This window comes from Pseudomonas sp. m6p, assembly GCF_055760375.1.
Window position 1 is genome coordinate 3,541,630 of record NZ_CM147084.1, and the last position, 57,671, is coordinate 3,599,300.

The 57,671-nt window shown below is 59.6% G+C and carries 52 protein-coding genes (2 of these 52 only partly in view); 19 read left to right on the forward strand and 33 right to left on the reverse strand.

Going from position 1 to position 57,671, the window contains the following annotated elements; translation table 11 throughout:
• The 3 genes from ACYZUM_RS16030 to galE all read right to left on the reverse strand — a co-directional run.
• Positions 1-646, reverse strand: the 5' portion of a protein-coding gene (locus ACYZUM_RS16030) for a polysaccharide biosynthesis/export family protein (RefSeq protein WP_473060849.1). The gene continues 470 nt to the left of window position 1, outside the view; the window shows 646 of its 1,116 coding nt (coding positions 1-646); its start codon is at positions 644-646; the stop codon falls past the left edge of the window.
• A 90-nt stretch (positions 647-736) separates the two neighbouring features.
• Positions 737-973: a hypothetical protein gene (locus tag ACYZUM_RS16035; RefSeq protein WP_003226528.1), complete on the reverse strand. Its 237-nt coding sequence runs from the start codon at positions 971-973 to the stop codon at positions 737-739.
• 231 nt (positions 974-1,204) lie between these two features.
• The gene (gene galE, locus ACYZUM_RS16040) at positions 1,205-2,221 is read right to left on the reverse strand and encodes a UDP-glucose 4-epimerase GalE (protein WP_108183317.1); all 1,017 of its coding nucleotides are present in this window, start codon (positions 2,219-2,221) and stop codon (positions 1,205-1,207) included.
• Positions 2,222-2,610: 389 nt separating this feature from the next.
• Between galE and galU the strand changes: the two genes are divergently transcribed.
• Together galU and ACYZUM_RS16050 are read left to right on the forward strand one after the other, a co-directional pair.
• Positions 2,611-3,444 carry a UTP--glucose-1-phosphate uridylyltransferase GalU gene (gene galU / locus ACYZUM_RS16045; RefSeq protein WP_047295217.1) on the forward strand — a complete coding sequence of 278 codons (834 nt, stop codon included), beginning with the start codon at positions 2,611-2,613 and terminating at the stop codon, positions 3,442-3,444.
• Between the two features lie 36 nt (positions 3,445-3,480).
• Complete coding sequence (locus tag ACYZUM_RS16050; RefSeq protein WP_108183318.1) at positions 3,481-3,885, forward strand: phosphohexomutase domain-containing protein; 405 nt, start codon at positions 3,481-3,483, stop codon at positions 3,883-3,885.
• A 90-nt stretch (positions 3,886-3,975) separates the two neighbouring features.
• On the opposite strand, the gene ACYZUM_RS16055 is transcribed toward ACYZUM_RS16050, so the two are convergent.
• The 8 genes from ACYZUM_RS16055 to ACYZUM_RS16090 form a co-directional block, all read right to left on the reverse strand.
• Positions 3,976-5,115 (reverse strand): SGNH/GDSL hydrolase family protein, encoded by a 1,140-nt coding sequence (locus tag ACYZUM_RS16055; RefSeq protein ID WP_108183319.1) that lies wholly within the window; start codon positions 5,113-5,115, stop codon positions 3,976-3,978.
• A 223-nt stretch (positions 5,116-5,338) separates the two neighbouring features.
• Positions 5,339-6,382: an acyltransferase family protein gene (locus ACYZUM_RS16060; RefSeq protein WP_108183320.1), complete on the reverse strand. Its 1,044-nt coding sequence runs from the start codon at positions 6,380-6,382 to the stop codon at positions 5,339-5,341.
• Between the two features lie 12 nt (positions 6,383-6,394).
• Positions 6,395-7,498: a hypothetical protein gene (locus ACYZUM_RS16065; protein WP_047600104.1), complete on the reverse strand. Its 1,104-nt coding sequence runs from the start codon at positions 7,496-7,498 to the stop codon at positions 6,395-6,397.
• Positions 7,489-8,718 (reverse strand): MATE family efflux transporter, encoded by a 1,230-nt coding sequence (locus tag ACYZUM_RS16070; RefSeq protein ID WP_142579776.1) that lies wholly within the window; start codon positions 8,716-8,718, stop codon positions 7,489-7,491. The genes ACYZUM_RS16065 and ACYZUM_RS16070 overlap by 10 nt, the downstream gene beginning before the upstream one ends.
• Positions 8,715-9,827, reverse strand: coding sequence for a polysaccharide pyruvyl transferase family protein (locus tag ACYZUM_RS16075; protein ID WP_108183322.1), 1,113 nt, complete (start codon positions 9,825-9,827; stop codon positions 8,715-8,717). The genes ACYZUM_RS16070 and ACYZUM_RS16075 overlap by 4 nt, the downstream gene beginning before the upstream one ends.
• Positions 9,828-9,841: 14 nt before the next feature.
• Entirely contained in the window at positions 9,842-10,924 is a 1,083-nt protein-coding gene (locus ACYZUM_RS16080) for a glycosyltransferase (protein WP_108183323.1), read from the reverse strand.
• 40 nt (positions 10,925-10,964) lie between these two features.
• Positions 10,965-13,193, reverse strand: a complete 2,229-nt coding sequence (locus ACYZUM_RS16085) for a polysaccharide biosynthesis tyrosine autokinase (protein ID WP_108183324.1) — start codon at positions 13,191-13,193, stop codon at positions 10,965-10,967.
• Positions 13,194-13,231: 38 nt separating this feature from the next.
• A complete protein-coding gene (locus ACYZUM_RS16090) occupies positions 13,232-13,672 on the reverse strand; it encodes a low molecular weight protein-tyrosine-phosphatase (protein WP_108183325.1) in 441 nt (146 codons plus the stop codon).
• Positions 13,673-13,963: 291 nt separating this feature from the next.
• Here ACYZUM_RS16090 and ACYZUM_RS16095 point away from each other — a divergent pair, with 291 nt between their 5' ends.
• The gene (locus tag ACYZUM_RS16095) at positions 13,964-14,914 is read left to right on the forward strand and encodes a glycosyl hydrolase family 5 (protein WP_108183326.1); all 951 of its coding nucleotides are present in this window, start codon (positions 13,964-13,966) and stop codon (positions 14,912-14,914) included.
• Positions 14,915-15,121: 207 nt separating this feature from the next.
• Positions 15,122-16,048, forward strand: a complete 927-nt coding sequence (tal, locus tag ACYZUM_RS16100) for a transaldolase (protein ID WP_108183327.1) — start codon at positions 15,122-15,124, stop codon at positions 16,046-16,048.
• A 215-nt stretch (positions 16,049-16,263) separates the two neighbouring features.
• Here tal and rssC read toward each other — a convergent pair whose 3' ends face one another.
• Positions 16,264-16,746 (reverse strand): anti-sigma factor antagonist RssC, encoded by a 483-nt coding sequence (gene rssC / locus ACYZUM_RS16105; protein WP_003226553.1) that lies wholly within the window; start codon positions 16,744-16,746, stop codon positions 16,264-16,266.
• A complete protein-coding gene (gene rssB, locus ACYZUM_RS16110; RefSeq protein WP_108183328.1) occupies positions 16,743-17,927 on the reverse strand; it encodes a two-component system response regulator RssB in 1,185 nt (394 codons plus the stop codon). Before rssB ends, rssC begins: the two co-directional genes overlap by 4 nt.
• A 274-nt stretch (positions 17,928-18,201) precedes the next feature.
• Here rssB and ACYZUM_RS16115 point away from each other — a divergent pair, with 274 nt between their 5' ends.
• On the forward strand, positions 18,202-18,501 hold the full coding sequence (locus ACYZUM_RS16115) for a PilZ domain-containing protein (RefSeq protein WP_095668728.1): 300 nt from the start codon (positions 18,202-18,204) through the stop codon (positions 18,499-18,501).
• A 51-nt stretch (positions 18,502-18,552) separates the two neighbouring features.
• On the opposite strand, the gene ACYZUM_RS16120 is transcribed toward ACYZUM_RS16115, so the two are convergent.
• The gene (locus ACYZUM_RS16120; RefSeq protein ID WP_041074007.1) at positions 18,553-19,242 is read right to left on the reverse strand and encodes an MlaA family lipoprotein; all 690 of its coding nucleotides are present in this window, start codon (positions 19,240-19,242) and stop codon (positions 18,553-18,555) included.
• Between the two features lie 198 nt (positions 19,243-19,440).
• Here ACYZUM_RS16120 and ACYZUM_RS16125 point away from each other — a divergent pair, with 198 nt between their 5' ends.
• On the forward strand, positions 19,441-20,061 hold the full coding sequence (locus ACYZUM_RS16125; protein ID WP_108183329.1) for a phosphatase: 621 nt from the start codon (positions 19,441-19,443) through the stop codon (positions 20,059-20,061).
• Positions 20,062-20,169: 108 nt separating this feature from the next.
• Positions 20,170-20,433, forward strand: coding sequence for a DUF4404 family protein (locus ACYZUM_RS16130; RefSeq protein WP_041074003.1), 264 nt, complete (start codon positions 20,170-20,172; stop codon positions 20,431-20,433).
• A 97-nt stretch (positions 20,434-20,530) separates the two neighbouring features.
• Here the strand turns inward: ACYZUM_RS16130 and queF are convergent, their stop codons facing one another.
• Both queF and copI read right to left on the reverse strand, forming a co-directional pair.
• Positions 20,531-21,361, reverse strand: a complete 831-nt coding sequence (queF, locus tag ACYZUM_RS16135; RefSeq protein ID WP_108183330.1) for an NADPH-dependent 7-cyano-7-deazaguanine reductase QueF — start codon at positions 21,359-21,361, stop codon at positions 20,531-20,533.
• A 61-nt stretch (positions 21,362-21,422) separates the two neighbouring features.
• Positions 21,423-21,956 (reverse strand): copper-resistant cuproprotein CopI, encoded by a 534-nt coding sequence (gene copI / locus ACYZUM_RS16140; protein ID WP_108183331.1) that lies wholly within the window; start codon positions 21,954-21,956, stop codon positions 21,423-21,425.
• 155 nt (positions 21,957-22,111) lie between these two features.
• Here copI and ACYZUM_RS16145 point away from each other — a divergent pair, with 155 nt between their 5' ends.
• Together ACYZUM_RS16145 and ACYZUM_RS16150 are read left to right on the forward strand one after the other, a co-directional pair.
• Positions 22,112-22,792, forward strand: a complete 681-nt coding sequence (locus tag ACYZUM_RS16145) for a heavy metal response regulator transcription factor (RefSeq protein WP_108183332.1) — start codon at positions 22,112-22,114, stop codon at positions 22,790-22,792.
• Positions 22,792-24,141: a heavy metal sensor histidine kinase gene (locus ACYZUM_RS16150; protein ID WP_108183333.1), complete on the forward strand. Its 1,350-nt coding sequence runs from the start codon at positions 22,792-22,794 to the stop codon at positions 24,139-24,141. Before ACYZUM_RS16145 ends, ACYZUM_RS16150 begins: the two co-directional genes overlap by 1 nt.
• Positions 24,142-24,264: 123 nt before the next feature.
• Here ACYZUM_RS16150 and ACYZUM_RS16155 read toward each other — a convergent pair whose 3' ends face one another.
• From ACYZUM_RS16155 to ACYZUM_RS16165, 3 genes are all read right to left on the reverse strand, one after another.
• Entirely contained in the window at positions 24,265-25,509 is a 1,245-nt protein-coding gene (locus ACYZUM_RS16155; RefSeq protein ID WP_041068958.1) for a lipoprotein-releasing ABC transporter permease subunit, read from the reverse strand.
• A 169-nt stretch (positions 25,510-25,678) separates the two neighbouring features.
• Entirely contained in the window at positions 25,679-26,365 is a 687-nt protein-coding gene (gene lolD, locus ACYZUM_RS16160) for a lipoprotein-releasing ABC transporter ATP-binding protein LolD (protein WP_262949084.1), read from the reverse strand.
• 7 nt (positions 26,366-26,372) lie between these two features.
• Positions 26,373-27,623 carry a lipoprotein-releasing ABC transporter permease subunit gene (locus ACYZUM_RS16165; protein ID WP_041068963.1) on the reverse strand — a complete coding sequence of 417 codons (1,251 nt, stop codon included), beginning with the start codon at positions 27,621-27,623 and terminating at the stop codon, positions 26,373-26,375.
• 94 nt (positions 27,624-27,717) lie between these two features.
• Here ACYZUM_RS16165 and ACYZUM_RS16170 point away from each other — a divergent pair, with 94 nt between their 5' ends.
• A complete protein-coding gene (locus ACYZUM_RS16170; protein ID WP_047295261.1) occupies positions 27,718-28,299 on the forward strand; it encodes a PilZ domain-containing protein in 582 nt (193 codons plus the stop codon).
• Between the two features lie 13 nt (positions 28,300-28,312).
• A complete protein-coding gene (locus tag ACYZUM_RS16175) occupies positions 28,313-29,035 on the forward strand; it encodes a glycerophosphodiester phosphodiesterase (RefSeq protein WP_041068969.1) in 723 nt (240 codons plus the stop codon).
• A gap of 42 nt (positions 29,036-29,077) precedes the next feature.
• Here the strand turns inward: ACYZUM_RS16175 and sthA are convergent, their stop codons facing one another.
• Together sthA and ACYZUM_RS16185 are read right to left on the reverse strand one after the other, a co-directional pair.
• Positions 29,078-30,472: a Si-specific NAD(P)(+) transhydrogenase gene (gene sthA / locus ACYZUM_RS16180; RefSeq protein WP_007968192.1), complete on the reverse strand. Its 1,395-nt coding sequence runs from the start codon at positions 30,470-30,472 to the stop codon at positions 29,078-29,080.
• A 197-nt stretch (positions 30,473-30,669) separates the two neighbouring features.
• Positions 30,670-31,719, reverse strand: coding sequence for an FAD:protein FMN transferase (locus ACYZUM_RS16185; protein WP_198758585.1), 1,050 nt, complete (start codon positions 31,717-31,719; stop codon positions 30,670-30,672).
• A gap of 72 nt (positions 31,720-31,791) precedes the next feature.
• Between ACYZUM_RS16185 and tcuC the strand changes: the two genes are divergently transcribed.
• Complete coding sequence (tcuC, locus tag ACYZUM_RS16190; protein WP_108183335.1) at positions 31,792-33,093, forward strand: MFS transporter; 1,302 nt, start codon at positions 31,792-31,794, stop codon at positions 33,091-33,093.
• Positions 33,094-33,274: 181 nt separating this feature from the next.
• On the opposite strand, the gene ACYZUM_RS16195 is transcribed toward tcuC, so the two are convergent.
• Positions 33,275-34,738: a glyceraldehyde-3-phosphate dehydrogenase gene (locus ACYZUM_RS16195; RefSeq protein ID WP_003226583.1), complete on the reverse strand. Its 1,464-nt coding sequence runs from the start codon at positions 34,736-34,738 to the stop codon at positions 33,275-33,277.
• 354 nt (positions 34,739-35,092) lie between these two features.
• Here ACYZUM_RS16195 and mfd point away from each other — a divergent pair, with 354 nt between their 5' ends.
• The 3 genes from mfd to ACYZUM_RS16210 are packed head-to-tail and all read left to right on the forward strand — an operon-like array spanning position 35,093 to position 41,821.
• A complete protein-coding gene (mfd, locus tag ACYZUM_RS16200) occupies positions 35,093-38,542 on the forward strand; it encodes a transcription-repair coupling factor (RefSeq protein WP_108183336.1) in 3,450 nt (1,149 codons plus the stop codon).
• A gap of 10 nt (positions 38,543-38,552) precedes the next feature.
• Positions 38,553-39,119 (forward strand): CsiV family protein, encoded by a 567-nt coding sequence (locus tag ACYZUM_RS16205; RefSeq protein ID WP_041068980.1) that lies wholly within the window; start codon positions 38,553-38,555, stop codon positions 39,117-39,119.
• A gap of 11 nt (positions 39,120-39,130) precedes the next feature.
• A complete protein-coding gene (locus ACYZUM_RS16210) occupies positions 39,131-41,821 on the forward strand; it encodes a DEAD/DEAH box helicase (RefSeq protein ID WP_108183337.1) in 2,691 nt (896 codons plus the stop codon).
• A gap of 140 nt (positions 41,822-41,961) precedes the next feature.
• On the opposite strand, the gene ACYZUM_RS16215 is transcribed toward ACYZUM_RS16210, so the two are convergent.
• The 3 genes from ACYZUM_RS16215 to ACYZUM_RS16225 form a co-directional block, all read right to left on the reverse strand.
• A complete protein-coding gene (locus ACYZUM_RS16215) occupies positions 41,962-42,699 on the reverse strand; it encodes an S-methyl-5'-thioinosine phosphorylase (protein WP_108183338.1) in 738 nt (245 codons plus the stop codon).
• A 12-nt stretch (positions 42,700-42,711) separates the two neighbouring features.
• A complete protein-coding gene (nagZ, locus tag ACYZUM_RS16220) occupies positions 42,712-43,722 on the reverse strand; it encodes a beta-N-acetylhexosaminidase (RefSeq protein ID WP_108183339.1) in 1,011 nt (336 codons plus the stop codon).
• Positions 43,723-43,880: 158 nt separating this feature from the next.
• Entirely contained in the window at positions 43,881-44,588 is a 708-nt protein-coding gene (locus ACYZUM_RS16225) for a TetR/AcrR family transcriptional regulator (RefSeq protein WP_108183340.1), read from the reverse strand.
• Between the two features lie 229 nt (positions 44,589-44,817).
• On the opposite strand from ACYZUM_RS16225, the gene lexA reads away from it, so the two are divergent.
• Together lexA and sulA are read left to right on the forward strand one after the other, a co-directional pair.
• Positions 44,818-45,426: a transcriptional repressor LexA gene (lexA, locus tag ACYZUM_RS16230; RefSeq protein ID WP_003226590.1), complete on the forward strand. Its 609-nt coding sequence runs from the start codon at positions 44,818-44,820 to the stop codon at positions 45,424-45,426.
• Between the two features lie 10 nt (positions 45,427-45,436).
• A complete protein-coding gene (gene sulA, locus ACYZUM_RS16235; protein ID WP_041068994.1) occupies positions 45,437-45,910 on the forward strand; it encodes an SOS-induced cell division inhibitor SulA in 474 nt (157 codons plus the stop codon).
• Between the two features lie 94 nt (positions 45,911-46,004).
• On the opposite strand, the gene ACYZUM_RS16240 is transcribed toward sulA, so the two are convergent.
• The 7 genes from ACYZUM_RS16240 to ACYZUM_RS16270 form a co-directional block, all read right to left on the reverse strand.
• Positions 46,005-46,238, reverse strand: a complete 234-nt coding sequence (locus ACYZUM_RS16240; RefSeq protein ID WP_003226592.1) for a hypothetical protein — start codon at positions 46,236-46,238, stop codon at positions 46,005-46,007.
• Positions 46,239-46,344: 106 nt separating this feature from the next.
• The gene (locus tag ACYZUM_RS16245; RefSeq protein WP_108183341.1) at positions 46,345-46,869 is read right to left on the reverse strand and encodes a DUF6586 family protein; all 525 of its coding nucleotides are present in this window, start codon (positions 46,867-46,869) and stop codon (positions 46,345-46,347) included.
• A gap of 144 nt (positions 46,870-47,013) precedes the next feature.
• Positions 47,014-49,644, reverse strand: a complete 2,631-nt coding sequence (gene topA, locus ACYZUM_RS16250; protein ID WP_041069001.1) for a type I DNA topoisomerase — start codon at positions 49,642-49,644, stop codon at positions 47,014-47,016.
• A 114-nt stretch (positions 49,645-49,758) separates the two neighbouring features.
• Complete coding sequence (locus tag ACYZUM_RS16255; RefSeq protein WP_041069004.1) at positions 49,759-49,995, reverse strand: DUF1653 domain-containing protein; 237 nt, start codon at positions 49,993-49,995, stop codon at positions 49,759-49,761.
• 99 nt (positions 49,996-50,094) lie between these two features.
• Positions 50,095-51,270, reverse strand: coding sequence for an acetyl-CoA C-acyltransferase FadA (fadA, locus tag ACYZUM_RS16260; RefSeq protein ID WP_473060850.1), 1,176 nt, complete (start codon positions 51,268-51,270; stop codon positions 50,095-50,097).
• Positions 51,271-51,299: 29 nt separating this feature from the next.
• The gene (gene fadB / locus ACYZUM_RS16265; protein ID WP_041069011.1) at positions 51,300-53,447 is read right to left on the reverse strand and encodes a fatty acid oxidation complex subunit alpha FadB; all 2,148 of its coding nucleotides are present in this window, start codon (positions 53,445-53,447) and stop codon (positions 51,300-51,302) included.
• A 538-nt stretch (positions 53,448-53,985) separates the two neighbouring features.
• On the reverse strand, positions 53,986-54,423 hold the full coding sequence (locus ACYZUM_RS16270; protein WP_108183342.1) for a hypothetical protein: 438 nt from the start codon (positions 54,421-54,423) through the stop codon (positions 53,986-53,988).
• A gap of 103 nt (positions 54,424-54,526) precedes the next feature.
• Here ACYZUM_RS16270 and ACYZUM_RS16275 point away from each other — a divergent pair, with 103 nt between their 5' ends.
• Entirely contained in the window at positions 54,527-54,964 is a 438-nt protein-coding gene (locus ACYZUM_RS16275; RefSeq protein ID WP_041069017.1) for a universal stress protein, read from the forward strand.
• 174 nt (positions 54,965-55,138) lie between these two features.
• Here ACYZUM_RS16275 and ACYZUM_RS16280 read toward each other — a convergent pair whose 3' ends face one another.
• Positions 55,139-57,058, reverse strand: a complete 1,920-nt coding sequence (locus ACYZUM_RS16280) for an ATP-binding cassette domain-containing protein (protein WP_108183343.1) — start codon at positions 57,056-57,058, stop codon at positions 55,139-55,141.
• A gap of 214 nt (positions 57,059-57,272) precedes the next feature.
• Here ACYZUM_RS16280 and ACYZUM_RS16285 point away from each other — a divergent pair, with 214 nt between their 5' ends.
• Positions 57,273-57,671, forward strand: the 5' portion of a protein-coding gene (locus ACYZUM_RS16285) for a transglycosylase SLT domain-containing protein (RefSeq protein ID WP_108183344.1). Its footprint extends 1,530 nt past the window's final position; 399 of the gene's 1,929 nt are visible here — the first part of the coding sequence; it begins with the start codon at positions 57,273-57,275; its stop codon lies beyond the right edge, outside the window.

A 57,671-nucleotide genomic window follows, 5' to 3' on the forward strand; every position in this document is an offset into this window, starting at 1 on the left:
GATTGAGCGGATACACCCGGCCATTGCGCGTCAGCAACAGGCCCGACAGATCGGCGTTGTTGGTGTCGATGCCGGCCGTACCAAGAGCCTCGACCACGCTCAGCGGGTTGGTGGAAATCGGCTGCGGACCGGCCTTGGCCACGGCGCCCGAAACCACCACTTTCTGACTGGCGAAACGCAGCACCGCGACATCCACTTGCGGCTCGGCGATGAACGCCGACAGGCGGGATTCAATGTCCGAGCGCAGTTGTTGAATAGTCTTGCCGGCCGCCTGCACTTCCTTGATGAACGGGTAGTACAGCGTGCCATCGGAGCGCACCAGTCGACCGTTGGCGTCGATCTGCTGTTGTGCCCCCGAAGGCGCGGTCAGCTCCGGGTGATCCCAGACCGTGATGTACAGCACATCGTTGCTGCCGATGCGGTATTCCGCCGGCGTTGCCAACAGTTCCGTCGGTACCGACTCACGCTTTTGCGTGGCGCGGGTCATCGAGATCAGCTTGGGCGTGATCGGAATCAGCTCGACCCGACTGCTTTCGCTGGCGCCCTGGCGCGTGATGTTGCCGGTGCTCAGGTATTGGCCGGGGGAAAACATGCAACCTTGCAAAGCGATACTTGCCAACAGCAAAAGAGAAAAACTACGAGTCATAATGGCACTACGCTATTCAAGGGCGAATCTAAAAATAAAGTCACCCGACTTGCGTCGGGCGACCCTGTACTGCACTAACAAATGTTCCTGTTAGTTGTGCGTGCCAGTGGTGCCGGTAGTACCGGTGGTGCCCGTGGTACCGCCGTTGGCACTTCCGCCGCTGTTGGACGCCGCGACTGCACTGGCAACCATTGCAGTACTGGCAGCAGGCGCTGTAGAAGCCGCGACACTGCCAGATACATTGGTCACCGCAGTAAGCGGCGCTTCAGCAGCGGACGCCCAGTTGCTCAACATCGTCAACAGGGCAATCGCCATCACTTTTTTCATATCAACTCCTTTCTAACATTCGGCCTGTTAAAAACCGGCCTGAGTTAGCGGTGGTAGCGTTCAAGTTCGCGAAAATCGCGAACAAGATCCGTCGTCCTTTCACAGTCTTACCCAACTGATAAAAGTCGAACGGCAGGTTTATATCTACGGACTTGCAAAAGGCATTTCCAGCGTATTTTCCCGACGATATCTAACAGCTGACCGAAACTAACATTCAGTATTAGAACGACATCATTCGAGATAACCGCGCGGATGATTCGATTGCCAGCGCCAAGTATCGGTGACCATGTCCTGCAAACTGCGCGTGGCTTTCCAGCCGAGTTCTCTTGCGGCCTTGGAGGCGTCGGCCCAACTCTCGGCAATATCGCCGCTGCGCCGCGGCATCACTCGGTATGGCACCGGACGCCCGCTGGCTTGTTCGAAGGCATGCAGCACTTGCATCACGCTGTAGCCGTCGCCGGTACCGAGGTTCCAGGTGTGAATGCCCGGACGATCGGCAATCGATTGCAGGGCTTTGAGATGGCCATCGGCGAGGTCGACGACATGGATGTAATCGCGAACCCCGGTGCCGTCGATGGTCGGGTAATCGTCGCCGAAAATCGACAGCTCCTGCAGGCTGCCGACCGCGACCTGGCTGATATAAGGCAGCAGGTTATTGGGAATGCCATTGGGGTCTTCGCCCATGTGCCCGCTGTGGTGGGCGCCAATCGGGTTGAAGTAGCGCAGCAAGGCGATGCTCCAGCGCGGCTCGGCCAGGCTCAGGTCGCGCAGCACGTTCTCGACGATCAGCTTGGACTGGCCGTAAGGATTGGTCGGAATACCGGTGGGGAAATCCTCGCGGATCGGCATCTGCTCGGGCTCGCCGTACACCGTGGCCGACGAGCTGAACACCAGCCGGAACACCCCGGCCGCGGCCATCGCCTGACACAAGGTGATGCTGCCGCCGACATTGTTCTCGTAGTAATCCAGCGGCTTGCGCACGCTCTCGCCGACGGCTTTGAGCCCGGCAAAATGCAGCACCGCGTCGATCGCATGCTCTTGGAAAATCCGGTCGAGCAACGCCCGGTCGCAGACATCGCCGCGAATCATCAACGCGCTTTTGCCGCAGATACCTTCTATCGCGTGCAATGCCGCATCGCTGCTGTTGCAAAGATTATCCAGTACAACAACTTCATAACCTGCTTCAAGCAGCGCAAGTGTGGTGTGCGAGCCGATATAGCCGGCGCCACCCGTTACCAGAATCTTCATAGCGCGGTCCGTCATTGGATAAGTGACAAGTAGCCTGTCAAGTCCCTTTCATTGAATCTGTGGCGCACCACACAAATAAGGACGACAACAGCCTTAAACAAAATTAGTTCAACCACTGGCAATAAATATTTTTGCAGGTCAAACTGTATTGCCCGGTACTTATTAGCACCCCAAGTACACTCATCACTATCAACAGATACCGACTAAAAATAACTAATAACGCCTTAACCGACATCTCATAACATTGTCATGTTTTACCCCCTGCGCTAATTGCCATTAACAACCTGACTCAGGTATTAAAGTACTCGTTCAATAATCATTGAAACTCGTGCGCTTTGATAAGTGCGCGCACCCGTTGCCTGTGTTCCATGACTGTCCAGGATACTTTTATGATTCGTAAATGTTTGTTCCCCGCTGCCGGTTACGGCACGCGTTTCTTGCCGGCGACCAAAGCCATGCCGAAAGAAATGCTGCCGATCGTCAACAAGCCGTTGATCGAATACGCCGTTGAAGAAGCACGGGACGCCGGCCTGCAACACATGGCCATCGTCACCGGTCGGGGCAAGCGTGCGCTGGAAGACCACTTCGACATCAGCTACGAACTCGAACACCAGATCCGCGGCACCGAGAAAGAGAAATTCCTCGCCGGTACCCGCGAGCTGATCGACACCTGCACCTTCTCCTACACCCGTCAGGTGGAAATGAAGGGCCTCGGTCACGCGATTCTCAGCGGCCGCCCGTTGATCGGCGATGAACCCTTCGCCGTGGTGCTGGCCGATGACCTGTGCCTGAACCTGGACGGTGATGGCGTGCTCTCGCAGATGATCCAGCTGTACAAAAAATTCCGCTGCTCGATCGTCGCCATCCAGGAAGTCCCGGCCGACCAGACCCACAAGTACGGGGTGATCGCCGGCGAACTGATGTCCGAGGGCATCTACCGGGTCAATAACATGGTGGAAAAACCGGCGCCGCAGGACGCGCCGTCGAACCTGGCGATCATCGGCCGCTACATCCTCACCCCGGACATCTTCGACCTGATCGCCGACACCCAACCGGGCAAGGGCGGCGAGATCCAGATCACCGACGCGCTGATGAAACAGGCGCAAAACGGTTGCGTGCTGGCTTACAAGTTCAAGGGCCTGCGCTTTGACTGCGGCGACGCCGAGGGTTACCTGCAGGCGACCAACTTCTGCTACGACAACGTCTACCTCAAGGGCCGCTGAACGGTCCCCGCCCACTTCTCTTTTCAGGAGGCAACCATGAACATGGCACAGCATGCAGCAGAGATTGAACGGGAGGTGGGCAACCTCGGGGTGGTGAGCTGGCTGTCACGCCATCAGCCGTTGCCCAGCGCCAACGAGTCGTGGCTGGGGAGTATTCTGCTGGTGGAACGCATCGGCATGTTTCCTTCGTCCGGCGACATTCGCCGGCCGTTAGCCGATCCCTATCCTCTGCTCGCCCATCTGAAACACCTGTATGCCGAGCAGGCGCTGGAAATGGACGATCGTGATGGCCTGAAGGTGATCTTCAGCGACTGGCGCTTCCGCGTACGCCTGTGCTGCAACGAGCCGGCGATCATCATCAATGTCGAGACTCGGTGTGCGACGCAACTGATGCCGCAGAAGACTGCGGAGCTCCTGAGCCAGATAGATAACTTCAAATAAAACACCACCCCTGTAGGAGCTGCCGAAGGCTGCGATCTTTTGATTTTGTATTGAAGAGCAAGATCAAAAGATCGCAGCCTTCGGCAGCGCCTACAGGGGTTTCGTTGGGTCGCAACTGTCCGCATTGATGCCACTGACGATCCAGCGATAGAAGTAATCGGCAATCACTTTCCCGCCCGTGGCCGGCTGCGGATGAATCTTGTCCGGGCCGATCATCGCCGCTGCATAGCGTTTGACGTCAGGGCCGAACGCGCATTGCAGATTGGCAAAGCCCAACTGCTGCTCATGCGCCCATGGCTGCAGAACCTGCGCATACGCCGACATCGGATAGGCACTGGACCGCGTGGTGTCCTGACGCATGATCAGGTTGATGCTCGCCGCCGGCTGGATCTCGCGGATCATCGCCACCAACCCTTGAACGTTGTGCAGGTACTGTTCGGGTTTGACCCCGAAACCCTGGTCGTTGCCGCCGAGCATGATCAGGTAAATGTCGGCGGGGATCCTCGACACGGCGGCTTTCCACTGCACCTGCCATTGCGGGTTCTGGTGATAGAAATCCGCCGAGGCCGCGCCCGAGGCCGCCAGTTTTGAAACCCGCACGCCGTGCTGATCGTTGCTCAGCCACAGGCCAAACAAGGTCGGTGCGCCCTTCACCACTTCCAGTTTGAATGACCAGTCTGGCGCTGAAGAGAGACCTGCAAGCGGTACTTCCTGAACGCCCGACCCCTTGAGCGTCAATGGCTGCCAGTCTTCCGAGGGTGTCCAACGGTAGCGCAGCTCACTGGCTTCGCCGTTGCCCAGGTAGAGCAATTTCGCCTGGGTGACTTGGGTGTCGATGGCGGGTGTCGGGCTGGCATCGATTTGCAGCCAGGCGCCGGGCTTGCCGGTCACCGTGCGGCTGTCGGGGCTGGCCTGGCCGAGGCCGGACACTTGCCAGCCACCACCGAAGTATTTTTCGCTGCTGCGGGTGTATTTGAAATGCGTGCCGCCCAGCGCGGCGCCGTGGTTGAAACCGACGTAACCGGGGCCGGCAAAACCGACTTCGCCGGCCACGCGCTGTACCAGTTTGTTCAGGTAGAAATCCTGCCCGGCGCTGTAGCTGTCGCCGATCACCGAGACCGACAAAATCTTCCCGGCCTTGCCTTCACGCCACTGCGCAAAGCGCTCGCGGGCATCGCCCACTTCCACCACCGACGCCGCGACGGGCTGAGCGTCATTTACTGCCAACATGCGTTATTTCCTTCAGTCTGGAATGGCCCCTTCGCGAGCAGGCTCGCTCCCACATTGGATCGACGTCATACGCCAATCCCCTGTAGGAGTTGTCGAGTGAAACGAGGCTGCGATCTTTTGATCTTTGACATCAACATCAAAAGATCGCAGCGTGCCGCAGCTCCTACAGAGGTCTTGTGTCCTCCGTTGAACCCTGTGGGAGCGAGCCTGCTCGCGAAGCTTTTCAGCTATTGGCCGGCACCACCGGAGCAATGCTCGCCAGCGATTTTTTCTTCGCCGCACGCTCGCCCAAAAACAGCACCGAAGTGACATTGAAGCGACTGAAAATCATCGACAGCACCACCGGCCCCAGCAAGCCGAAGAGCAATCCGCTGAGCACCAGAATGCTTTCGTCTTTCACACCCAGCCGCCCCATGACAAACCGCGAAGTCGCCGCAAACAACACATGAAACAGAAAGATCGCGTAAGAGTAGCCGCCCAGCCAGGTCAGCCATTTCGAGCGCATGTCACTCGACAGCAAGGCGATGCAGGATACGCAGCCCACGGTCAAGCCGATCAGGCTGCGGCGGTCGACAATCAACTCGCGATCAATCGCTGCCACGTACAGCAGCGTCAGCGAGATCAACACAAACACCAGCGGCCCGATCACCTTGAACCGTTGCTTCAACGCTTCGACATTTTCCTGGCCAATCATCCCCGCCACAAAAAACGGCAGCAGGTAAATCGCACCATTGATGCCGAACGCATCGAGCTTGAACGGCGGCAGCAGAAACAGCGCCGCAGCGAAGGCGAACAGCAGATACAAGCGCGACATCGAACGCAGCATCCCGCGCCATTCCAGCAGGCCGACGAACATGAAAATGATGAACACCGCCTGCAGGAACCAGAAGTGATTGACCGGTACCCAGAACGACAGCAACGCATCGATCACGCCGACGTCCTTGTTCACCCCCGGCCCCACCGCCTGCAACACCGAGAACGGCACACCGACGCAAAACAACGGCACGATCAACCGTCGCACCTTGCCGCTGAAGAATGCGGAAAAGTCATTGCCGCGAATTTTGTAGATCGAATAGATGTAGCCGGAAATAAAGGTGAACAGCGGCATGCGCACGTACACCATCGAGTCGGCGATCACCCGAAACGGCGAGCCGAGATCGATTTTCAGCCCTCCGCCCAACGGGCCGATGACGTGATAGAGCACCAGCAGCAGGCACGCCAGACCACGCAGGGTTTCGATCTCCAGCGATTTTTTCTTGCTCGACATACAGCACCTGCCTCAATTCAGAACGCGTGATTCAACCCGCACCGGTTTGTTCGCACGCAACATCAGGCCCAGGCCGACAAACAGCACCGGCACCACCATGGAAAAGTGCCGGGCGAAGGAGCCGAAGTCCGGCTCGAACAAGCCTTGCACTAACAGAAACGCCAGCGGGATCGCGATCAGTTCCTTGGGTTTGGTCTCGATCGGCGCACCTTTGTAATCGGTGGACGTGATGACTTTGAACAGCAGCAGCGCGGTCATGATCATCAGCGCGACGAAGATCACCTGGCCCGGCCCGGACAACAGAATCAGCTCCACCGGGAACGACAACCGGAAGAAAATGATCATCGAGTCCAGCGCCTGCGAGACGAAGTCGCTGCCACTGAGCCACGAGACGATCAGCGATTTCGACCCCTCCTCCCCCGCCGTACGCAACTCGTTGTTGCTGGCTCGAATCGACGACACCGGAAAGCCCAGCGCCAGTTGGATCGCCATGGCCACCGCCAGGTAAAACAGGAACAGCATCAGGAAGAAGGTGAAACGCGACACGTACTTTTTCATCACGCAAACGCCGACCCACGACAGCGAAAACAGAATCCAGTAAGGCCGGATCAGCACGCCATAGATCACCGCCGACAGAAAAAATCCGCCGCGGTATTTGCGCGTCAATGCGCTGAACAAAATGCTCAGCACCGCCACCGAGACGATGATTTCCTTGGTCAGGTTTTCCAGAAAAAACGAACGCACCACACCCCACAGGCACAGGGTGCCGAAGATCGCCAGCGGCATGCGCCGAAACACCACCACCGGGATCGCCGTGAGGAAGAAGTTGCAGAACATCCCGTAGGCCCAGGCGTTGGTCAGGTTGATCCCGGTGGGCCGCAGCAGGAACGCCGAACACTCGTAGGAGGAGCGATCCGGCGAGAACGGGTTCCAGAAATTGCAGTTGTCGGCGCGGGCGTAGGACGACCACAAGGTCATCGCATCCGGCCCCGGATCGCGCGGGATCAGCAGCGGCATCGCCACCGACAGAAACAACCCGGTGAACAGAATCAGGAACGACAGCGAAGAATCGAGTTTGCGGCCGCGAAACTCGATACACGGCAACTTCAACCCCATGCCAGCGCCCCTTTGGCACGGGTCGCCCGAGTCAACACGGCGATCACCCCGAGCTGCACGATGATCGCAAAGACATTGCCCCACGCCGCGCCATAAATCGAATAGTGCTTGATCAACAGGAAGCTGACCGGCACCGACACCAGCAAGCAAATCGCCGCACTGGCGAATGACACCCGACTGTTTTTCGAGGCGATCAGACCGCCCCAGACGATGTCGCCAATGGCCCGCAGAGCAAAGGAAAAGATCAACACGCCGAGGAGTGCGTTATCCGGACGCGGCACGCTGTTGGCGACGTAATCGAGCACCACGTTGAAGAACAGATAGATCAGCACGGCCACCGCCGCCGACACCGCTAACGAGCGCATCACCCACTTGTTGACGAACAACTGCCGGACGCTGAACGCCTGTTGATCCGCCTGAAACCGCTTGGCCAGCACCGGAATGCCGACTACCGCCACCACCGCGTAAGACAGCGCCTGCAGAGTGTTCGCCGCCGACCACGCGTACACGTATTTGCCGAGGCTGGCGTAGGGTTCGAGGTCGGCAATCAGAAAGCGCTCGGCATACTGACTCAGCGCGATCAAGCCCGTACCGAAATAAAACGGCAACCCGGCCTTCCACACGGTCGCCGTCGTCAGCGCTTCGCTGACCCGGCCCTTGTGCACATTCACCACGATCAGGTAACCGGCGACGATCACCAGCACGTTGGCGGCCACCCACAACCACAGCACACTGGCGATGCCCGACACCCAGTCGAGCATCATCGCGCCCACCGCCAGCAGCGCCCAGAGACCGGTCTTGATGAAGAACAGCAGCGCGCCCGCGGTGGCTTTCTGCGCAGAAAACACGAACGAGTTGATCTCGAACGACAGGTGTTCAGTGAGCAACACCAGCGTCACGCAGAGGATCAGCGCGGTGCTCGCCTCGACCTGCTGGAACAGCGAGTAAATCCCCACCGTCAGCAGCGACAGCAGCAGCCCCACCGCCAGGTACAGCAGCATGACTTTGTCGACCACCCGCCGCGAGCTGCCGCCGACGCTGATCAACCGGTTGATCTCGGAACTGAAACCAACGCTGTAGAACTTCGAAGCGATCAGCGACGCGGCGACCACCACGCCATAAAACCCCAGCGCTTCGTAGCCCAGGTAATGGGTGATGGCCAACACCAGCAGAAACTTCGCGCCCAAGGCTCCGCCGCGCAGCAGCAAGCGAAATATCATCGAACGACGCCTTTGATGATCTCGTCCATCATCACCGTCTTGGCTTCGATTTCGCGGCAGGTGTCGGTCAGGCGCTTGCCGAAGTTCGACAGCGCGTTCGGCGCGTACACGGTGTCGATGATGGTGTCGACATTGATGTCGCCGCCATTGATCACCCAGTCTTCCACGCCCATGTCCTGATAGGCGCCAAAGCCTTTGCGCTCGTAGCTGATGTGGTACGCCGGGACGCCGGACAACAGCGATTCGATGGCGCCGTGCAGGCGCACCGAGATCACCAGGTCCGGCTGATATTTGGCAATCGTCGCCTTCAACGACAGCAGGTCTTCGCTGATGCCCAGTTCGCGATAGAACGCACCGTCGTCGTTACCGCGAACGGCACTCTGTACGGCGCAAACCACTTTGCTTTTGTTCTTCAGACGCTGCAGCAGCAACTTCAGGTTGGCGACGTAGGCGACTTTCTTTTCCTTGCTCCACTCCGGCGGCTTGCGCAGCACCACGCACACGGTGGCCGGCGACGCGGCACAGCGGGTGAACTTCGGCTGCTGAAGAATCTTGCTGGCCAGTGACTGCACCGCCAGATCCGGCGCGCGGTAGACGTTTTCGCAGGCATCGAACATTGCCGAGGAGCGGTTATCGCGCACGAACACCGCGTCCGCGCTGGCGTAGTGATCGACGATCTTGCGGCTCTCGCCATGGAACGGGCCGATACTTTGCGGCAGGTACACCGACGGCACCTTGCTGAGGATCGCCGTTTCCAGTTGCTTGGCGTGGCCGAGTTTGAGCTTGATGTGTTCGAAGGCGCTTTTCGAGCGCATGTAGCCGCCACCGACGCCGACGATCAGATCGGTCTTGCGCAACAGATCCGCCAGCCCGGCATACGACTGATTGAGGAACACCGCCTGCTTGACCCGCCCCAGGCCCTTGGCCGCCATCACCGGCGCATCGAAACGCGGGTGCGGCAGGTAGGCGAAAGACTGCGGGTCGGAGGCCACGACATTGATCGCGGTGTCTTCGCCAAAGTTGCGCTGCACCAACGCGATGGCCAGATCGACGAGCAGGCCGTCACCGGAGTTGGACGCACTGTAGCCATGCAAAATCGTTACGTTCATAAGCTGAGTTCTACTTAATAAGTGGGAGCGCAATACACGTCGTAGGTCTGGCGGATCATCAGCGCGGCACTGAAGCGCTCACGCACGATGTTCCGGCCTTCGCTGCCGAGGTCGAGCAACCGCGGCTTCTGGATTCGCGCCAGCACATCGGCCAGCGCCTGGTGATCACCGGTGGGAAAGACGTAGCCGGACACTTCATGGGTGACCAGTTCGGGCAGCGACGTGCAGTTGCTGGCGATCACCGGCAAACCCATGGCCATGCCTTCCAGCGGCACCATGGCGAAACCCTCCCAGCGGCTCGGCACGATCAGCGCGTCGGCCTGTTGATACAGCGCCTGCACTTCGGCCGGCGTGACCCACGGCAGGTACTCGACCGCGTCCATCTGCGGGCACTCGACCGTGTCCTCGTTGACCGCACTGCCAACCACGGTCAGCTTCAGATCGTTGCGCTGTACCTTGGCGAAGGCTTTGAGCAATACGTCGAAGCCTTTCTGGTAATCGAGGCGACCGACGAACAGCAGATGAATCGGCGCGGGGTTGTCGGCCCTCGGTGCGTCATCCTTGTGCGGGATGCCGTTGTAGATCAGGCGCATGCGCTTGCGCTCGATACCGAACCGCGCGGCTTTGTCCATCTCGTAGCGGCTGACGCAAATGATCACGTCGGTGACTTTCTGCAAGACGCGCTCGATCGAGGCGTAGACCTTCTGCTTGATGGGCGAGCTTTCCATCAGGAACGAAAACGCGTGCGGGCAGTAGACGATTTTCGGCCGACGCCACGGCTTGAGCAGCACACAAACACAGCGGCCGATCACCCCGGAAAACGTGCTGTGCAGATGCACCACATCGGGTTTTTCCTTGAGCAGCGTCCGTGCCAGTTCCCACGCAAAGCGCAGCAGCGAAGGCACGTTACGCCCGGATCTGACGAACGTGCGAATCTGGCTCTGATCGATGCCGTGCAGCTCCTGTTTCTGGTCGAGCGGCACCAGATAGACCCATTCGTAGTTCGCGGCCTGGCCTTCGGGCGACGCCGATATCGTGCGGATAACGGTGGCGACCCCACCTTTTATCGTTTCTGCCACGTGCAGTATTTTCTTCACAACCCACCCACTTTCATGCCTGTTGGAACGTCCCTGAATCTCAGGATTTGTCCGACGCGTATTCGTAGTTGTAATAGCCGTAGCTGCCATTGCCGTAATAGCTGGCAGCGCGCTTTTCGACGCCGTTGAACACCGCGCCCTTGAGCTCGATGCCGTTCTGCGCGAAGCGGCGAATGGTCGCTTCAATTTCCTTGGCCGGGTTTACTGCAAACCGGGTGACGATCAGGCTGATGCCGGCTTCACGTCCGACAATCGCCGCATCGGTCACTGCCAGCAGGGGCGGCGTATCGATGATCACCACGTCGTAGCGCTGACTCAGCTCGGCGAGCAGATCGCGGAAGTTGGCGTGCATCAGCAGCTCGGAAGGGTTCGGTGGAACCTGACCACGGCTGATGAAGTGCAGGTTGTCGATTTCCACCGTGTTGATCGCCTGCTCGATGCTGCAGCGCTTGACCAGCAGATCCGACAGGCCATTGGCGATCGGCACATTCAGCGTCTTGTGCAGGTGGCCCTTGCGCATGTCGGCGTCGATCAGCAGCACGCGCTGACCGCTCTGCGCCATGACCGCGGCGAGGTTGGAGGAGACGAAGGTCTTGCCGACCTGCGGGCTGGGGCCGGAGATCATGATGCGGTTGTTGGTCGAATCCAGCGCGGCGAAATGCAGGCAGGTGCGCAGGCTGCGGATCGACTCGATGGACAGGTCGGTCGGGTTGCGCAACGCCAGCAGATAGGCCGGTGTTTCAGCGGTGATTTTGGCCCGGCCCTTTTTCGTGTCCTCGTCGCGCTGCAAAGCGCTGTAAGGAATCGAGGCGTACACCGGCAGCCCGAGCTGTTCGATGGCTTCCGGCCCTTCGAGGCCTTTGCTCAGGGATTTGCGCAACAGCACCAGCGCCACGCCGACAAAGGCGCCGAGGAACGTCGCGATCAGCACGATCAGGGCTTTTTTCGGTTTGACCGGGCTGCTCAGGTCGACATCCGCCGGGTCGATCAGGCGCACGTTGCCCACCGCACCGGCGCGGACGATGTCCAGCTCCTGGGATTTGTTCAGCAACTGCGTGTAGATCTGCGAAGCGACTTCCACATCGCGGGTCAGGTTGAGCAGCTCCTGTTGCGTCGCCGGTAGATCGCCGACCTTGCCTTCCAGCGATTTCTGCTGCTGGGTCAATTCGCCGATCTGCGACATCAAGGCGCGATAGGCCGGATGCTGCTTGGTGAATTTGCGATCCATTTCCGCCTGCTGCATTTTCAGCTCGGAAATCCGCGTTTCCAGCGCCACGGATTGGCCGAGCACCGATTGGGTTTCCAGGGAAATGTTCACGGTCTTGCCGTGGGTCTGGTAAGCGTTCAGCGCGTCGCTGGCCTTGGCCAGATCACGCTTGACCTGCGGCAACTGGCTTTGCAGGAACGCCAGGCTTTGCGCCGCTTCCGCCGAGGTCCGACGTACGTTCTGATCGACGTAGAGCGCGGCGATCTTGTTGAGGATTTTCACCGCCTCGGCGGCGTCGGCGCTGGCCAGCGCCAGGCGGATAATCCCCGACTCTTTACCTTGCTCGGAGATATCCAGCGCATCCTGGTAACCCTGAATGGTCACGATCCGTGGATTGCGCACCACTTCGAAACGGGCACCCGGGTTGGCTTGCAGACGTTCGACCAACCCCTCGACGCCGTCCTGCGCGAAGGCTTCGCCGGCGACGCCCTCGACCAGCAGGTTGTCATTGTCATCGAGCAACTGAAAGTGCTGTTGCTCACCTGCAATCAGGGTGAGCTTCTTGCCCAACAGTTCTTTGGGCAGATCGAGCCGGGCGAATTCTAGACGCTCGCCGCCCCAAGCGTAGCTGTTGAAGCCAAAACGCGGCGGTGCCACGCTGGACTCGGTTTCACCGCGATAACGCCGGGCGAGAAAACCGCCGATGACCGGGAAGGTGTTGGGGGTGACGTCGATGTCCAGGCGCAGGTCGTCGACGGTTTTGCCGATCACCGCGCGGGATTTGATGATGCCGATTTCGGTCACCGACGGCGATTGCCCACCGAGCATGCTGCTGAGGTCGGAAAAGCCGAGCATGTCGTTCTTTTTCGGTTCGACCTGCACCAGCGCGTTCGCCAGGTACACCGGCGTCGCCAATACCGCGTAGGCAACGCCGGCGGCCATGAAGGCACCGGTGAATGCACCGATCAGCCATTTCTGGTCGATCAAACTGCCGAATATGCCGAGAAGATCAATACTGTCTTGATCGTTATCACGGTTGGCGATTACTGACGGTAACTGCATAAGTCTTTCTTACCATTCACTGATCTGAAGAATATTCATCAATGTCCGAGGCGCTGCGCCCACGAGCTAACAGCATCTTCAATCAATGCATGGGCATGAATAAAAGCGGCCTTACCTTGACGATACGGATCCTGTATTTCTCGTTCGCTCTGCCACTTGCCAAGAAGAAACACTTTGCCTCGGGCGTGCGAAGCAATCTTCAGCACCTGATTCACATGTTGTTTTTCCATGACCAGAATCAGGTCTGATGCATTGACGATATCGGTCGTCAATTGCCGCGCCTTGAACCCCTCGGCGCTGTGCCCGTGGTCTTCCAGCACCTGGCGTGCCGAGGCTTCCATGCCTTCGCCGACTCGCGCTGCGAGGCCTGCGGAAGTCACGGAGATGGTTGAGGGGGTCAGCGCGTTGCGCAGCAGAAGTTCTGCTGTCGGACTTCGGCAAATATTGCCAACGCACACAACCAGGATATTTCTGAACAAGGTTTACTTTCCTGTGTAATATCATTCTGCCAACATCTAGTGCGAATCTTAATGAACCCACTAGATCATCCTGCACTCAGAAATAGATTCGCCCTGTTAGTACCAGCGTATTAAGTACCACAGCCTCAAAAGCCGCCAAAACACAATTAACGGACTAAAAATAACTGTGATTTTCAGGTCTGGTTTTCCTGACAAAAAATAACATTGGCGCACTTAGTGCCATTGTCAGTTTCGAAACAGTTATCTCGAGATACCTTTTCGCCGTTGTCACTTCTCACCCGGAGAACCGACATGAAATCAGCCCATCTCAAACCCCTGAGCGCCCTGACCCTGTTACTGCTGGCGGCAACCGGCCAGTGCCAGGCCAATGAACTGTTCCCGGCATTGCCCGCCAATAAAACCATCGGGGTTCAGGTCAAAGTCCAGACCTTTTCCGCTGCGGACGCCGAGCGCGTCAAAGCCACCGGCTTCAGTTTCGTGCGTTTTGGCGTATGGACTGACAGCCTGCCCAGCGCGGCCTACCAGAAGCAGATCAGCGATGCCTTCGCCGTGGCCCGCGCTGCTGGTCTTCCGGTGCTGATGACCCTGCGCGCGACCAAGCCGTTACCGGCCAATGATCTGGCGAACGCGGGGGTCGCGTATGCCAACGCGCTGACCAGCCTGGCAGCGACCTATGGCTCACAACTGGTGGCGATCGAGTTGTGGAATGAACCGGACCTCGGCACCTACTGGCCGACCGGTAACTTCGACACGACGTTCGTGCCGTTCATGAGCGCGGCGTGCAAGACCCTGCAGGACAAGCCACCCGCCGCCCCGGTGATCGGTTTTGGTTTTGCCCGGCCGCCAACGGCCGGCTCGGCGTCGACGGTGGCACTCAACCGAATCGTCAGTGAATACCCCAAATGCCTCAACGCGGTTTCCTACCATCCGTACGGCATGACCGGTACACAGATCAGCAACGCCCAGGCGTTTATCCAGCAGAACTTCCATCTGCCGGGGGTGATCAGCGAATGGGGCATCTCGGCGCTCGCCTCCAACGGCGGGATTGAGGGTCAGGCCAGCAAAATCAGCGCATTCGTGGCCGATATCAAAACCCGCAACATTGCCCTGACCTCGATCTACGAGTGGAAAAACAGCGACACCGGCAGCAATGACCGCGAGAAGAATTTCGGTCTGTTGACGTCCGATGGCCAGCCGAAACCGGCAGAAACTGCGGTCAAAACCCAGCTGAGCCAGCAATAACCTCCATCAATGTGCTCAAGGGGCGCTGGCCGTCAGTTGCTTTGAACCTGCGGCCGATTTTGGCATCGTATTCATCGATACCGCGCCCCACCCTTCAAACAGCCGTTCTCAGGTTGTTGCCGCCGGGGAACCCGTTACGCCTTGATGCCCTTGAGTGGCCGTCAGCGCTCGGGTAATGTCGTCAAACCCACAGGACAGAGCACACCCATGACTTCCAAGCTGGAACAACTCAAACAGATGACCACCGTGGTTGCCGACACCGGCGACTTCGAAGCGATCGCCCGGGTCAAGCCGGTCGACGCCACCACCAACCCTTCCCTGCTGCTCAAAGCCGCTGCCATCCCGGCTTACGCCGAGCTGCTGAACGCTTGCGTCAGCGACTGCAAGGGCGACGTGGGCCTGGCCAGCGACCGTTTCGGCGTCGCCGTCGGCCAGGAAATCCTCAAAGTGATCCCGGGCCGCATTTCCACCGAAGTGGATGCGCGCCTGTCGTTCGACCAGGACGCCGTGCTCAAGCGTGCGCATCGCCTGATCGAGCTGTACGACAAGGCCGGCATCGGCCGTGACCGCGTGCTGATCAAGATCGCGTCGACCTGGGAAGGCATCCGCGCAGCCGAGATCCTCGAAAAGGAAGGCATCCAGACCAACCTGACCCTGCTGTTCTCCTTCGCTCAGGCTGCTGCTTGCGCTGACGCCGGGGTGTTCCTGATCTCGCCGTTCGTGGGCCGCATCTACGACTGGTACAAAAAGGCCAACGGCAACGACTACACCGGTGCCGATGATCCGGGCGTACAGTCGGTCACCCGCATCTACAACTACTACAAGGCCAATGATTACAAGACCGTGGTCATGGGTGCCAGCTTCCGCAACCTGAGCCAGATCGAGCAACTGGCCGGCTGCGATCGTCTGACCATCAGCCCGGACCTGATCGACAAGCTCGCGGCAGACACTGGCAAACTGGAGCGCAAACTCGCCCCGGGCCACGCCGGCGAAGCGCGCCTGAGCCTCAGCGAAGCGCAATTCCGCTGGCTGTCCAACGAAGACGCGATGGCTACAGAGAAACTGGCTGAGGGCATCCGTCAGTTTGCCCGTGACCAGGAGAAACTTGAGGCGCTGCTGCAGGCCAAACTGTGATCTGAGCGGTTGAAATGCAAAAAGGGCGAACCCGGTTGGGTTCGCCCTTTTTATTTATGCAGTGCCGGAAGATTCATCGTCTGGAATGACGCCTTCGCGGGCAAGCCCGCTCCCACAGGGTCAGGTGTGGAATGAAGATCTCGGGTTCACTCAATCACTGTGGGAGCGGGCTTGCCCGCGAAGAGGCCGGAACAGACAACCTCAACCCCAAAGAATCAGTGTCTTTCGAGGGCGTTCACCAGGTCATGGAAGGCTTCACGGTTGGAATCGTTCAGCCCCATGAGGATCTTGTGCGCTTCAAGCACCTTGATCCGCACCACTTCTTCTGACTGGTCCTGATCCGGCAGGTCGTCCAGGCACTCGGGGCACGGCACCGGGTGGTTGACGATGTTGAACACCTGCTCGAAGCCCATCGACTGCAGCAGCCGGGTGATGTCTTCGTGGGTGGTGACGACGGTCGGCAGCAGGCCGACCTTTTGCCGCGACAGGATCGACAGCTTGGCCAACAGGCCAAGGGTGGTACTGTCGATGCTGCGGGTTTCGGTCAAATCGATCACGATCGCGTTGAAATTCAACGCAGTGAAGATTTTCTCAATAGTCGCATCCAACGCCGAACACAGGGTCAGGCGAACTTCACCGACGAACTTCAGGACGAAGGTGCCGTCCTGCTCGGCGAACTGGATTCTACCGGTACTCATTGAAGGTTCCTGCTCAACACCAACAGGGCGATATCATCCGGCATCTCCCCTAGCGTGGCCAATCCAAACACTTGCCGCAGACCATCCAGGCTGCCGCCCGCCGACTTCACCCGTTGTGGCAAAGCGGCTTCTTTTTCCTTGAGCGTAGGTTCTGGCAACAGATCCAGAATACCGTCGGACATCAGCGTCAGGCTGAACGTCGATGGCAGCTCAAGCACGTGATCTTCGTAAGTGGCCTCGTTGAAAAGGCCCACCGGCAAACCGCGGCCTTCGAGGTAACGAACACTGTCAGGCGTGTACAACACAGGCAACGGCAGATGGCCGCCGATGCTATAGGTCAACAAACCGGTCTCCTCGTCGATGACTCCACCGACCATTGTGACGTGTTTGCCCAGCTTACAACTGATCAGCCCCCGGTTGATATGACCAAGGACTTCCGAAGGCTTGAATTCCGGCAATGTGCCGTTGCGCTTGGATTCGAACAGCAAGCGCGTGGTCATGAACTTCAGCAGCACGGTGACGAACGCTGAAGAGGCACCATGCCCCGACACGTCGGCCAGGTAGAACGCCACCCGACGCTCGTCGACGCGGAAGTAGTCGACAAAATCACCCGACAGGTACAGCGACGGGATGATCTGGTGGGCAAACTGGAACTCGTCGATGCGCCACGGGCTTTCCGGCAGCATGTTCATCTGCACCTGGCGACCGGCGTTCTGGTCTTCCTGCAGCAGGTTCAGGCTGGCTTCAAGCTCGCGGTTGGCCTTCTCCAGCTTCTCGCGGTAGCGCTGGTTCTCCAGCAGCAGGCGCGCACGATCCAGCGCGCGACGCACCGAGTGCTCGAGCACGGCCAGGTCTTCAAGAGGCTTGATCAGGTAGTCCGCCGCACCCAGGCGCAGCGCCTCGACCGCGTCGTTCATCACGCCGGCACCCGAAACGACGATCATCGGCGTTTGCGGTGACCGCTCGGTGACCTGACGGATGAGTTCGAGACCACCCATCTGCGGCATGCGCAGATCGCAGATGACCAAGTCGGGCTTGTCTTGCTCGAATACCTGAAGACCCTGTTGGCCGTTGCTGGCCTGCAGGACGCTGAAACCACTGTCTTCCAAATAGGCCGCGAGGCTCGCGCGCACTACTTCGTCATCATCGATTATCAGCAGCGTGGCACTGGTTTTTGGCATGTGGGCAAACGGCGCCAGAATTAGGTTGGCGTAGCAGGCGGGGCATCGGCCCGGCTCAGACTACTGGATTCGCTTTCTAGCCTCTCTGCTGCACCGCTTTCGAGCAGTGGCCCGGAACGCGATTGCACCAGAGGTGCCCTTCTAAGGCGCAGACGGTACTCCCATCCGCGGGGCGTTTCAAGCATGCGCCGATGGTCGCTTGACGACTTTACTTGTCAAATCACCGAGAGTTATAAGAACCGCTCAAACCGTAACCCAATGGAAGGTCAAAACCATGAGTCAAACCGGTCGGGACTACAGCGAAAAGCGTGATTTCATCCGCATGCGGGTCGATGCCGATGTGGTGTTGATCCATGAAGGTGATGAGGTATCAGCCGTGTGCATCGACCTCTCGAGCAGCGGCATGCAGGTCGAAGCGCCGCGCCAGTTCGCGGTTGGCGACCGCTTGAGTGTGCGCATCGACTCCGATCATGCCGCCTTGAGCGGGCTGGAAGCGGAGACCGAAGTGGTCTGGGTCAAGGCCCAGGATGGCGACAGCCAGAAACTCGGCCTGAGCATTCTGAAGATGAAATAAGCGCACACAAAAAAGGCGGCCTCACGGGCCGCCTTCTGTCATCGGTCGAGATTAAAAATCATCTTCGACGTGACCATCCTTGACCTTGAACTCGCGGTTCTGCAGGTAGGCGTTGCGGATGAAGGTGTACTTGTCGCCGCTGATCAGCTTCTCGCTCGACAGCAGGCTGGCACGGGTGTCGACGATGTTCAGGCCGAACACCGAGTTACGTACAGGCACGTCGTTGATGTAGCGGTACGGACCGGTGTAGCTGTCGACGTACTTCGACGGCGCATCACGCAGGGTGCTCGGGCCGAGCAACGGCAGCATCACGTAAGGGCCGCTGCTGACGCCCCAGTAACCGAGGGTCTGACCGAAGTCTTCATCGCTGCGATTCAGGCCCATTTTGGTGCCGACATCGAAGAAGCCCAGCAGGCCGAACGTGGTGTTGAAGATGATGCGCGCGGTATCGACACCAGCGGCTGCGGGCTTGGCCTGCAGAATATTGTTCGCCAGGTTGGTGACGTCACCGACGTTGCGGAACATGTTGTGGATGCCATCTTCAAGGAACTGCGGCGTCACGTACTCGTAGCCCTGCGCCAGCGGCTTGAGCGCGTAGGTGTCGACGAAGTCGTTGAACTGGAAGATCGGGCGGTTGACGCTTTCCCAAGGGTCTTCTTCCGTTGCAGCATTGGCGGCGAACGGAACCAGCAAGACGCTGGCACATACACATAGCTGAGCGAGAGGATTGCTCCAGCGCATAGAAAAGCTCCTTGGATTCGTACTGGCGCGGGCACCGTCGGCCCAAGCGTTAAGACCGCTAGTATAAGCGCAAAAGCCGTTTTGGGCAGTCTACCTGTCAAGAGTAATGCAGGACGTTTCCAGAGAGCGCCTTCACACACCTGTCATCCAGCTGTCACCGATGTCGCCTAACCTCGTGACTATTTCAGGGACGTTGCCATGACCCACGCTGAAGCCTTGCCTGTCGCCGCGCCCGGCCTGACCGCCGTGCTGTTCGGACTCAGTGGCTGCCTGGTGGATTTCGGTGCCCGTGCCCGGCAACACGCCAGCATGCTGCCCGAGCACGCCGACGCCACACCCGGCGCCCTCGACAGCCTGCTCAGCCTGCAGCGCCAGGAGATTCCCTGTGCGTGGATCGATGAGTTGCCCCCTGCCCTCGCGCACCCTTTGGCGGCCTCGCTGCCGGCGTGGATCAAACCGACGCAATATTCAGCAACAAACAATCCATGGCCCGCGCCGAATGCCTGCTGGCAGGCGCTGATGGGCTTGAACGTCAGCCGTCTGGATGGCTGCGTGCTGGTCAGTGGCGAGCCGCGCCTGCTGCAAGCGGGCCTCAACGCCGGGCTGTGGACCATTGGCCTGGCCTCCTGCGGCTCGTTGTGCGGCCTGTCGCCGAGCGAGTGGCAAGCCTTGAGCCAACAGGAACGCGAACAGCGCCGCGGCAAGGCGACCCTGCAGTTGTTCAATCTGGGCGTGCATTCGGTGATCGATCATCTGGGCGAACTCGACACCTGCCTGGCTGACATCAACCTGCGCCGCCTCAAGGGCGAAAAGCCCTGACCGGGATCATGCAGGTTGCAGCAGAGTGGATTAATCTAAAGGTCAGCCATAGACCTTTGGCGCGCGGCTGCGGTCAATGCCAGTGCCTCTTGATAAAAGGAAACCACCATGCCCGCCCAAGAACTGCAAAAACAACTCGACACCCTGCGCGAGCAACTGGAGCAGAATCCGCCGCTGTCCGAAGCCGAGCGTGAAGATTTGCATGCGCTGATGGCGCAGATTGAAACCGAAATCAAACTGGAAAGCGCCACCCAGGACGCCAGTATCGCCGATGGCGTGAACTTGGCGGTTGACCGCTTTGAACTCGAACACCCGGCCATTGCCGGCACCCTGCGCAATATCGTCAATGCGCTGGGCAGCATGGGGATCTGATTCCCGGGTATCCCAAAAAAGCAAAAAGATCGCAGCCTGCGGCAGCTCCTACAGGGAATCTCATGTAGAAGCTGCCGCAGGCTGCGATCTTTTGATCTTACTGACGGACCAGTCGGTGGTTCGGCAGTTGTACCGTTTCAGTGCTGCGATACGGGTTGATATCCAGCCCGCCGCGGCGCACATACCGTGCAAACACCGTGAGCTTCTCCGGCTTCAGCAAACGCTGCAGGTCGAGGAAGATCCGCTCCACACACTGCTCGTGGAAGTCCGAGTGCTGGCGGAAGCTGACGATGTATTCCAGCAGGCTCGCGTGATCCAGCGCCGCGCCACGATATTCCACGACCACGCTGCCCCAGTCTGGCTGGCTGGTCACCGGGCAGTTGGATTTGAGCAGATGGCTGTGCACGCTCTCTTCGACAATCCGCGAATCATCGCAACGCAGCAGTTCCGGACGCGGATGCTCATAGTTGCTGACGCTGATGTCCAGATCGTCGATGCACACGCCCGGCAACGCCACGACGCCTTCGGCTTCGACCTCTTTCAGGCTGCGTACGCGCACACCGACCGGTTTGCCGGCAGCGGCCGACAGGTCCTTGACCAGCGTCGCTTCCAGGCTGGCGATGTCGGCAAACGGCGTCTGGTTCAGCGAGTTCAGGTACAACTTGAACGACTTCGACTCGATGATGTTCGGCGAATCCGCCGGAATGCTGAATTCACCGATCGCCACCACCGGTTTGCCCGACGGCAGCAGCCACGACAGTTCGAAGCAGTTCCAGAAATCCACACCTTTATATGGCAGGGTTTCGGCGGTCAGGCCCAGTTCGGTCCATTTAGCGGTGCGCGGAATCGGGAACAGCAGTGACGGCGTGTACGTGGCGATGTATTCGCTGGATTTGCCCAGCGGCGAATGTTCGGCTGCGGGATGCATGGCGGAAACCTGACTGAAGAATCAGCGGATTCTATCAGCCTTTGCGCCCGTCTTTGAGTGCTTACTGACTGACAGTCAGTTTGCCGACCATGCCCGCCTGGTAGTGCCCGGGAATATTGCAGGCAAATTCCAGGTTGGTGGCCTTGCTGAAGGTCCAGGTCAGCTCGGCGGTCTTGCCCGGCTCGACCAGCACGCTGTTGGGGTCGTCGTGCTGCATGCCGTGGCCCATGCTGCCGTGATCCATGCCCGCCATGTCGTGGGACATTTCTTTCATGCCGGTAGGCGTGAGCATGCCGCTTTGCTGCATCTGCAGCATTTCCTGCTGGTGTTGGGCATGCATCGCCGCATCACCGAGGTTGAATTCGTGCAGTAACTGGCCTTTATTCACCAGGACAAAGCGAACCGTCTCACCGGCCTTGACCTGAATTGCCTTGGGGTCGAACGACATGTCGTTCAGTACAACTTCAATGCTGCGGCTGGCCTGCGCCGCCGGGGCTGGCTGGCCGAAGTCATAGCTGTGTGCGGGCGCGGCCCAGACAGGTGAACTCAACGCCAGTAAACAGGCGGCGACGGCCAGAGGGTTGCGCAAAAACATAGTCATACTCCAACAAGAAAAGGTTCAGCCTGTGGGAAACTCTAGCCCGCCCGCGCTGGCAACTACCTGACAGGCAGATTACAACTTTGTCAGGTTGGCGCGCGCCGTCTGTTCCCACGGTATAACGCTTTCGTTTCTCTATATCCGAGTCGCCCATGAAACTGCTGATCGTCGAAGACCAACCGAAAACCGGCCACTACCTGCGCCAGGGCCTGACCGAGGCCGGGTTCAACACGGAACTGGTGGCCGACGGCGTAAGTGGTCAGCAACTGGCGTTGAGCGGTGATTATGCGCTGCTCATCCTCGACGTGATGCTGCCCGGGCGCAGTGGCTGGCAGATTCTGCATGCGGTGCGCAGTGCCGGACTCGACACGCCGGTACTGTTTCTCACCGCCAAAGATGCAGTCGAGGATCGGGTTCATGGCCTCGAACTCGGCGCCGACGACTATCTGGTCAAACCGTTCGCCTTCTCCGAGTTGCTGGCGCGGGTGCGCAGCCTGCTACGCCGGGGCAGTGCGACACCCCAGGAAACCAGCCTGCAATTGGCCGACCTGCGCCTGGACCTGATTCGCCGCCGGGTCGAACGCAGTGGCCAGCGCATCGACCTCACCGCCAAGGAATTCGCCCTGCTGGAAATGCTCCTGCGCCGTCAGGGTGAAGTGTTGCCGAAATCGTTGATTGCCTCGCAAGTCTGGGACATGAACTTCGACAGCGACACCAACGTGATCGAAGTGGCGATCCGTCGCCTGCGCCTGAAGATCGACGATGACTTCCCCAACAAACTGATCCACACCGTGCGTGGCATGGGTTACGTGCTTGAAGAGCGTCCAGCCTGATGCGTCGCCTGTCGCTGAGTTCTCGTCTGGCTCTGCTGTTTGCCGCTTGCACCGCCGTGGTCTCGCTGTTCGCCGGGGTACTGTTCAGCCGCGCCAGCGAGGCGCACTTCATTGAGCTCGATCAGCAATTGCTGGATGGCAAACTGATCGGCCTGCGCCGGGCCTTGCAGGATGTGCAACCCGCTCAGCGTGAGGCGCGGCTGGCGGATGAGCTGAGCCGCCAGGCCGATCTGGCGCTGCGTATTACCGGCAGTGACGGTCAGCGCTGGTACGACAGTTCGACGCAGATCCCTACGGAGTTGCCGAAACAATCCGGCCTGTCGACCATCAGCCATGACGGCGCCGACTACCGCGTGCTCAACGCCCCGCTCTACCCGGACAAGTCCGATACACCACAACTGACGCTGCTGCTGGATATCACCCACCACCAGCACTTCCTGCAACGGATGCAGCATCTGATCTGGCTGACCGTCGGGCTGTCGGCGCTGGCCACCGCGCTGCTCGGCGCCTGGGCGGCGCGCAGCGGCTTGCGTCCACTGCGGCGCATGAGTGCAGTTGCCCGTGGGATTTCTGCACAATCGCTCAATGCGCGGCTGCCGGAAGCGCAAATGCCGCCGGAGCTGGCAGAAATGGCCCACAGCTTCAACGCCATGCTCGGACGCCTCGATGACTCGTTTCAGCGGCTGTCGGCGTTTTCTGCCGACATCGCCCATGAACTGCGCACACCGCTGTCGAACCTGCTGACCCACACCCAGGTCACCCTCACTCGCCCGCGGCCGCTTGAGGATTACCGCGAAGCCCTGCACAGCAACCTCGAAGAACTGCAATGGATGGCACAGCTGGTCAACGACATGCTCTATCTGGCCAAGGCTGACCATGGTTTGCTGATGCCCAAGCGTGAGGTGCTGGAGCTGGCGGATGAGAGCGATGTATTGCTGGAGTTTTTCGCGCCACTGGCCGAGGACGCACGGGTGACGCTGAGCCGCGAAGGTCATGCGCGTATTGAAGGCGATCGCAGCATGCTGCGCCGGGCCTTGTCGAATCTGCTGGATAACGCGCTGCGCTTTACTCCGGTGGCGGGCAGCGTACGCCTGTCCATCGTCGATCAGCCGCACGCGGTGCAGGTGTCGGTGGAGAACAGTGGCGAAGAGATTTCGGCAGAGCTGTTACCACGGCTGTTTGACCGGTTCTATCGCGCCGATCCGGCGCGACAGGAAGGCAACAGTGAGCATGCGGGGTTGGGGCTGGCGATTACCCAGTCGATCGTCCGGGCGCATGGTGGACAGATCCGTTGCGAATCGGCAGAGGGGTGGACGCGGTTTGTGATCGAGTTGCCGAAGAAGGATTGAGGCCGGCAGTTCCGGCCCCATCGCGGGCAAGCCCGCTCCCACAGGGTTTTGTGTCGTTCACATAATGGTGACTCAACTCAATACCTGTGCGAGCGGGCTTGCCCGCGATGGCGATTTCAGCGCTTACGAATATCTCAGCGCGTGAGCCGGCTCGATCTTCGCTGCCCGCAACGCCGGGTACACCGTCGCCAGGAAGCTCAGAATAAAGCCCGCCGAGCAGATCAACAGCACATCCCCGCCCTGCAATTCCGAAGGCAGATTGCTGACGAAGTACACGTCGGAACTGAAGATGTGCTGCCCGGTAACACGCTCGACCCAGCCAACCATCTCACTGACGTTCAGCGCCGCGATCACGCCGAGCACGCCGCCAATCAAGGTGCCGACAATCCCGATCACCGTGCCCTGCACCATGAAAATCGCCATGATCTGCCGTGGCGTGGCGCCGATGGTGCGCAGGATGGCGATGTCCGCGCCTTTGTCGTTCACCACCATGATCAGCGTGGCGATGATGTTGAACGCCGCCACCGCAACGATCATCAGCAACAGCAGGCCGATCATGGTTTTTTCCATTTTCATCGCGCTGAACAGACTGCCCTGGGTGTGGGTCCAGTCGTCAGCCTTGAACTCGGCACCGAGCCCGGCGGCAATGTCCGAGGAGACTTTCGGCGCAGCGTACAGATCCTTCACCGCCAGGCGCACGCTCTGCACCTGATTCGGCTGCCAGTGCTGCATGGTCGCGGCATCGGCCACGTGGATCAGGCCCATCGAGCCATCCAGTTCAGCGCCAACCTTGAACACACCGACCACGTTCAGCCGTTGCATGCGCGGGGTAATGCCCCCCGGTGCGGTGCTGACTTCCGGGACGATCAGGGTGATCTTGTCGCCGACATTGAGACGGAAGCGGCGCGCGGTGATTTCACCGATCACCACGCCGAACTCACCCGGTTTCAGGTCATCGAGACGTCCCTGCACAATGTGCTGGGCAACGATCGACACCTTGCCTTCCTGGGCCGGATCGACGCCGCTGATCTGGATCGGCTGCATCAAACCCTTGTAGGACAGCATGCCTTCCATCTCGGTGAACGGCACGGCGGCGGTCACTTCGGGATTTTTCAGCGCGGCGGCGGCCACCGGCTGCCAATCATCAATCGGCTTGACGCCAACGATGGTCGCGTGCGGCACCATGCCGAGGATGCGCGAGCTCATCTCGCGCTGGAAGCCGTTCATCACCGACAGCACCACGATCATCGCCAGCACGCCAAGGGCGAGCCCGATCATCGAAGTCATCGAGATGAACGAAACAAAGCGATTGCGGCGCTTGGCGCGGGTATAGCGCGTGCCGATAAAGATCGATAACGGTCTGAACATTCGCTGGGGCACCGTATAAAAAATCAAGCTTAAAAAAGCGGCCAATCGCTTGAGAGCGTAGCGAGCGAAGGAAAGACAAGGCAAAAACAGGCGAGGAAGCGGAGTCTACTGGCTGTAAATGAGCATTCCGAGCCTGTTTTTAACGCAGTATTTCCGAGCGCAGTAGCTCTCAAGTGATTGGAGTCAGGCAGCCTTCCTGCAACTGCAGGACGCGGTCCATCTGGCGGGCCAGGTTCATGTCGTGAGTCACCACCAGGAACGCCGTGCGCATTGAAGTGCTGAGTTCCAGCATCAAGTCCTGGATGCCTTCGGCGGTGTGCGAATCAAGGTTGCCGGTTGGCTCGTCGAGCATCACCAGGCCTGGATTGTTCACCAGCGCACGGGCGATGGCCACACGCTGGCGCTCGCCACCGGACAGCTCCGCCGGTTTGTGCTCCAGACGATGGCCCAGACCGACACGCTCCAACAACGCCGTAGCGCGTTGACGTGCTTGCGGGATCGCGGTCTTGCCGATCAGCAGCGGCATGCAGACGTTTTCCAGCGCGGTGAATTCCGGCAGCAAGTGGTGGAACTGGTACACGAACCCGAGGGCACGGTTACGCAGCAGGCCACGCTTCTTTTCGCTCAGCGCTGACAGCTCTTCGCCGTCAAGCCAGACGCTGCCCTCGGTTGGGGTGTCGAGACCGCCCAGCAGGTTGAGCAAGGTACTTTTGCCGGAACCGGATTTGCCGACGATTGCCACACGCTCGCCCGGGTGCAACTCCAGTTGCAGACCGGCCAGCACTTGCACCGACTCCGGGCCTTCCTCGTAGGATTTGCCCAGGTTGCGGCAACTCAAGATTGCTTTATCACTCATGCCCGACTCACTCATAACGTAGCGCCTCCGCCGGCTGGGTGCGCGCGGCACGCCAGGCGGGATACAGGGTGGCGAGGAAACTCAGGACCAACGCAGCGGCGCAGACCATGACCACGTCCTGGCTCTGCACCTGCGAGGGCAGGTAATCGATGAAATACACGTCGGCGTTGAGAAACTTATGGCCGATCAGCCCTTCGAGGGCGGAAATTGCAGCGCTGACGTTGAGCGCGGCGAGAATACCGAGCACCGCGCCAATCGCCGTACCGACCACGCCGATCACGGTGCCCTGCACCATGAACGTACGCATGATCGTCCCCGGCGTAGCGCCCAGGGTACGCAGAATGGCGATGTCGCTCTTCTTGTCATTTACCACCATTACCAGCGTGGAAATGATGTTGAACGCAGCCACCGCGACGATCAGCAGCAACAGCAGACCGATCATGGCTTTTTCCATGCGGATCGCCTGATATAGGTTGCCGTGGGTACGGGTCCAGTCGCGGGCGTAGTAATGGTCTTCGCCCAACTGCTGGGCGATGGTCCAGGCCACGCGCGGCGCCTGGAACAGATCATCGAACTTCAACCGGATGCCCTGCACCTGATCAGGCTTCCAGCGGTGCATCTTCGCCAGATCCTGCAGGTTGGTGACGCCCAGATAGCCGTCCAGCTCACCGGCGCCGACATGAAAGATGCCGACCACAGTAAAGCGCTTCATGCGCGGGAACATCCCGGCCGGGGTCACGCTGACCTCCGGCGCGACGAAGGTGACCTTGTCACCAAGGCCCACGCCGAGCTTGGTCGCGGCCTTGTCGCCGATGACGATGCCGAAGCTGCCCGGCGTCAGGTCGTCGAGTTTGCCCTGCTTCATGAAGTTGTCGATGATCGACACATTGCGCTCGAGCGCGGGGTCGATGGCGTTGAGCAACACCTTGGACACCTGGCCGTTGTTGGTCAGCAAGCCCTGCATCTGAGTAAACGGCGCAACCGCCGTCACCTCCGGGTTGCGCTTGACCTTGGCGGCCAGGCTCTGCCAATCGTTGATCGGTTCGCCGGTTTCAAGAGTCGCGTGGGGCACCATGCCCAGCACGCGGGTGCGCATCTCATGATCGAAGCCGTTCATCACCGAGAGCACCACGATCATCACGATCACGCCGAGGGCGAGCCCGATCATCGAAGTCAGGGAAATGAATGACACAAAATGATTGCGACGCTTTGCACGGGTATAACGCGTGCCGATAAATACGAAGAGAGGTCTGAACATGTCGGGGCTTGTTCGGAGGGAAAAGGAACGTCCTTGTGGCGGGGGTCGATAACCAGCTTTACACTCAGACCACCGCCGCTACCATGGGTTCGCCATGTCGACATTAGATGAAGAAGATCGCCGCGAATACTACCGTATCGAGGACATGATCGCACTGGAAATTCGGCCCCTGTCCGCTCCCGAAGCCGCAGGCCAGGAAGTGTTGCAGGATGCTTCCCCGCTGTTCAACCTGCTCAGCGAACTGCACCTGAGCGAATTCGAGTCGCAGCACCTGTTGCGCCAGATCAGCGAGCGCGACCGGGCGATTGCCGCGTTCCTCAAATCCCAGAACAAACGCATCGACCTGCTCAGCCAGGTGGTCGCCCTGACCGTGCTCGGCCACATTGGCGAGCCGCAACCGGTGATCCTCTCCGAAGGCGGAATCGACTTTCAGCACCCGACGCCGATCGCCACGGGCGCGCACCTGTCGGTGAAACTGGTGCTGATGCCGCAGGCGCTGGGCCTGCTGCTGCGTGCCCGCGTGACCCATTGCGACCGCAAGGGCGATGGCTACGACGTCGGCACCGAGTTCGAACACTTGACCGACGCCCAGCGCCAGTTGCTCGCCCGCTATATCTTGCAGAAACAGGCCCAGGAACGACGCCTGGCCCGTGAACAGAACGAATCAGGCATTTAATTAAGGAAGCACCGTGACCCTCATCTACGGCCACCGCGGCGCCAAGGGCGAAGCACCGGAAAACACCCTGACCAGTTTTCAGGAATGTCTCAAGCACGGCGTACGCCGTTGCGAACTGGATCTGCACCTGTCCAAGGACGGCGAGCTGATGGTGATCCACGACCCGACCCTTAAGCGCACCACCGACCGGCGCGGCAAGGTGGTCGAGCACACCGCCGCCGAACTGGTGACCTACGACGCGCGCAAGGGCGGCCCGGGCTGGATCAAGCCGTGCCCGATTCCGACCCTGGAAGAACTGTTCGAGCAGTGCGATTTCGAGCACTGGCAACTGGAAGTCAAAAGCGCTTCACGCACCCGCGCCGCCACCACCGTGTTGGCGATTCGCGAAATGGCCCAGCGTCATGGCTTGCTGGACAAGGTCACCATTACTTCGAGTTCGCGGGAAGTGCTGAAGGCGGCGCTGGAGCTGGTGCCGGACGTATCGCGTGGATTGGTCGCCGAATACGCCTGGCTCGACCCGTTGAAGGTCGCCGCCAGCTATGGCTGCGAGATTCTGGCGCTGAACTGGACACTGTGTACGCCGGAACGCCTGCAGAAGGCGCAGCGTCAGGGGCTGCATGTGTCGGTGTGGACCGTCAACGAGCCTGCGCTGATGCGCAGACTCGCCGACTTCGGCGTTGACAGCCTGATTACAGACTTTCCCGGTTTGGCCACTGCCACCCTCGAGAATTGCTGAAATCGGTCTCCCCGGCCGGCTCAGGCCACCGGCCGGAGCCCGTCAAAAAAGCCGGTTGAGGCCGTCGTACGCCGCTACCCGATAGGCTTCGGCCATGGTCGGGTAGTTGAACGTGGTGTTGACGAAGTACTTCAGCGTATTCAACTCACCCGGCTGGTTCATGATCGCCTGACCGATGTGCACGATCTCCGACGCCTGATAACCGAAGCAGTGAACACCCAGCACTTCCAGGGTTTCACGGTGGAACAGGATTTTCAGCATGCCTTGCGGCTCGCCGGCGATCTGCGCACGCGCCATGCTCTTGAAGAACGCCTTGCCGACTTCGTACGGCACTTTGGCCTGGGTCAGTTCCTGCTCGTTCTTGCCGATCGAGCTGATCTCCGGAATGGTGTAGATGCCGGTCGGCACATCATTCACAAAGCGCCAGCTACCGTTATCGACGATGCTGCCGGCCGCCGAACGCCCCTGATCGTGGGCGGCACTGGCCAGGCTTGGCCAGCCGATCACGTCGCCGGCGCCGTAAATGTTCGGCACGCAGGTGCGGTAAGCCTCGTCGACTTCGATCTGACCACGGCTGTTGACCTTGACCCCAATGTTTTCCAGGCCGAGCTGGTCGGTGTTACCGGTACGGCCGTTGCACCAGAGCAAGGCGTCGGCCTTGATCTTCTTGCCGGACTTCAGGTGCAGGATCACGCCATTGTCCACGCCTTCAACGCGATCGTAATCTTCGTTGTGGCGCACGGTGATGTTGTTGTTGCTGAAGTGGTAGCTCAACGCCTGGGAGATTTCCGAGTCGAGGAAGCTCAGCAACTGACCGCGGTTGTCCACCAGTTCAACCAATACACCCAGACCGCTGAAGATCGAAGCGTATTCGCAACCGATCACACCGGCGCCGTAAACGATCAGTTTGCGCGGGGTGTGGCCGAGGCTGAGGATGGTGTCGCTATCGTAGATACGCGGGTGATTGAAATCGATGTCCGCCGGGCGATAAGGGCGCGAACCGGTGGCGATGATGATGTGCTTGGCCACCAGCTTCTCGACCACGCCGTTGGCGCAGACCACTTCGATGGTTTGCTCGTCGGCGAAGCTGCCGGTGCCGAAGAACACGTCGACGCGGTTACGAGCGTAGTAGCCGGTGCGCGAAGCGACTTGTTTGGAGATAACCTTTTCAGCGCTTTTCAACACGTCCGGGAAGGAGAACCAGCGTGGCTCGCCGATCGCGCGGAACATCGGGTTGGTGTTGAACTGCATGATCTGCCGCACCGAGTGACGCAGGGCCTTGGACGGGATGGTACCGAGGTGGGTGCAGTTGCCGCCGACCTGACGACGGCTGTCGACCATCGCCACCTTGCGCCCTGCTTTGGCGGCGTTCATTGCCGCGCCTTCTCCCGCCGGGCCGGAACCCAACACCACCACGTCGTAGTTGTAGACAGCCATGCGTACTCCTCAGAACAGGCCGCGGTGCCAGCAGCACCGGCGGCTAAATCACGCCGAATCGCGGCGCGAAGGAACAATTGGGGGCCAGTAAAGAACCCGGACACAGTCTATAGAAGCGTCAACGCCGCGCACATTAACCCTTGGTCGCGTCGTAGGCTACTTTTGCCTGCACTACAACGCCAGCTTTCGTACTGTTTTCAGTCAACTTTTGCGCGACTCAGGCGCTCGAAAGCCGCACTGGTGCGAATAACAAAGCCTGTATCGGCACGAATCACGAAGAATGCACCAATGTCGTGTTTTTCGGCATAGTCCCAAGCCCTTTCAGGCCCGAGAATCAGCAACAGCGTCGATAGTCCATCGGCCATCAACGCTGAAGGATGAATCACCGTAACTGACGCCAGGCTGTGCAGGACCGGCGCCCCGCTCAGCGCATCGAAGGTGTGGGAATAGCGCCGGCCACCTTGCAGGAAATAGTTACGGTAATCCCCGGAGGTGGAAACCCCGTAGCCGTCGACCTGAATGATCCGTTCGGCCACCTGTTGATCGTCTCGCGGCTCTTCCAGCGCAATACGCCAGGATGAGCCATCAAGCTTCTTGCCCTTGGCCTTTAGCTCACCGGTGGCTTCGGCGAGATAGTCATGGATGCCCATCGATTCGAGCCTGGCGGCGATGGTGTCGACGGCGTATCCGGCGGCGATGCTGTTGAAGTCGACTTCGACAGCGGCGTCCTTGCACAAGCGGTCGCCGTCGATACGCAAATGGCGGTAGCCGACTCGCTGCAGGGTTTCGGCCAGCACGGCGGGGTCGGGGACTTTCTCTTCACGCCCTTGCGGGCCGAACCCCCACAGATTCATCAGCGGCTCGACGGTCAAGTCGTAGGCACCTTCGCTTTGCTCTGACAGTTGTTCGCCAACGCGGACCAATTCAAGCACAGCGGCAGGCAGGGTCTGACAGCTGTTCGCCGGCAAAGCATTGAAGCGCTCGATGTCGGAATCACTGCGGTAGGTCGACATCTGTCGATCCACGTCAGCGAGGATACCTTCCACTTCCCGGCGAACTTGCGCCGGCTCGGCAATACCCGCGTGTCGCACGTACTTGATCGAATACGTGCTGCCCATGGTCGGGCCACCAAAGCTTTCCATGGACTCACCGTTGCCACAGGCAGCGAGGACAACCGCCACACTCACAAGCCCAACCCACCGTCCAGTGAACAATTCTTCATCTCCCCATAAAAGCGCGCCGGCCATTATGGATCAAAGGCCCGCACGCTCCCCATCGGATGCAACGCGTTACAAGAAACCAATAATGAGTAACTGAAAATGTCCTCGACCACGGGCAAAGGCAAAGCGATTTTTCGCGTTGTCAGCGGCAACTTTCTCGAGATGTTCGACTTTATGGTCTATGGCTTCTACGCCACGGCCATCGCCAAAACCTTCTTCCCGGCCGACAGCGCCTTCGCTTCCCTGATGCTGTCCCTGGCCACCTTCGGTGCCGGCTTCCTGATGCGTCCACTGGGCGCGATCTTCCTTGGTGCCTACATTGACCGTCACGGTCGTCGCCAGGGCCTGATCATTACCCTTGCGTTGATGGCCGCCGGTACGATCCTGATCGCCTGCGTGCCGGGCTATGCCACTCTGGGTGTCGCAGCGCCGTTGATCGTGCTGTTCGGTCGTTTGCTGCAAGGCTTCTCGGCCGGCGTCGAGCTAGGCGGTGTTTCGGTGTATCTGGCGGAAATCGCCACGCCGGGCCGCAAAGGCTTTTTCGTCAGTTGGCAGTCCGCCAGCCAGCAGGCGGCGGTGGTGTTTGCCGGCCTGCTCGGAGTTGGCCTCAACCACTGGCTAAGCCCGGATCAAATGGGTGACTGGGGCTGGCGCGTGCCGTTCCTGATCGGCTGCATGATCGTTCCGGTGATCTTCATCATTCGCCGATCTCTGGAGGAAACCCCGGAGTTCCAGGCGCGCAAGCATCGCCCTACCCTGCGGGAAATCGTCCGCTCGATCGGTCAGAACTTCGGCATCGTCATCGCTGGCATGGCGCTGGTGGTGATGACCACGGTTTCGTTCTACCTGATCACTGCCTACACCCCGACCTTCGGCAAGGCCGAACTGCATCTGTCGGACTTCGACGCGCTGCTGGTGACCGTGTGCATCGGCCTGTCGAACTTCTTCTGGCTGCCGGTGATGGGCGCGGTGTCCGACAAGATCGGGCGCAAACCCCTACTGCTGGCGGCGACCCTTCTGGCGATCCTGACCGCTTACCCGGCGCTGTCGTGGCTGGTGGCGAACCCGAGCTTCAGTCATCTGCTGATTGTCGAACTGTGGTTGTCGTTCCTGTACGGCTCGTACAACGGCGCGATGGTGGTGGCGCTGACCGAAATCATGCCGGTGGAAGTGCGCACCACCGGGTTCTCGCTGGCCTATAGCTTGGCGACAGCGACCTTTGGCGGCTTTACGCCTGCGGCCTGTACTTACCTGATTCACGTGCTGGACAACAAGGCTGCGCCGGGGATCTGGCTCAGCGGTGCGGCGGCGCTGGGGTTGATTGCGACGCTGGTGCTATTCCGCGGGAACAAACATGAATTGCGCACTGCACAAGCGGCTGTGGCAGGCGGCGCCCGATAGGGCGCCATCGCTGGCAAGCCAGCTCCCACAAGGTTTTGAGGCGTACATGCATTGCGCAGCCTGCCAGGAAACCTGTGGGAGCTGGCTTGCCAGCGATGAGGCCAGATCAGGCAATAAAAATCTGCCAGGCATAAAAAAACGCCCCGACCTAAGTCGGGGCGTTTTCATTTGCAGCTATAGCTTAGCGCGGGAACGCTGGCGGGTTTACACCGGCCATGTCTTCCATCACGCGAACCACCTGGCAGCTGTAGCCAAACTCGTTGTCGTACCAGACGTACAGCACAACGCGGTTGTCCTGAACGATGGTCGCTTCAGCGTCGACCACACCGGCGTGACGCGAACCCACGAAGTCAGTGGACACCACTTCCTGCGAGTTGACGAAGTCGATTTGCTTGTGCAGATCAGAGTGCAGCGCCATGTAGCGCAGGTACTCGTTCATCTCTTCACGGCTGGCGGCTTTCTCAAGGTTCAAGTTGAGAATGGCCATCGACACGTTTGGCGTCGGAACGCGGATCGCGTTACCGGTCAGCTTGCCAGCCAGCTCAGGCAGAGCCTTGGCAGCGGCGGTGGCAGCACCGGTCTCGGTGATGACCATGTTCAGCGCGGCGGAACGGCCACGACGGTCACCCTTGTGGAAGTTGTCGATCAGGTTCTGGTCGTTGGTGTACGAGTGAACGGTTTCGACGTGACCGTTGATGATGCCGAACTTGTCATTCACAGCCTTCAGCACCGGCACGATGGCGTTGGTGGTGCAGGAAGCGGCGGACACGATCTTGTCGTCAGCGGTGATTTCGTTGTGGTTGATACCGTGAACGATGTTCTTCAGCTTGCCTTTGCCAGGCGCGGTCAGAACAACGCGAGCCACACCCGGGCATTGCAGGTGCTGACCCAGGCCATCGGCGTCACGCCACACACCGGTGTTGTCCACCAGCAGCGCATCTTTGATGCCGTACTGGGTGTAATCCACCTCGGTCGGGTTCTTCGCGTAGATCACCTGGATCAGGTTACCGTTGGCGGTGATGGTGTTGTTTTCTTCGTCGATGACGATGGTGCCGTTGAACGGGCCGTGTACCGAATCGCGACGCAGCAGGCTGGCGCGTTTGGTCAGGTCGTTTTCGGCGCCCTTGCGCACGACGATGGCACGCAGACGCAGACCGTCGCCACCACCGGTTTTCTCGATCAGGATGCGCGCCAGCAGACGGCCGATACGACCGAAGCCGTACAGCACAACGTCAGTGCCTTTGCGGGCCGAAGCGTTTTGCTGGCCAACCACGTCAGCCAGTTCTTCACGCACGAACTGCTCGGCGCTGCGGCCATTGCCTTCGCTGCGGAATTTGAACGCCAACTTGCCCAGATCTACCGAAGCCGCGCCGAGCTTGAGCTCGCTCATGGCTTTAAGCAGAGGGAATGTTTCGTGGACGGAGAGTTCGCTATCGTCGGAGGAACGGTGGCGAGCAAAGCGGTGAGCTTTGAGAATCGCGATGACAGACTGGTTGATCAGGCTGCGGCCATAGATCGAGCTCACCACGTTGTTATTGCGGTAGAGCTGACCGATAAGCGGAATCATCGCTTCTGCGAGTGCTTCACGGTCGATCCATTCACCAAGACACTGGTCGGGCTTCTGAGTCACGGGAACCTTCCACATGTAGGGGCAGAAAAAAGGGGCTACATTATGCCGCCGAGAACCTCTTGTAGCAATGCGCGCTTGTCGCGCAATCGGTAACAAAATTCCGTTCAAAAAAATTACGCCCCGCGCCAACCCAGTAAAACCGGGGCTTCCAGCGCAGTCAATTTTTCGACGACTGTTAGACGATGTCTGTAACCCTCCGTAACACCAGTCGATTTCGGCACTACATAACCACTAAAAAAGTGCTCGTTTTTATGGTTACCACTACATTTTGCGCAAACCACGAAGATAGACGCAGTCTGCAACTGACAGCCGGCACCGGACGCCGCTACAATTACCGACTTTGTCGCAAAGCCTGGAGCTCAACCTTCCGTGCCCGTTCTGCGTCTACCGCTTCTCCCTGCCGCGGCAGGTAAACAGCATTGGGGCAACCTGCCCGGTGCTGCCCTCAGCCTCGCGATTGCCGAGGCTGCCAGCGCTGCCAAGCGCTTCACCCTGCTACTGACCGCCGACAGCCAGAGTGCCGAACGGCTGGAACAGGAGCTGAGTTTCTTCGCCCCGGATTTGCCCGTGCTGCATTTCCCCGACTGGGAAACCCTGCCGTACGATCTGTTCTCGCCGCACCAGGACATCATTTCCCAGCGCATCGCCAGTCTTTATAGGCTGCCGGAGCTGGCGCACGGCGTGCTGGTGGTGCCAATCACCACCGCCCTGCACCGCCTGGCGCCGACCAAGTTTCTGCTCGGCAGCAGTCTGGTGCTGGATGTCGGGCAGAAGCTCGATGTCGAACAGATGCGCTCGCGCCTGGAAGCCAGCGGCTATCGCTACGTCGATACGGTTTACGAGCACGGCGAGTTCACCGTACGCGGCGCATTGATCGACCTGTTCCCGATGGGCAGCAAACTGCCCTATCGCATCGACCTGTTCGACGACGAAATCGAAACCCTGCGCACCTTCGACCCGGAAAACCAGCGCTCCATCGACAAGGTCGAATCGGTCAAGCTGCTGCCGGCGCGAGAGTTTCCGCTGCAGAAAGATGCGGTCACCCGCTTCAAGGCGCGGTTCCGCGAGCGCTTCGATGTCGACTTCCGGCGCTGCCCGATCTTCCAGGACCTGAGCAGCGGCATCACGCCCGCCGGTATCGAGTACTACCTGCCGCTGTTCTTCGATGAGACTTCTACGCTGTTCGATTACCTGCCGCAGGACACGCAAGTGTTCTCGCTGCCGGGTATCGAACAAGCAGCGGAAAACTTCTGGAACGACGTGCGCAATCGCTACGAAGAGCGCCGCGTCGATCCATCGCGTCCTTTATTGCCTCCTGCGGAATTGTTCCTGCCGGTGGAAGACTGCTTCGCCCGCCTCAAGAGCTGGCCACGGGTAGTGGCCAGCCAGCAGGACGTCGAATCCGGGGCCGGCCGCGAACGCTTCCCGGCGCAAGCGCTGCCGAACCTGGCGATCGAAGCCAAGGCGACACAACCGCTGGCGGCGCTCTCGGCATTTCTCGACGAATTCCCCGGACGCGTGCTGTTTACTGCCGAATCCGCGGGCCGGCGTGAAGTCCTGCTGGAGTTGCTGGAACGTCTGAAGCTGCGGCCGAAAACTGTCGACAGCTGGCCGGACTTCGTTGCGAGCAAGGATCGTCTGGCGATCACCATTGCCCCGCTCGACGAGGGGTTGATGCTCGATGACCCGGCGCTGGCGCTGGTGGCCGAGAGTCCGCTGTTCGGTCAGCGGGTGATGCAGCGTCGTCGCCGGGAAAAACGTGCCGACGCCAACAACGATGCCGTGATCAAGAACCTCACCGAGCTGCGCGAAGGCGCGCCGGTGGTGCACATCGATCACGGGGTCGGGCGTTATCTGGGCCTGACGATTCTGGAAATCGACAACCAAGCTGCAGAATTCCTCACTCTGGAATATGCGGAGAACGCCAAGCTCTATGTGCCGGTGGCCAACCTGCATCTGATTGCGCGTTACACCGGCAGCGATGACTCACTGGCGCCGCTGCACCGCCTCGGCTCCGAGACCTGGCAGAAAGCCAAGCGCAAAGCCGCCGAACAGGTGCGCGATGTCGCTGCTGAACTGCTCGACATCTATGCCCGTCGCGCCGCGCGCGAAGGCTACGCGTTTGCCGACCCGAAAGCCGATTACGCGACGTTCAGCGCCGGTTTCCCGTTCGAAGAAACCCCGGATCAGCAAGCGACCATCGAAGCCGTGCGCGAAGACATGCTCGCGCCGAAGCCGATGGATCGCCTGGTCTGCGGCGACGTCGGTTTCGGCAAGACCGAAGTGGCGATGCGCGCAGCGTTCATCGCCGTGCACGGTGGGCGTCAGGTCGCGATTCTGGTGCCGACCACCCTGCTCGCCCAGCAACACTACAACAGCTTCCGCGACCGCTTCGCCGACTGGCCGGTGACCGTGGAAGTGATGAGTCGCTTCAAATCGGCCAAGGAAGTCAACGCGGCGATTGCCGATCTGGCGGAAGGCAAGATCGACATCGTCATCGGTACGCACAAGCTGCTGTCCGACGATGTGAAGATCAAAAACCTCGGACTGGTGATCATCGACGAAGAACACCGTTTCGGTGTCCGGCAGAAAGAACAGCTCAAGGCCCTGCGCAGCGAAGTCGACATTCTCACCCTGACTGCCACGCCGATTCCGCGCACGCTGAACATGGCGGTGTCGGGCATGCGTGATCTGTCGATCATCGCCACCCCGCCGGCGCGCCGCCTGTCGGTACGCACCTTCGTCATGGAGCAGAACAAGAGCACGGTCAAAGAGGCCCTGCTGCGTGAACTGCTACGCGGTGGGCAGGTTTACTACCTGCACAACGACGTGAAGACCATCGAAAAGTGCGCTGCAGATCTCGCCGAACTGGTGCCGGAAGCACGGATCGGCATCGGTCACGGACAGATGCGTGAACGCGAACTCGAACAGGTGATGAGCGACTTCTATCACAAGCGCTTCAACGTGCTGATCGCCTCGACCATTATCGAGACCGGCATCGACGTGCCGAGCGCCAACACCATCATCATCGAGCGCGCCGACAAGTTCGGCCTGGCGCAATTGCACCAGTTGCGCGGACGTGTGGGTCGCAGTCACCACCAGGCTTACGCCTACCTGCTGACGCCGCCGCGCCAGCAAATCACTTCGGATGCGGAAAAGCGTCTGGAAGCGATTGCCAATACTCAGGATCTGGGCGCCGGCTTCGTGCTGGCGACCAACGACCTGGAAATCCGTGGCGCCGGCGAATTGCTCGGCGACGGCCAGAGCGGGCAGATTCAGGCCGTGGGCTTCACGCTCTACATGGAAATGCTCGAGCGCGCAGTGAAGTCGATCCGCAAGGGCGAGCAACCGAATCTCGATCAACCGCTCGGCGGTGGCCCGGAGGTCAACCTGCGGGTGCCGGCGCTGATTCCGGAAGACTATCTGCCGGATGTGCATGCCCGCCTGATTCTGTACAAGCGCATCGCGTCGGCCACCGACGAGGAAGGCCTGAAGGATCTGCAAGTGGAGATGATCGACCGCTTCGGTCTGCTGCCGGAGCCGACCAAGAATCTGGTGCGCATCACCGCGCTGAAGTTGCAGGCCGAACAACTGGGCATCAAGAAAGTCGACGGTGGCCCGCAGGGTGGCCGCATCGAGTTCGCCGCGCAGACGCCGGTCGACCCGATGACCTTGATCAAATTGATTCAGACTCAGCCAAAACGCTACAAATTCGAAGGCGCCACAATGTTCAAGTTCCAGGTGCCGATGGAACGCCCGGAAGAGCGCTTTAATACTGTAGAGGCGCTGTTCGAGCGCCTCCTCCCGAAAACTGTTTGAAGGACGCCGCATGCGCCTGTTTCGCTCACTGACTTTGCTACTCAGCTTCGTAGCACCGATGGCGTTTGCCGATGACACCTACATGGTCGAAATGATTCTGGTGCGGCAGAACGCCGTACCGGCGATTGTCAGCCGCGCGGCCCCGGAAGACTGGGCGGCCGGCGCTCAACGCCTCGACGATGCCAGCCAGCGCACACCTGCCTTGAATGAGGTGGCCAACAAACTCAGCGCCAGCGGCGAGTACAGCGTGCTGCTGCACAAGGCCTGGCAGCAAACCCTCGGCGAAGCGCCGACCAAGGTGGCCGTCAGCGACGGTAAGGAACAGTTCGGCCAGTTCCCGATCGAAGGCACCCTGGAAATGAAACTCGGGCGCTTCACCGACGTGAACGCCGACTTCTGGGTCAACCAGATCGACGCCAACGGCATGGTCACTGCCAGCGAACGCCTGAAGCAGGACAGCCACACTAAAAACGGCCAGCTCAACTATCTCGACAACGGCCACCTGGCGCTGCTGATCAAGATCACTTCCCTGACGGCGCCCGCCCCTCGGCAAGCTCCTGAAGCGATTCCGGACTGATCGAAGTCCTTATGTCCCCGCCCCTGAGCAAACCGTTGGCACCCTCCTGGGTCAGCCGATTCAAGGAACAGAGCCTGGAGCGTGGCCGCCGCTACGCCCTGGAGAATCGGGTACGCATCGCGCAGGTTGGCGATGCGACCATCACCGCCAGTTGCGAAGGCTCTGGCGGTAACGTCTACCGTCAGACCCTTCACCTGCGTGAGTCAGCCAAAGGCACCCTGTTGCTGGTTGACGCCACGTGCACCTGCCCGGTGCGCAGCAACTGCAAGCATTGCGCAGCAGTGCTGCTGCAAGTGCAGGAAACCCTCGAATACCCGGCCGCCGCGAAAGACGCCGAACTGCTGGAAAAGCTCCAGGCCGTGTTGGAGAACCGCAGCCCCAAGGCGCCGCCGCAAGTGCTGGTGGACAACGTGCAACCGCTGCCGCGCCTGTGGCTGGCGAGCGTCGAGTTCAGCGCGTTCGAGCCACGCAACGGCAAGATGCAGCGCTACATCCAGCATCGCGCGGCGCTGTCGTTCAGCTATCTGGACGAATACGTCAGCGGGCAGAAAAACAGCGACATTCTGATTCGTCAGGAAACGCAGACCCTGCGGATAAAACGCCATCCGGAAGTGGAACAGTCCTACCGCGAGCAGTTAAGAATCCTCGGATTTCGCATCGCCACCCGCCAGAGCAAGGCCCTGCCGGAAAGCGCCGGCGAGCTGTACGAGATGGTCAACGACAGCGCCTGGCTGACCTTCACCCTCAATGAATTGCCGAAGCTGCGCACCCAAGGTTGGGAATTGCAGATCGACGAGGAATTCGGCTTCGACCTGACCGCCGTCGACGACTGGTACGCCACCGTCGAACAGGCGCCGGAGCGCGACTGGTTCGATCTGGAGCTGGGGATCATCGTCAATGGTGAACGCCTGAGCCTGCTGCCGATCCTGCTCAACCTGATGCGCTCGCACACCGAAATCCTCAACCCGGAACGCCTGGCGCGGCGACGCGATGACGAACTGATTCTGGTCAATATTCCGCAACGCAACAGTGAGCACGGGCCACTGCAGGTGGCCCTGCCCCTTGGCCGACTGAAACCGGTACTGGCGACACTGGGCGAGTTTTACTTGCAGGAGCCGGGCGAAACCACCCTGCGCCTGAGCAAAGCCGACGCCACGCGGCTCAACTCGCTGGAAGGCCTTCCCCTGCTGTGGGAAGGCGGCGAACAGATCCGCAGCTTTGCCCAACGCCTGCGCGACATCCGTGATTACACGGCCAAGGCACCGAAGGGTTTGAACGCGACGTTGCGCCCTTATCAGCTCGAAGGCTTAAGCTGGATGCAGTCCCTGCGTCAGCTTGAGGTCGGCGGGATTCTGGCGGACGACATGGGCCTGGGTAAAACCCTACAGACCCTGGCGCATATTCTCAGTGAGAAAAACGCCGGACGCCTGGATCGGCCATGCATGGTGGTGATGCCCACCAGCCTGATCCCGAACTGGCTCGATGAGGCTGCGCACTTCACGCCGCAACTGAAAGTGGTGGCGCTGTATGGTGCCAGTCGCAAAAAGCATTTCGAACATCTGGCCGACTTCGACCTGATCCTGACGACCTACGCGCTACTGCCCAAGGACGTCGAACGCCTCACCCAACAACCCCTGCATGTGTTGGTGCTGGACGAAGCCCAGTACATCAAAAACCCCAACAGCAAAGCCGCGCAGGCCGCTCGCGAACTCAACGCTCGCCAACGGCTGTGCCTGAGCGGCACACCGCTGGAAAACCACCTCGGTGAGTTGTGGTCGCTGTTTCATTTCCTGCTGCCGGGCTGGCTGGGCGATATCAAAAGCTTCAATGCCGACTACCGCGTGCCGATCGAAAAACGCGCCAGCGAAGTCAGGCTGCAGCACCTCAATGGACGGATAAAGCCGTTTCTGCTGCGCCGCACCAAAGAACAGGTGGCCACCGAACTGCCGCCGAAAACCGAGATCATCCACTGGGTCGAGCTCAACGAAGCGCAGCGCGACGTGTACGAAACCATGCGCTTGGCGATGGACAAGAAAGTCCGCGACGAGATCACCCGCAAGGGCGTGGCGCGCAGCCAGATCATCATTCTTGAAGCCCTGCTCAAGCTGCGTCAGGTCTGCTGCGACCTGCGCCTGGTCAACGACGCCACCCTGCCCGCTCGCGGCAGCAGTTCCGGCAAGCTCGACAGTCTGATGGAAATGCTCGAGGAGTTGTTCGAGGAAGGTCGGCGAATTCTGCTGTTCTCGCAGTTCACGTCGATGTTGTCACTGATTGAAGACGAACTGAAAAAACGCAACGTGGCCTACGCCCTGTTGACTGGCCAGACCCGCGATCGGCGCACGCCGGTGAAGGAATTCCAGAGCGGCAAGCGTCAGATTTTTCTGATCAGCCTGAAGGCTGGCGGCGTCGGCTTGAACCTGACCGAAGCAGATACAGTGATTCATTACGACCCATGGTGGAACCCGGCCACTGAGAATCAGGCGACTGACCGCGCGTATCGAATCGGCCAGGAGAAACCGGTGTTCGTCTACAAGATGATTGCCCGAGGCACGGTTGAAGAGAAAATTCAGCACCTGCAGAAGGAAAAGTCCGACTTGGCAGCAGGCGTGCTGGATGGGCGCAAGGCCGGGGACTGGAAACTGCAGAGCGATGATATCGAAGCGTTGTTTGCGCCGCTGCCGGATAAGCTCGACAAGCGTTGAGTCCCCCCTTGCCAGTTAGAGAGCTATTGCTGGCAAGCCAGCTCCCACAAGGTTATAAGTCGAACACAACACTGTGATTCAACTCGCTACCTGTGGGAGCTGGCTTGCCAGCGATGGGGCCAAATCGGTCTCGGTCAGACTCAGCCCTTGAGCACTCGCGCCAGCGTCGATTTCACCTTGCCCATCCCTTCATGCAGCGCCTGCTCGATCTCGGCCATAGTAATCACTTCAGTGGTCTTGCCCGCCGCCGGATTCACCACCAGCGCCAGGCAGGCGTAATCCAGCTCCAGCTCACGGGCCAGTGCCGCTTCCGGCATGCCGGTCATGCCAACGATGTCGCAGCCATCGCGCTCCAGTCGCACGATCTCCGCCACGGTTTCCAGACGCGGGCCCTGAGTGCAGGCATACACGCCTTGATCACTGTATTCGCAACCTTCGGCAGCCACCGCCGCAATCAATTGCTGACGCAGCGGCTCGCTGTAAGGAAAGCTGAAATCGATGTGGGTGACGTGCTCCAGATCGTCGGCGAAAAATGTGTGTTCGCGACCGCTGGTGTAGTCGACGATCTGATGCGGCACACAGAAATGTCCGGAGCCCATGGCCGGATGAATCCCGCCCACCGCGTTGACCGCGATGATCGCCTCGGCGCCGGCCTGCTTCAGCGCCCACAGGTTGGCGCGGTAGTTGACCTTGTGTGGCGGAAAGCGATGCGGATGGCCGTGACGGGCGAGGAACAGCACTTCCTTGCCAGCGTACTCGCCGATCTGCACGTCGGCTGATGGCGCGCCATAGGGCGTGTCTACCGCCAGCGATTGGCGAATGGTCAAGCCTTCGAGTTGAGTCAGGCCGGTGCCACCGATGATTGCGTAAACCGTCATAGCAAAAAATCCTTAATCGATCAGTTGAGCGTCTTTGAGCGCACCGATTGCAGTGAGCCAGCGCGGATCCTGACGGTAGTCGGTGCTGGCGAACGCCTGCCCGCGCATGCGCGCGATGCGCGCGGACGGTTTGACTTTCATCCGTTGCGCAGCACTGAGCGCAAGTTCCGCAGCAGCGCGGTCGTTGCACACCAGCCCCATATCACAGCCGGCAGTCAACGCGGCCTCGATACGGCTGGCGGCATCGCCAACCACATGGGCGCCAGCCATTGAAAGGTCGTCGCTGAAGATCACACCGTCGAACTGCAACTCGCCGCGCAGGATGTCCTGCAACCAGCGACGGGAGAAGCCGGCAGGTTGCGAATCGACTTGCGGATAGATGACGTGCGCTGGCATGACCGCCGCGAGCTGCTTGCTCAACCTGGCGAAAGGTACGAGGTCATTGGCGCGGATGTCGTCGAGGCTGCGCTCGTCGTTCGGGATCGCGACGTGGGAATCGGCTTCAGCCCAGCCGTGACCGGGGAAATGCTTGCCAGTGGCAGCCATGCCGGCGCTGTTCATGCCGCGAATGAATGCTCCAGCGAGCAATGCGGCGCGCTCGGGATCACTCTCGAACGAACGGGTACCGACCACGGCGCTGCGCTGGTAATCCAGGTCCAGTACCGGGGCGAAACTCAGGTCGAGGCCGACCGCCAACACTTCGGTGGCCATGACCCAGCCGCATTGTTCGGCGAGGTATTCGGCGTTCGGGTTGTCGGCGATGGCACGCATCGCGGGCAGGCGCACGAAGCCCTGACGCAGGCGCTGGACGCGACCGCCCTCCTGGTCCACCGCCAGCAGCAGATCCGGGCGAATCGCCCGAATGGCTGCGCTGAGCTCACGCACCTGGCGTGGATGCTCAATGTTGCGGGCAAAAATGATCAGGCCGCCCACTTCGGGCTGGCGCAACAATTGGCGATCTTCGGCCGTCAGCCAGGTACCGGCGACGTCCACCATCAACGAGCCTTGCAGGCCAGCAGTCATAGAAATTCCTTGAAAACGAAAAACCCGATCCGCAGGAAATCGCTACCGTGAGCAACGCTCGGCAGGTCGGCAATTTCTTTGGATTTCGGGTTCAGAACGAGAGTCGGCATGGGCGGCTAGCTTAGCGGATGTAAACTGCCGCGCCCACCCGTGTGCGGTTAAACCTTGGCAGCCACCGGAGTCGACTTGCTGCGCGGGCGCAATTGCGCTGTTGCCATTGCCGGATCGTTGACGCCGGTTTCGGCACGCATGCCAGCGGCGAGGAATGGCACCATCAGGCGCATCACCTGTTCGATCGACGTGTTGACGCCGAAATCGGTCTCGGCAATCGCGCGCAAGGCCTTGATCCCGGACATGCTGAACGCCGCAGCGCCGAGCATGAAGTGCACGCGCCAGAACAGCTCGATTGGCGGAATGCGCGGAGCCGCTTCGTTGACCAGCAGCATGTAGCGGCGGAACACCTTGCCGTACATGTCTTCCAGGTAACGACGCAGGTGACCCTGGCTCTGGCTGAACGCCAAACCGAGCAAACGCATGAAAATCGACAGGTCGTTTCCGCTGCGTGGCTGGACCACCAGCGCTTGTTCGACGAGGATCTCCAGCAGCTCTTCAAGCGTCGGCTTGTTTTCCGGCTTGGCCTGACGCCGCTCCAACTCTTTATCGAGGCTGATGCAGAAGGGGCCGAGGAAGCGTGAGAAAACCGCCTGGATCAGGGCTTTCTTGGAGCCGAAATGATAGTTCACCGCCGCCAGGTTTACCCCGGCCTTGCTGGTGATCAAACGCAATGAGGTTTCGGCGAAACCTTTCTCCGCGAACAACTGCTCGGCAGCATCAAGAATGCGTTCAACGGTTTCCGACTGGGCCATGGCTACTCCGCCTGACAAACACTTGTTTGAAACATACGTTTCAGCCTGTGCCTTGTCAAGCCTGCCAGTTCGTTTTGGGAATGGTCGGTCAGCTATTTAACCACACTCGTCCGCTCCTTTAATAAGCACGGCAGCCGACCGTCCGGCGGGCTGCAAAAAAACGGGCATTGCCAAGACCGCTTCACTGTATATAATTCCAGTCACTGTATAAAAAGACAGAGCGATCAATATGCTAAAGCTGACGCCACGCCAAGCCGAGATTCTGGCCTTTATCAAACGCTGCCTCGAAGACAACGGCTACCCGCCAACCCGCGCGGAAATCGCTCAGGAGCTGGGTTTCAAGTCGCCAAACGCGGCTGAAGAGCACCTCAAGGCCCTGGCCCGCAAAGGCGCCATCGAGATGACGCCTGGCGCTTCTCGGGGCATCCGCATCCCTGGCTTCGAAGCCAAGGCCGATGACTCCACCCTGCCAATCATTGGCCGGGTCGCCGCCGGTGCTCCGATCCTCGCCCAGCAGCACATCGAAGAGTCCTGCAACATCAACCCGGCCTTCTTCCATCCCCGAGCCGACTACCTGTTGCGCGTACACGGCATGAGCATGAAGGACATCGGCATTTTCGACGGTGACCTGCTGGCGGTTCACACTACTCGCGAAGCACGCAATGGCCAGGTCGTGGTTGCACGGATCGGCGATGAAGTGACGGTCAAGCGCTTCAAGCGCGAAGGCAGCAAAGTCTGGCTGATTGCCGAAAACCCTGAGTTCGCCCCTATCGAAGTCGACCTGAAAGATCAGGAACTGGTGATCGAAGGCTTGAGTGTCGGCGTCATCCGCCGCTAAAGGAGGCTTTATGCAGTTCCCACACACACCTCAGCAAACACAACTGCCTTTATTCGAAGCGTTTCTGGCACAACCGATGGCGCCGATCCTGAAAGATGTGGTCGAGCGCCCATGGATTGCCGAACCGGAAGTGTTCAGTGAGCTGTCACTGCGCGGTGCGGCCGGGAACTGCCTGAACCTGCTCGCCCCGATCCTTCGCGAACTGAGCGAGGATCAGGACGCGCGCTGGCTGACGCTGATCGCCCCTCCAGCCAGCCTGACCCAGACCTGGCTGCGAGAGGCCGGCCTGAACCGTGAACGCATTCTGCTGCTGCAACCACGGGGCGCGCAAAGCGCTCAGCAACTGGCGTGTGAAGCGCTGCGTCTGGGCCGTAGCCACACAGTGGTGACCTGGCTCAACCCACTGAACACAAGCTCCCGGCAACAGCTGATCGGCGCAGCCCGCACGGGCGACGCTCAAAGCCTGAACATTCGACTGGGTTGATTAACTGGTAACGCGCGCTGTGTGAAGCGCATGGCTTCTCCAGGGACAGAGAAGCCGATCTGATGCGATAGCGGCAATCGCCGACAGGCGGGGCTCAGTGAAGAACCCGCGGCCCTTCTTCCTTATCAAACTCGCCTTCGACCATACGACCGGCCATCTGTACGCCGACGCTTAACATTGCCTTGGCGATTTCCACGTGCTGGCCTTGCAGGAACGCCTTGGCATCCTCGGAGAAATCCAGCGTCACCAGAGAACCCTCGTCCTCAGCCCTGCGCAGTTCGATTCGGCCGTCTGGTAACTCGACAATTTCTAGAAAGGACGTTGGCATATAGGTCTGTTCTCCACGAAAGGCAGGGATTATATAGACATCATTCGGGCTTCGCTCGGGATCTTGACCAGCAGCATGTTTCAGATTGCCACCGTACCAATGCCCATCAGCATTCGTTCAGACCTTCGCGAAAGCGGATCGCCAGACCTTTGAGATTCTGCCGCCAGCTCTCCAGCTCTTCGCGACTCAACTCCTGCGGCGCCTCTTCCTCATCGAGATTAATGGCCTGAATCAATGGCTGCGTCACATCGCCCTTGGGCTTCTGTGGCACCCGTGGCGGCTGGAACAACGCCGAATGCGCCGCCAGCAGTTTCGCCAGCCAGGTTTCAGAGTTACCGGCCAGTTCCACCATCTCGGCCAGCTCAGGGATTGCAATCGATTCCAGGACGTCACGAGTCAACAACACTTCTGCTCGCGACGCATTGGCCTGAGGCAGACGATAGAAACCGGCGATCTCATGGCAGAGCCCCAAAAGCGCGCCGTAGAGGTGAAATAACGCTGATTCACGCCCAGCCTGGATCAGCGCCAGCGAATTCATCGCTCGTCCCTCTTCGGCACGAGCCAGAGCCTCCAGCGACAGGCCGGCGAAATAGATTTTCTGATTGGTGCGGGTATAGAGTTCGTGCGCCATGCCGGCAGTCTCCACAGCGAAATAATTGCGTCACACAGACCCGACAGTGTCATGGATCAACGGATCCGACCGCAAGCACAAAACAAAAAGGCCGCATGAAAACCCGAGGGTTATCATGCGGCCTTTTTTGTATCAGACTAACGCTTACTCAGCCTTGGCTTTCGTGCGCTTGTCCTCAACAGTCCATTTACCACCATCGTAGTACGCCTTCCAGCCGGTAGGCTTGCCGTCTACTTCGGTCTGCACGTATTGCTCCTTGGTTTTGCGGCTGTAGCGGATGACCGCTGGCAGACCATCAGGATCCTTCTGCGGCGCTTCGCACAGGAAGTGGTACTTCGGATCGATCTCGTCCTTGTGCGGCAGAATCTCGATCACCAGTGGAGCACGGGTCTCGCGGTTTTTCGGGAACTGACTGGCTGCCAGGAACAGACCGGAAGCTCCGTCGCGCAGGATGTAGGTGTCGTTGACCTTTTCGCATTTCAGCTCAGGCATCTTCACCGGATCCATCTTCGGCGGCGCCGCATCACCGCTCTTCAGCAGTTTGCGGGTGTTCTTGCAAGTTGGGTTGGTGCAACCGAAGAACTTGCCGAAACGGCCGGTCTTGAGCTGCATCTCGCTGCCGCACTTGTCGCACTCCAGGCTCGGACCTTCATAGCCCTTGATGCGATAGTTGCCCTCTTCGATTTCGTAGCCCGCGCAATCCGGATTGTTACCGCAGATGTGCAGTTTGCGCTTCTCATCAAGCAGGTAGGCGTCCATCGCCGTACTGCAGATCGGGCAGCGATGCTTGCCACGCAGAACCAACGACTCCGACTCGCCCTCGTCGTCCGCGGCAATCTCGTCGCCTGGCACCAGGTTGACGGTGGCCTTGCAGCGCTCCTTCGGCGGCAGGCTGTAACCCGAGCAGCCAAGGAACACACCGGTCGATGCGGTACGGATCTGCATCGGACGACCGCATGTGGTGCACGGAATGTCGGTCATCACGGGCTGGTTGGCACGCATGCCATTGTCCGGGTTCTCCGCCACTTCAAGCTTCTTCTTGAAGTCGCCGTAGAACTCGTCCAGCACGTTTTTCCAGTCACGCTCACCCTGAGCTACATCATCGAGGTTCTCTTCCATGCCGGCGGTGAAGCCGTAGTCCATGAGGTTCGAGAAACTCTCTGACAGACGCTCGGTGACGATGTCGCCCATCTTTTCCGAGTAGAAACGACGGTTGTGCAGGGTCACGTAGCCGCGATCCTGAATGGTCGAAATGATGGCTGCATAGGTCGAAGGACGACCGATACCGCGTTTTTCCATTTCTTTCACCAGGCTCGCTTCGGAGTAACGCGCTGGCGGCTTGGTGAAGTGCTGCGACGGATCAAGCTTGATCAGCTTCATCACATCGCCCTGCGCCATGTCGGGCAGAACGTCGTCATCGCCAGGCTTGGCGATCTGCGGCAGAACGCGGGTGTAACCGTCGAACTTGAGGATGCGGCCCTTGGCGCGCAGCTCAAAGTCGCCAGCAGCGACGCTGACAGTGGTCGACAGGTACTGCGCCGGCAGCATCTGGCAAGCAAGGAACTGGCGCCAGATCAGCTCGTAAAGGCGCTCAGCATCACGCTCCATACCTGCAAGCTTGCTTGGCGTAGTGTTGGCATCGGAAGGACGAATCGCTTCGTGAGCCTCTTGTGCGCCTTCTTTGCTGCTGTAGACATTCGGCGTTTCCGGCAGGTACTTCTTGCCGAACTCGTCTTCGATGTAGGTGCGCGCCATCGCCACGGCATCGGCCGAAAGATTGGTCGAGTCGGTACGCATATAAGTGATGTAGCCGGCTTCATACAGACGCTGGGCCATCATCATGGTTTTCTTCACGCCGAAGCCCAGACGATTGCTCGCGGCTTGCTGCAGGGTGGACGTGATGAATGGCGCCGACGGCTTGCTGCTGGTCGGCTTGTCTTCGCGCTTGACGATGCTGTAGCTGGAGGACTTGAGTTTCTCCAGCGCGGCCGTGGCCTGGGCTTCGTTCAGCGGTTTGAAGGCTTCGCCCTTCTCGCGCGCCACTTCGAAACGTACAGTCGAGCCCTTGGCGGTGCCAAGATCAGCGTGCACTTCCCAGTACTCTTCCGGGTTGAACGCACGGATTTCACGCTCACGCTCGACCACCAGCTTCACGGCAACCGATTGCACGCGACCGGCCGACAGACCACGGGCGATCTTGGCCCACAGCAGTGGCGAGACCATGTAACCCACAACGCGGTCGAGGAAACGACGCGCCTGCTGGGCATTCACACGATCGATGTCCAGTTCGCCCGGCTCGGAGAACGCTTCCTGAATCGCTTTCTTGGTGATTTCGTTGAACACCACGCGCTTGTAGCGGCTGTCGTCACCACCGATGGCTTCGCGCAGGTGCCAGGCAATGGCTTCCCCCTCGCGATCCAAGTCGGTTGCGAGATAGATGGTGTCAGCATCCTTGGCGAGCCGGCGCAGCTCTTCGATGACCTTCTCTTTACCCGGAAGGATCTCATACTGGGCTTTCCAGCCATGTTCCGGATCGACACCCATGCGCGAAACCAGTTGCTTGCGCGCCTTCTCTTTCGGCGTGAGCACCGGCCCTTCGCCCGCGGCGGCCTTGCCGCGCTTGGCGGCCGGCTCTTTGCTGGCGCTAGCCGAACCGCTGGTGGGCAGGTCTCGGATATGGCCGATACTCGACTTCACCACGTATTGGTTGCCCAGATACTTGTTGATGGTCTTGGCCTTAGCCGGGGATTCCACAATGACCAGCGATTTGCCCATGGATCAGAAAATTCCTGAATTCTAGAAGTGAAAGGCGGTTGGCGCCTGACGCGGCACCGCTATATATAGTGGCTACAAGGTGAGGTCAAGCACAGGGTTCTGTGCGCACTCGCCTCATGGCTTGGAAAAAAGGCTCGGTTCGGCTTGCACCAAAGCAAAGCGTGGCACCTGCTCGCCGTCAACCTCGACCGACTCGACGAACATGCTCAAAGGGCGTACCCAGAAGCCGTAATCGCCATACAGGGCTTGGTAAAAGACCACTTCTTCCTCGGTCTCGGAATGCCGCGCCACACTGAATACGCGGTACTGCGGCCCCTTGTAATGTTGGTAGAGCCCAGGTTGTATCGGCATGCTTCGGCCCTCACTCAAATTTTTTCAAAATAAATACAAAAATAAATCCACAAAAACAAAAACCGGGGCACTTGGCCCCGGCTTCCATCGACGAGACGCTTAAACGCGTTCGAAGACGGTGGAGATGCCTTGGCCGAGACCAATGCACATAGTGGCCACCCCGAAGGTGCCGCTATTCTGCTTCATCACGTTCAGCAAAGTGCCGGAAATACGGGCACCAGAGCAACCGAACGGGTGACCCAGGGCGATCGCGCCGCCGTGCAGGTTAACCTTCTCGTTCATCTTGTCGAGTACTTTCAGATCTTTCAGCACTGGCAAGGCCTGTGCAGCGAAAGCTTCGTTGAGCTCGAAGAAGTCGATATCGTTGATGCCGAGGCCCGCACGCTTCAGGGTTTTTTGTGTAGCCGGCACTGGACCATAGCCCATGATCGCCGGATCCACACCCGCCACCGCCATCGAACGGATCACGGCCATCGGCTGGATCCCCAGGTCCTGTGCACGTTGCGCCGACATCACGATCATGCACGAAGCACCATCGGTGATCTGCGACGAAGTACCGGCAGTCACGGTGCCACCCTTCGGATTGAAGGCAGGCTTGAGGGCCGCCAGACTTTCCAGAGTGGTTTCCGGACGAATGGTTTCGTCGTAGTCGAACAGCTTCAGGAAGCCGTTTTCGTCGTAACCCTGCATCGGGATGATCTCGTCTTTGAACTTGCCTTCCACCGTCGCCTTATGGGCGAGCTGGTGGGAGCGCACGCCAAAGGCGTCCTGCTGCTCACGGGTGATGCCGTGCATCTTGCCAAGCATTTCCGCGGTCAGACCCATCATGCCCGAGGCTTTCGCCGCGTACAGCGACATGTGCGGGTTCGGATCGACACCGTGCATCATGCTCACGTGACCCATATGCTCGACGCCGCCAACCACGAATACGTCACCGTTACCGGTCATGATCGCTTGCGCAGCGGTGTGCAGGGCGCTCATCGACGAGCCGCACAGACGGCTGACGGTCTGGCCGGCCGAGGTGTGCGGGATCTGGGTCATCAGCGACGCCATGCGCGCGATGTTCCAGCCCTGCTCCAGGGTCTGGTTCACACAGCCCCAGATCACGTCCTCGACTTCAGCAGGATCGACCTTGGCGTTGCGTTCCAGCAGTTTGCTGATCAGGTGCGCCGACATGTCTTCGGCGCGGGTGTTGCGGTGCATGCCGCCCTTGGAGCGGCCCATCGGAGTACGACCGAAGTCGACAATCACGACGTCTCTAGGATTCAAGCTCATAAGTTCACTCTCACTCTAGTTGGGGGCGCTTAACCGAAGAAGCTCTGGCCGTTCTTGGCCATTTCGCGCAGCTTCGCGGTCGGGTGGTACAGCGCGCCCAAATCAGCGTACTGGTCAGCCAGGGCAACGAACTCGGCAACACCGATCGAATCGATGTAGCGCAGTGCACCGCCACGGAATGGAGGGAAACCGATACCGTAAACCAGACCCATGTCGGCTTCGGCGGCAGTTTCAACGATGCCGTCTTCCAGGCAACGCACGGTTTCCAGGCACAGCGGGATCATCATCCAGTTGATGATGTCTTCGTCAGTGACTTCGCGCTGCTCGTAAACGATCGGCTTGAGCACTTCCAGCACCGACGGATCGGCCACCTTCTTCTGCTTGCCTTTCTTGTCGGTCTCGTAGGCGTAGAAGCCCTTGCCATTCTTCTGGCCCAGACGTTTGGCTTCGTAAAGCACGTCGACTGCCGAACGACGGTCATCCTTCATGCGATCCGGGAAGCCGTCAGCCATCACGTCACGACCGTGGTGACCGGTGTCGATGCCGACCACGTCCATCAGGTACGCCGGGCCCATCGGCCAGCCGAATTTTTCCATGACCTTGTCGATGCGGACGAAGTCCACACCGGCGCTGACCAGCTTGGCGAAACCGCCGAAGTACGGGAACAGAACGCGGTTGACCAGGAAGCCCGGGCAGTCGTTGACGACGATCGGGTTCTTGCCCATTTTCTTGGCGTAGGCAACGGTGGTGGCAATTGCCAGCTCACTGGACTTCTCGCCACGGATGACTTCCACCAGCGGCATCATGTGCACCGGGTTGAAGAAGTGCATGCCGACGAAGTTTTCCGGACGCTTGAGGGCCTTGGCCAGCAGGCTGATGGAAATGGTCGACGTGTTGGACGCGAGGATGGTGTCCTCTTTGACCTTGTCTTCGACTTCAGCCAGCACGGCTTGCTTGACCTTCGGGTTCTCGACCACGGCTTCAACAACCAGGTCGACGTGACCGAAGTCGCCGTAGGACAGGGTCGGACGAATGCCGTTGAGCACTTCAGCCATTTTCGCAGCGGTCATGCGGCCTTTGTCAACGCGGCCCACCAGCAGCTTGGCGGCTTCGGCCAGACCCTGCTCGATACCGTGCTCGTTGATGTCTTTCATCAGGATCGGCGTGCCTTTGGAGGCCGACTGATAGGCGATACCGCCACCCATGATGCCAGCCCCCAGTACCGCAGCCTGCTTCACGTCCTTGGCGATTTCGTCGTAGGCCTTGGCCTTCTTCTTCAGTTCCTGATCGTTCAGGAAGAGGCCTATCAGACTCTGCGCGGCAGAGGTCTTGGCCAGCTTGACGAAACCTGCCGCTTCGACTTCCAGCGCCTTGTCACGACCGAAGTTCGCGGCTTTCTGGATGGTCTTGATCGCTTCAACCGGCGCCGGGTAATTCGGGCCAGCTTGCCCTGCCACGAAACCTTTGGCGGTTTCGAAAGCCATCATTTGTTCAATGGCGTTCAACTTGAGTTTTTCAAGTTTTGGCTGACGCTTGGCCTTGTAATCGAACTCGCCGGAGATGGCGCGCTTGATCAGTTCAAGGGCAGCTTCCTGCAGCTTCTCTGGAGCAACCACGGCGTCGACGGCGCTGACTTTCAGCGCGTCTTCAGGACGGTTTTCCTTGCCGGCGGCAATCCACTCGATGGCGTTATCGACGCCGATCAGGCGCGGCAGACGCACGGTACCGCCGAAGCCTGGGTAGATGCCCAGTTTGACTTCCGGCAGACCGATCTTGGCCTTGGTCGACATGACGCGGTAATCCGCCGCCAGGCACATTTCCAGACCGCCACCCAGGGCGATGCCGTTGATCGCGGCTACGGTCGGAACGTTGAGGTCTTCGAAATCGCTGAAGATCTTGTTGGCTTCGAGATTGCCAGCAACCAGCTCGGCATCCGGCAGCTTGAAGTTGTCGACAAATTCGGTGATGTCGGCGCCGACGATGAACACGTCCTTGCCACTGCTGACGATCACGCCCTTGATCGAAGCATCTGCCTTGATGGTGTCCACGGCCTGACGCAGTTCGTTCAGGGTAAGACGGTTGAACTTGTTGACGGACTCACCCTTGAGGTCGAATTTCAATTCGACGATGCCACTTTCAAGAGCTTTAACCGTGATGGCTTTACCTTCGTAAATCATCAACTGATCTCCACGATATGGAAGCTGAACAGTACACGTCGGACGCAGGTAAATGGCTCGGCAGGACGCTTTTTCGTCGATGCTGACGCCAATCCACCCGGCACACCCGCCAACGCGATAGTCGGGATTCTGTAGGAGCAGTCTGTAAGACAAACGCTCAATTCATACGCCCGTTTGATTTGGGTACGCCACCTTCACGGAATTTCCGACAATTGTCAATCGCCCTAAATACGGGTTGAAATGCGACTTTGCGGTCATTTCTGTAAGACGCAGCCGCCGACACATGCTTGCATGTGAGGGTATTCATAAGATTAATAGTTAGAAATGTCGCCCTAATTCGCTGCAAGCCTTGTTTAACAGGCTACGCTCGCTGGACGACGAAGGAAAACACACGCACGTTTGTTGACCGGAGCACTCCGAATCAACACCAAAAAGAATTCCGGCCTGCCTGGCCACCCCCGCCCGATGAATCATGTCGGGCTTTTTATTGTCCGTCTGCCGGACGCTCCCCACCGTTGCAGTGGGAAAAATCCGGGGTTCAGGCCAGCGCTTTCAGAGTCGCGTCGATATCCTGCAAAACCTTGGCCTCGCCCTTCTCGCCCCAGTACAAGGCGATCATCTGCCTGTCGGCCTCAACCTTGAACACATTGCCCGGCAACTTTTCGAAATAATCGAGCAGCAACCGGTCCTCGCAGACTTCCTGCCATTGATTGACCCATACTCCCGGCGATTTCTGCCAGTAACTCCAGCACGCTGGCTGGCTGCCACGCCGTGGCCGATGATATTGCGCACACGGGCTGGGTGGCTCCTGCGACAGCCAATGCGGCCACTCCTGAGGCGCCAGCTGCATGGCCAGCCCGATGCGCCGCGCCTCCATGCGCAGGGCCATCCGGCCGCTCTGTACGCGCGACGGGCGCAACCATGCCAGTGGACTCAGAACCACCAGCAGGATTGACACCACCAACCAGACCGTCATATCTCTACTCCCGACTTAAGGTGAGCGCATTGTGTCACTCTGGAACCAATGCGCTTGAAACCAGCCATACTTAACACTATTGAACCGTCACAAGGAGCACCTCATGCCCTACTCCCATATCCTGGTCGCCGTAGATCTGACCGAAGAGTGCGACCCTGTGATCCACCGCGCCCGAGAGTTGTCGACGAGCAATGGCGCCAAGCTGTCGCTGGTGCATATCGTCGAACCGATGGCGATGGCGTTCGGCGGCGATGTGCCGATGGATCTGTCACAACTGCAACAGCAGCAGTTCGATCAGGCCAAGGAACGTCTAGAGCGCCTGAAAGCCAAATATGCCGAACTCGAGGGTGCCAATTGCCACCTGACCTATGGCCAGCCACGTCAGGAAATCCATCATTTCGCCAAGGAAAATCTCTGCGATCTGATCGTGGTCGGCAGCCATGGCCGCCACGGTCTGGCGCTATTGCTCGGCTCGACCGCGAATGACGTTCTGCACGGCGCGCCATGCGATGTTTTGGCAGTACACCTGATCAAACGTTAAAACACGGATCATTGTGGGAGCGAGCCTGCTCGCGAAGGCGTCGGCACATTCAGCATTAATGCCGCCTGACGAACCGCATTCGCGAGCAGGCTCGCTCCCACATCAGGTCTCTACCCGCATATGAAAAGCCCGGCGCTCATCACTGAGCGTCGGGCTTTTTTGTTGCCGGATCAATCAGGCTTCCAGCTCGGCCCAACGCTCCACCAGCGCATCCAGCTCAGCCTGCAACTGCTCCAGCGAAGCAATCACCTTGGCCGTTTCTGCTGGCGGACGCTGGTAGAAACCGGCTTCGGCCATTTCCGCCTCGACCGCAGCGATCTGCTGTTCCTTGGCATCAATGTCGCCCGGCAGCGCTTCCAGCTCACGCTGCAGCTTGTAGCTCAGCTTCTTCTTGGCGGCCGGCGCTGCAGCAGGCGCGGCAACGGGTGCAGGCTCAGCAGTGACCACCGCCGAGTTCAGGTCAGCCTTGCCCGACTTGCTCTCGGTCACACCCAACAGGCGCGGCGAGCCGCCCTGACGGATCCAGTCCTGATAACCGCCGACATATTCACGGACCTTGCCTTCACCTTCGAAGACCAGAGTGCTGGTGACCACGTTGTCGAGGAATGCCCGGTCGTGACTGACCATCAGCACCGTGCCGTTGAACGTCAGCAGTACTTCTTCGAGCAGTTCGAGAGTCTCGACGTCGAGGTCGTTGGTCGGTTCATCGAGTACCAGCAGGTTCGCCGGTTTGCTGAACAGTTTGGCCAGCAACAGACGTGCACGCTCGCCACCGGACAGCGCCTTCACCGGCGTGCGCGCACGTTGCGGGCTGAACAGGAAGTCGCCGAGGTAGCTCAGGACGTGGCGGCTCTGGCCATCGATTTCGATGAAGTCGCGACCTTCGGCGACGTTGTCGATCACGGTCTTTTCCAGATCGAGCTGATGACGCAACTGATCGAAGTAGGCGACATCGATCCGGGTGCCCTCTTCCACTTTGCCGCTGGTCGGTTGCAGACCGTTGAGCATCAGCTTGAGCAGAGTGGTCTTGCCGGTACCGTTGGCGCCCAGCAGACCGATACGGTCGCCACGCTGCAGGACCATCGAGAAGTCCTTGATCAGGTACGGACCGTCCGGGTGATGGAAGCTGACGTTGTCCAGGACCATCACTTGCTTGCCGGACTTCTCGGCCGTTTCCAGCTGAATATTCGCCTTGCCGGTACGTTCACGACGTTCGCTGCGCTCAACGCGCAGGGCTTTCAGGGCACGCACACGGCCTTCGTTACGGGTGCGACGGGCCTTGATGCCCTGACGGATCCACACTTCCTCCTGAGCCAGACGTTTGTCGAACAGCGCGTTGGCGGTTTCTTCAGCAGCCAGCGCGGCTTCTTTATGCACGAGGAAGCTGGCGTAGTCGCCGTTCCAGTCGATCAGACCGCCGCGATCCAGTTCGAGGATGCGCGTGGCGAGGTTTTGCAGGAAGGAACGGTCGTGCGTGATGAACAGCACGGCGCCCTGGAAATCCTTCAGGGCTTCTTCGAGCCAGGCAATCGCACCGATGTCCAGGTGGTTGGTGGGTTCGTCGAGCAGCAGCAGATCCGGTTCGGACACCAGCGCCTGCGCCAGCAGCACGCGGCGACGCCAGCCGCCGGACAACTCGGCAAGAGTCTTGTCGGCCGGCAGTTGCAGGCGACTCAGGGTGCTGTCGACCAGCGTCTGCAAACGCCAGCCGTCACGGGCTTCGAGGTCGTGCTGAACGTGCATCAGCTTGTCCAGATCGGCGTCGGTGACGATGTTCTGGCTCAGGTGATGGTATTCGGCGAGCAAGGCGCCAACACCGTCCAGCCCCTCGGCAACCACGTCGAATACCGTCCGCCCGTCGGCCACCGGCAATTCTTGCGGCAATTCACCGATTTTCAGACCGGGGGCACGCCACACCGAGCCGTCATCGGGCTTCTGATCGCCCTTGACCAGTTTCATCATGCTGGATTTGCCAGTGCCGTTGCGGCCGATGATGCACACCCGCTCACCACGGGCGATCTGCCAGGACACCTTGTCCAACAACGGCATCGCGCCGAATGCAAGGGACACATCGCTGAATTTGAGCAGGGTCATGAGCTTCTCCAAAAACCGGGCGCGCATTCTACCTGAATCAGGTCCTCAGCAGGCCGGCAATTTGTCTGCCGAAGCACTCTGCACAACATTTGTTGCGAACTTGTGCTGCAAGACCGGCAAAGCTTTCGCCCGTTGCTGGCAAAAGGCTAAGCTACAGACAATTCAGTGCTGGCCGCGGCCGGTGCTTGTCATGATTTCTCTGCCCGGATGTCTCATGCGCAGTCGCCTTTTCAGTGTCTTGTCCTGTTTGCTACTTACCGCCGCTGCCGCTCAATCCGCCCAGGCGGTGGACCTGTCGACCCAACGCCAGTATTACGATGAAGCCAAACGCGCCCTGGCCAAGGGCGATACCGGCCCGTACTTTCGTTACAGCCAGGCCTTGGCCGATTACCCGCTGGAACCGTACTTGGCTTACGACGAACTGACCGCGCGTCTGAAGACCGCCAGCAACGAGGAAATCGAGAAATTCCTCGCCGAGCACGGCGACCTGCCACAGGCCAACTGGATGAAACTGCGCTGGTTGCGCTGGCTCGCCGACCGTGGCGACTGGGCAACTTTCGTCAAGTATTACGACCCGAAACTCAATTTCACCGAACTGGACTGCCTCAATGCG

Coding starts and splice junctions, on each gene's coding strand:
- ACYZUM_RS16035 (WP_003226528.1), bottom strand. CDS start 973: ATGAAAAAAGTGATGGCGATTGCCCTGTTGACGATGTTGAGCAACTGG.
- galE (WP_108183317.1), bottom strand. CDS start 2,221: ATGAAGATTCTGGTAACGGGTGGCGCCGGCTATATCGGCTCGCACACC.
- galU (WP_047295217.1), top strand. CDS start 2,611: ATGATTCGTAAATGTTTGTTCCCCGCTGCCGGTTACGGCACGCGTTTC.
- ACYZUM_RS16050 (WP_108183318.1), top strand. CDS start 3,481: ATGAACATGGCACAGCATGCAGCAGAGATTGAACGGGAGGTGGGCAAC.
- ACYZUM_RS16055 (WP_108183319.1), bottom strand. CDS start 5,115: ATGTTGGCAGTAAATGACGCTCAGCCCGTCGCGGCGTCGGTGGTGGAA.
- ACYZUM_RS16060 (WP_108183320.1), bottom strand. CDS start 6,382: ATGTCGAGCAAGAAAAAATCGCTGGAGATCGAAACCCTGCGTGGTCTG.
- ACYZUM_RS16065 (WP_047600104.1), bottom strand. CDS start 7,498: ATGGGGTTGAAGTTGCCGTGTATCGAGTTTCGCGGCCGCAAACTCGAT.
- ACYZUM_RS16070 (WP_142579776.1), bottom strand. CDS start 8,718: ATGATATTTCGCTTGCTGCTGCGCGGCGGAGCCTTGGGCGCGAAGTTT.
- ACYZUM_RS16075 (WP_108183322.1), bottom strand. CDS start 9,827: ATGAACGTAACGATTTTGCATGGCTACAGTGCGTCCAACTCCGGTGAC.
- ACYZUM_RS16085 (WP_108183324.1), bottom strand. CDS start 13,193: ATGCAGTTACCGTCAGTAATCGCCAACCGTGATAACGATCAAGACAGT.
- ACYZUM_RS16095 (WP_108183326.1), top strand. CDS start 13,964: ATGAAATCAGCCCATCTCAAACCCCTGAGCGCCCTGACCCTGTTACTG.
- tal (WP_108183327.1), top strand. CDS start 15,122: ATGACTTCCAAGCTGGAACAACTCAAACAGATGACCACCGTGGTTGCC.
- rssC (WP_003226553.1), bottom strand. CDS start 16,746: ATGAGTACCGGTAGAATCCAGTTCGCCGAGCAGGACGGCACCTTCGTC.
- rssB (WP_108183328.1), bottom strand. CDS start 17,927: ATGCCAAAAACCAGTGCCACGCTGCTGATAATCGATGATGACGAAGTA.
- ACYZUM_RS16115 (WP_095668728.1), top strand. CDS start 18,202: ATGAGTCAAACCGGTCGGGACTACAGCGAAAAGCGTGATTTCATCCGC.
- ACYZUM_RS16120 (WP_041074007.1), bottom strand. CDS start 19,242: ATGCGCTGGAGCAATCCTCTCGCTCAGCTATGTGTATGTGCCAGCGTC.
- ACYZUM_RS16125 (WP_108183329.1), top strand. CDS start 19,441: ATGACCCACGCTGAAGCCTTGCCTGTCGCCGCGCCCGGCCTGACCGCC.
- ACYZUM_RS16130 (WP_041074003.1), top strand. CDS start 20,170: ATGCCCGCCCAAGAACTGCAAAAACAACTCGACACCCTGCGCGAGCAA.
- queF (WP_108183330.1), bottom strand. CDS start 21,361: ATGCATCCCGCAGCCGAACATTCGCCGCTGGGCAAATCCAGCGAATAC.
- copI (WP_108183331.1), bottom strand. CDS start 21,956: ATGTTTTTGCGCAACCCTCTGGCCGTCGCCGCCTGTTTACTGGCGTTG.
- ACYZUM_RS16145 (WP_108183332.1), top strand. CDS start 22,112: ATGAAACTGCTGATCGTCGAAGACCAACCGAAAACCGGCCACTACCTG.
- ACYZUM_RS16150 (WP_108183333.1), top strand. CDS start 22,792: ATGCGTCGCCTGTCGCTGAGTTCTCGTCTGGCTCTGCTGTTTGCCGCT.
- ACYZUM_RS16155 (WP_041068958.1), bottom strand. CDS start 25,509: ATGTTCAGACCGTTATCGATCTTTATCGGCACGCGCTATACCCGCGCC.
- lolD (WP_262949084.1), bottom strand. CDS start 26,365: ATGAGTGATAAAGCAATCTTGAGTTGCCGCAACCTGGGCAAATCCTAC.
- ACYZUM_RS16165 (WP_041068963.1), bottom strand. CDS start 27,623: ATGTTCAGACCTCTCTTCGTATTTATCGGCACGCGTTATACCCGTGCA.
- ACYZUM_RS16170 (WP_047295261.1), top strand. CDS start 27,718: ATGTCGACATTAGATGAAGAAGATCGCCGCGAATACTACCGTATCGAG.
- sthA (WP_007968192.1), bottom strand. CDS start 30,472: ATGGCTGTCTACAACTACGACGTGGTGGTGTTGGGTTCCGGCCCGGCG.
- ACYZUM_RS16185 (WP_198758585.1), bottom strand. CDS start 31,719: ATGGCCGGCGCGCTTTTATGGGGAGATGAAGAATTGTTCACTGGACGG.
- tcuC (WP_108183335.1), top strand. CDS start 31,792: ATGTCCTCGACCACGGGCAAAGGCAAAGCGATTTTTCGCGTTGTCAGC.
- ACYZUM_RS16195 (WP_003226583.1), bottom strand. CDS start 34,738: ATGTGGAAGGTTCCCGTGACTCAGAAGCCCGACCAGTGTCTTGGTGAA.
- ACYZUM_RS16205 (WP_041068980.1), top strand. CDS start 38,553: ATGCGCCTGTTTCGCTCACTGACTTTGCTACTCAGCTTCGTAGCACCG.
- ACYZUM_RS16210 (WP_108183337.1), top strand. CDS start 39,131: ATGTCCCCGCCCCTGAGCAAACCGTTGGCACCCTCCTGGGTCAGCCGA.
- ACYZUM_RS16215 (WP_108183338.1), bottom strand. CDS start 42,699: ATGACGGTTTACGCAATCATCGGTGGCACCGGCCTGACTCAACTCGAA.
- nagZ (WP_108183339.1), bottom strand. CDS start 43,722: ATGACTGCTGGCCTGCAAGGCTCGTTGATGGTGGACGTCGCCGGTACC.
- ACYZUM_RS16225 (WP_108183340.1), bottom strand. CDS start 44,588: ATGGCCCAGTCGGAAACCGTTGAACGCATTCTTGATGCTGCCGAGCAG.
- lexA (WP_003226590.1), top strand. CDS start 44,818: ATGCTAAAGCTGACGCCACGCCAAGCCGAGATTCTGGCCTTTATCAAA.
- sulA (WP_041068994.1), top strand. CDS start 45,437: ATGCAGTTCCCACACACACCTCAGCAAACACAACTGCCTTTATTCGAA.
- ACYZUM_RS16240 (WP_003226592.1), bottom strand. CDS start 46,238: ATGCCAACGTCCTTTCTAGAAATTGTCGAGTTACCAGACGGCCGAATC.
- ACYZUM_RS16245 (WP_108183341.1), bottom strand. CDS start 46,869: ATGGCGCACGAACTCTATACCCGCACCAATCAGAAAATCTATTTCGCC.
- topA (WP_041069001.1), bottom strand. CDS start 49,644: ATGGGCAAATCGCTGGTCATTGTGGAATCCCCGGCTAAGGCCAAGACC.
- ACYZUM_RS16255 (WP_041069004.1), bottom strand. CDS start 49,995: ATGCCGATACAACCTGGGCTCTACCAACATTACAAGGGGCCGCAGTAC.
- fadA (WP_473060850.1), bottom strand. CDS start 51,270: ATGAGCTTGAATCCTAGAGACGTCGTGATTGTCGACTTCGGTCGTACT.
- fadB (WP_041069011.1), bottom strand. CDS start 53,447: ATGATTTACGAAGGTAAAGCCATCACGGTTAAAGCTCTTGAAAGTGGC.
- ACYZUM_RS16270 (WP_108183342.1), bottom strand. CDS start 54,423: ATGACGGTCTGGTTGGTGGTGTCAATCCTGCTGGTGGTTCTGAGTCCA.
- ACYZUM_RS16275 (WP_041069017.1), top strand. CDS start 54,527: ATGCCCTACTCCCATATCCTGGTCGCCGTAGATCTGACCGAAGAGTGC.
- ACYZUM_RS16280 (WP_108183343.1), bottom strand. CDS start 57,058: ATGACCCTGCTCAAATTCAGCGATGTGTCCCTTGCATTCGGCGCGATG.